This window comes from Geomicrobium sp. JCM 19037, assembly GCF_000698105.1.
In the GTDB taxonomy this organism is placed as follows: domain Bacteria; phylum Bacillota; class Bacilli; order Bacillales; family Marinococcaceae; genus Geomicrobium_A.
The window spans coordinates 1-54,969 of the sequence record NZ_BAWZ01000030.1 but is presented as its reverse complement, the minus strand read 5'-3'; the positions used below and the strand labels follow the sequence as shown (position 1 = coordinate 54,969).

Here is a 54,969-nt window from a genome sequence, read left to right as displayed (position 1 = left end):
TAAACCGATGATGATCGATCTCAAAGTCGATGAACTTTAGGCTTTAACGGTTGGTATACCATTCGTTTGTGAAGAAATTCTTTAGTTCAACTTATATAGATCACGGTTAAAAGGTCGATTTCCACAAATACTTGACGATCTTTATAGAATGAACTTAGCATTTTATTGATTTGCACTGTTGGGTGGAACGGGTAGCGCGGTGCTGGGTGCCATTTTGCACCTTTCACCAAACTCCTGCGTAGATTCCATGCTGAAGTGCCAACGACACGTCGGCCCCAGCGGGGGCCGAAACGAAACCGCACTTGGTTCGGCGCGGCTCGCGCCGACGTCTTGTAGGTACTTCAGGGCGGGGATGTACACATGACCTGGTGATCTGTTACCTAATTTATGAGAATACATCGCTTTTCCTGCGATTTTCCCCAACTTGAGAACCGTTCGGTCGCAACTCGAGCACAGTCTTCACTTTACCAAGCTTACCATTGGTTCTTGAAGAAATTCTTTAGTTCAACTTATATAGATCGCTTTAGATCACCGCAGTTCACCTCACACTGGGCGAACTATGAAGAACTTCAACCCTGTTTATTTATATAAACCTCAAGATTTATATAGAAACAACATCTAAACATTTCAACAGCCTGAGGGATGTTCTCAAATGAGACATCCTTTTTTTTATGCTGTTAAAAAGGACAAACCTTTTGTTGAGCCTTGACTAGCGCTTCGCCCAAGTTCCTCATCTCTCCTAGTTAAACCAGCATCATATATCAAATTTCGGCACTGTTCTCCCGACAAAAATTTGGACAACCTTTAGTATTTCATGTCAACTTCTTAAACTATAATAAAAATTCGTAAAGTGGAAATAATAAACGTAACAAGTACAAATTCATTTTAGCTAACCTTTAGGAAGGGGTTTACGTTATGACCATTCAAGTGATCCTGTCTGTTGAACTGCTGGAACTTGTCCTTTGGTATATGCTCGTTCGAATGAGCCGTGCTCCTCTAATTCGTCGCACGTCCCACCACCTTCCGACACTTAACCATGTAACTGATCGCTAGGTGAAGTGGAACAGAAATCCGGGCCTATATGTATAGGTCCGGATTTTGCCGTTAATCTAAAGAACGCCGCTATCCTTACCCGTAAACTGCCCTTATACATGAACCCGGTGAAAAATGTACAAACTGGGGGTAGCTAAGTTGTAAAGGAGAAACGACACATGAAAACAGCCTATGGCCGCATACAGCCTGTGTTCTATTGGGCGGTTGGCATCTTACTTATCGTGATTTTATCGGCAGTGGCTATACCTAACCAATTAGAACAAATGACTTCAACTGTGCAAGCATTTATTTCAAATTCTTTTGGTTGGTATTACTTAATCGCTGTCACGTTTTTTGCTTTAATATGTTTATTTATTATCGTTAGTCCATATGGAAAGATCAAACTTGGAAAAGATGATGAAAAACCTGAGTACGGATACTTATCTTGGTTTGCGATGGTTGTTTAGCGCAGGGATGGGGATTGGGCTTGTTTTCTTCGGAGCGGCAGAACCGATGTCACACTTTGCCATTAACTCCCCGACCGTCGAAGAAGGCACAATTGAAGCTGCACAAGAGTCGATGCGCTTCGTATTTTTCCATTACGGCATCCATGCTTGGGGCATTTATGCATTATCGCTGTGTGCCTTGCCTATTTTAACTTTCGTAAAGGAAAACCCGGATTAATCAGTGTACACTCTCCCCTCTTATGAACACAAGTGGAATCACAGGTAAAGTCATTGATACGTTTGCTCTCGTCGCGACGGTAACAGGGATTGTTACGAGTTTAGGATTTGGAGCTGTACAAATGAATGGCGGTCTTTCCTATTTAACAGAAGTGCCAATCACATTTTGGATCCAGGCCATCATCATTATTATTGTGACCGTACTCTTTCTAACATCAGCAATGACTGGGCTTAATAAAGGAATTCGTTTATTAAGTAACTTTAATATGATTCTTGCCCTTCTCTTGCTCATCTTTATTGCAACATTTGGCGCAACGATGTATTCATTAAATCTATTCACGAATACACTCGGGACCTATATACAAACGTTGCCCGAACTTAGCTTTCGTATCGCACCCGGTAGTCCAGAGGCGAGAGAATGGATCAATGACTGGACGATCTTTTATTGGGCCTGGTGGATTGCATGGTCTCCTTATGTAGGCACTTTCATTGCCCGCGTTTCACGAGGGAGAACACTCCGGGAGTTCACCATTGCCGTTTTAATCGTGCCTTCTATTGTTGGTTTTATTTGGTTCTCCTTCGTCGGTGGAACCGCTATGTCACTCGAATTTAACGATATCATCAACTTGAGCGCCTTAACAGATGAACAAATGCTTTTCGGTATGCTTAGTACAATGCCGGTCAGTACACTCACATCCATCGTATCCATCATTCTTATCGCCGTTTTTTTCATTACTTCAGCAGACTCTGCCACCTTCGTTTTAGGCATGCATTCTACAAATGGCTCAAATAATCCGCCAAACCGTATCAAATTTGTATGGGGACTTGTACTGTCCGTTACCGCCATGGCATTACTATACAGCGGTGGATTACAAGCTGTGCAAAACGTCATGATCATTGCAGCGTTTCCGTTCTCGATCATTTTGCTTTTGATGGTGTTTTCATTAATAAAGTCTCTGCGCTTTGAAAGAACACGAACAGACGCGAAACAACGAAAAGAGCAGCGAGAATTACGCCAATCAAAAAAGCAACAAGATAAACGAACGAATCGGAAGTTCATCTTAAGAAAAGACAACACAGACGAGTGAATGTTCGTGTTGAGATCAGGACCAATATAGGATGAACTTAGCATTTTCCTGATTGCACAGTTTGTTGTTGCTTTCCATTACAGGCGGATGATTGTACTCCAGAGCACAAGGGTAACATCGGTGGTCAAATGACAACCACCGTGTTTTCTATGTAGTCCAGACTACAAGTGCAACATCGGTGGTCAAAGTACGCCCACCGTGTTTTCTATGTACTCCCGCAACACGATTCACATTTCTGCCTACTGGCCAGGGTATGGAAAGAAGCCCAAATGCCCCTTATCTTCATAAATGTGACACTTGAGAATGAAAAATCATCATTTTAAACGTGGATGCGCACATAAACGGAGTCAACGGTCACATATCGCGATCTATGTGACCGTTGAGGACCAAAAGCGCACGGTTAGAGGGCTGGATTGTCACAAACGTGTCAGGAGATCACACGCTTGCGTCAGGTGATGACCAGCGGTCACGTCCTTTTACCATTCAGTAAACGTCTTCTGTGTTTTCCACAACCCTTGCAGTAATGAACAACGATCGACATCGAAGTGAGATGAACTCCAACAGACGATCGGTAGGCGTTTGCCTGTAAAGACCGCTCTCGGTCATCGAATTACGTGAAATTCTTTCGTTCAACTTATATAGTCACGGGAGATGGTGCTCTTTGCTGAGAGTCATCTCCCGCTGAGCAACCGTTTCTTGTGAAGTGGATGATCGCTACGTTGTTTTCCGAAATTCTCGGGGAGTTTTCCCGATGTTCTCCTTAAACACCCGACTGAAATAGTTCGCTTGGTGAAAGCCAGCGGCTTCTGCTATTTCTGAAATACTAAGGTCGGTGCTGAGTAACTTTTCTTTAGCATAAGTAATTCTGTAATTCAAAACGATTTCAGAAAAGGACCGGCCGTATTGTTTGGATAGCAAGTCGCTTACATACGCGGAGCTTAACTGAACTTGATCTGCGACTTGACTTAAAGTAAGCGTCTTGTTTCTGTATTCTTTTCGAATAAAGGCCAGTGCATGATCAACCGCATCTCGGTGACTCACTGGCGTATTGTTAACGGTCTCAACGAGTCGAACGATAAATAGAATCATTTCCTGGACAATTCGAAAAAGGTTGGATCCATATAAAATATGATCAAAAGTGCTTTTATAATGCTTTTCATACTTATCATCGGTCATTTGACTTTTTAACATGTAGCGACGAACTTGCGCCAAAATACTCGTCAACCTCGTTCGCAACAATCCGGGTTCGGGATAGGGACTCGTAAATGCAAAAAACTCCGTTCTAAGCCATCGTCGAATTCGGTGACGATCGCCCTCACTTAACATGTCGATCCATTCGTTTTGTTCTTTAACGGATAGAAAAGGATCAAAATCACGCCAAGTCCCTACATCTTTTGTCTCAAATACTTGGTTATACCCTGTGAAAAACGTAAGTTCCATCGCTTGAATTAAATCGATATAAATCTCTTGCAATGACTGATCTTGTTGTCTTGTATGAACTCCGATGGCCATTGGCGTATGTGAAACGTACGACCATTCGTATAGTAACGTTCTTGCTCGCTCCACTTCGTCATGAAAATGTGAGCCAAATACGAGCACAATTCGATCACTCGTCGACAATACTTGAGGCCGAACGGAAAACGGATATTGCTTCACAAATGATCGTAAATGAGGCAAGTCTTTTAAATCTTCAACTTCTAATAAAAAGACAGGGTAGGAAAATGCTTCATCACTTTTGATAAATAACGATTCGTAATCGACATACGAAACGGTACGTTCTTCCACGTCATTCTGGTTTGACAGTTTGCGAAACGCCGACTGCATATCATGGCGAATCATAGATAGCGATAACGGTTTCATCCAAAGGTTAATCGCTTCAAGTTCTAATGCTTGCATCGCTTTTTGGAACGTCGGTTCCGCTGTAATGACGATCACTTGGCTAACTCTTTGTATAAATGGGCGAATCACTTCCCATTTATCCGCTGGAATCATATCTAGCTCGATGCAGACAATGTCGGGAATTTGCGTTTCGACTAGATCTACGAAACTAGAGAGCGTATGACATGTACTGATCGTATGGACAGGAAACGCGTTATTTTTGATGAGCCATTGGAGCCCTTCAGCTTCTTGTTGATCTCGGTCAGCGATGACAATTTGATACACCTTCGTCCGCCCCCAACTTTGTATTGTTTAGAATTGAGAATAATTATAACTCAGATGAGAATTATTGAAATGTTCTATACAACAATTATATCATCATTACTTTTTGAAAATCGAAAAAAATATTTTCAATTTTTTTCCTTCACCCTTTTATCATTTGAAAATACTTATTTTTTCCCTTAAAATACGGGATGTGTTTCATTTTCAACACAGCTCATCGATTCCATTAATAGATTTCTTGACAAATGAAATATGTATATTAATAATGAGTATGTGTTAATAATAATTATCAACAAAGGATATCAGGAGGATGTTGTTACATGTCACTTATCGGAAAAGAAGTACAACCTTTCACAGCCCAAGCTTACAAGAATGGTGAATTCATCGAGGTTACCGATGAAAACCTTAAAGGTCAATGGAGCGTTGTTTGCTTCTATCCTGCAGACTTTAGCTTCGTTTGCCCAACTGAACTTGAAGATCTCCAAAATCAATATGCAGCACTAAAAGAACTCGGTACAGAAGTTTATTCTGTATCTACAGATACTCATTTCGTCCACAAAGGTTGGCACGATGCATCTGAGAAGATCAACAAGATTACGTATGCGATGATCGGTGATCCTTCTCAACAAATTTCTCGTGACTTCCAGGTTCTTAATGAAGCTTCCGGTCTTGCAGATCGTGGAACGTTCATCATTGACCCAGATGGCATTGTTCAAACTGTAGAAATTAGTGCAGACGGCATCGGCCGTGACGCAAGTACGCTTGTGAACAAAATTAAAGCTGCACAGTACGTTCGTAACAATCCAGGTGAAGTATGCCCAGCTAACTGGGAAGAAGGTTCTGAAACATTAAAGCCAAGCCTTGACCTTGTCGGCAAAATTTAAGGGGTGTAATTAATGGTTCTTGAAGCAGAGATTAAAAACCAATTAAACCAATACATGCAGTTATTGGAACAAGACATTGTCATTAAAGTGAATGCCGCTGATGACGATACGTCAAAGGATATGGTTGCACTACTCGATGAGTTGTCTTCGATGTCTACAAAGATCACTGTGGAAAAGGCCGCCCTATCAAGAACACCTAGTTTTTCTGTGAATCGAATTGGAGAAGACACCGGTGTAACATTCGCCGGTGTTCCTTTAGGTCATGAATTCACATCACTCGTTCTTGCGCTTTTACAAGTAAGCGGACGACCGCCGAAAGTTGAAGATAAGGTGATTGAGCAAATTCAAAACCTTAAAGGCGAATTCCACTTTGAATCGTACGTAAGCCTCTCTTGCCATAACTGTCCAGAGGTCGTTCAGGCGTTAAACTTAATGAGTGTGCTGAACCCAAACATCACACACACCATGATTGACGGCGCGGCATTTAAAGAAGAAGCAGAATCTAACGATATCATGGCTGTTCCAACAGTGATGATGAATGGTGAAACGTTTGGTAGCGGTCGAATGACACTCGACGAAATACTCAACCAAATGGGCAGTGGCGCTGACGCATCTGAGTTTGATGAGCGGGATCCTTTTGATGTGCTCGTTGTTGGTGGCGGACCATCGGGAACAAGCGCAGCGATCTATGCTGCTCGAAAAGGGATTCGCACAGGCATTGTCGCAGAACGATTTGGCGGCCAAGTGCTTGATACGTTGAGTATTGAGAACTTTATTAGTGTGAAGAAAACGGAAGGTCCTCAATTCGCTGCGAGTCTCGAAGAACATGCAAAAGAATATGACATCGACATCATGAACTTGCAAAGTGTCAGTGATATTCGCAAAAACGAGCTGTTTGAAGTTGAATTGGAGAACGGCGGTGTACTGAAGAGTAAAACCGTTATCGTTTCCACCGGTGCACGTTGGCGCCAGCTTGGCGTACCGGGAGAAGACGCGTTCAAAAACAAAGGTGTGGCGTATTGCCCACATTGTGATGGGCCTATCTTTGAAGGTAAAGACGTTGCTGTCGTTGGCGGTGGAAATTCCGGTGTTGAAGCAGCGATTGACTTAGCAGGTATCGTAAATCATGTTACTGTCATCGAATACGGTCCAACGTTGAAGGCGGACGAAGTGTTGCAACAACGCATTGAAACGCTTCCAAACGTTGATGTAATTACAAATGCCAAGACGACTGAAATTACCGGTGATGATCATGTGAACGGCATCACTTATCTTGACCAATCGACAGGTGAAGAAAAGAACGTCGCCCTGCAAGGGGTCTTCGTGCAAATCGGGTTAATTCCAAATACCGATTGGCTCGACGGTTTCGCGGATCGCAATCGAATGGGTGAAATCATTACGAACAAATCTGGCGCAACGAACGTCCCTGGGCTTTTTGCTTCTGGTGACTGCACAGATGTACCTTACAATCAAATTATCATATCAATGGGACAAGGAGCGAATGCCTCCCTTGCCGCTTTTGATCACCTGATCCGTAGCGCAGTTCCTGTTTAAAGCGCAAAACCTTGGTCATTGGACCAAGGGTTTTCTATTGCTAAACGGATGATTACTTGGCGGTGACACCACCATCAACAGGAAGCTCGATCCCTGTAATATGGCTCGCTTCATCGGAAGCTAAGAAAAGAACAGCGTTTGTCACTTCTTCTGAATTGCCAAGCTCGGGTAAAGCGACTTGCGTCAAGAAATAATCTTTATATTGTTCCATAGACGGCGCACTCATTGGTGTCACGATATACCCCGGGTGCACAGAGTTTACACGGATATTTTGCTTACCGTAATCGACCGCTGCCGCTTTTGTAATGGACCGAACCGCACCTTTAGAAGCGGTATATGCACCTGCGCCAGCCATCCCTGTGAGTGCGGAAATCGAGGAAATATTGACGATGGAACCCCCGTGTTCTTGCATAAGCGGAATTGCCTGTTGCATCCCAAACATAACTCCATTAATGTTAATTCCATACGTCCGTGCCCAGTCTTCTTCCGTTTGCTCTTCAAAAGGCGTTGCCAACGAAATGCCAGCATTATTTACGAGAATATCCAACCGGCCGTAACGTTTCTTAACATCCGCCATAATTTGTTGCCAGTCGTCATGTGAAGCGACGTTATGTTTATAGAATACCGCCTGGCCACCAGACTCAGTAATTTGTGTAACGACGTTCTTTACAGCTTCTTCATTGATGTCTGTTGCGACAACGGTTGCTCCTTCTTTAGCAAACCGTAACGCTTCTGCTTCTCCCATACCACTACCTGCACCTGTGATTAGCGCGATTTTATTAGGTAATCTCATCTTTAAGAGCCTCCTGTTTTATAAAAAAATGATAGTCCGACTATCATTTTAAGTGTACAATGTCGAACGTACATCTGCAATTTGTACGTCTTCTTATTTTGCATGAAAGGACCATTTTTATGACATCGATTGGAAAGCGACAGCAAAACAAAACGAAGCGTTATGAGAGCATTGTTCAAACCGCTGAACAACTTTTTTTAGAGAAAGGGTTAGAACGGGTGCAAATGCAAGAAATTGCTGACTTTGAAGGGGTTGGGATTGCAACGTTATTTCGCTATTTCCCGAAAAAAGATCGACTGATCGTAGCTGTAGCCATCTACAACTTGGAGAAACACATCCATTCATTTACAGAAATTGTGAACAAATCGACAACCGCATTCGAACGATTACAAGAAATCTTTGATCTACTAACGATTGGAGATGACGATACGTTAAATCAAAGTGCAACCTTTCGCGAAGCCTTTGAAAGTTATGCTTCATTTGCCGTTCAGGAACTCGATACGATGAGTGACTATATTGCCACGCAAAAGCAAATCGCGGATTTAGTCATGATCATCATTGCCGACGGTGAGCGCGACGGTTCACTGAGAACAGACGTACCTTTGAAAGAGACGATTATTACCGCCATCAATAGCTATGGGACGTTTGGAAGTAACATTACATTAAAATCCCCCATTACGTACTTAGAAGAAGACATTGCGCCACACAAGCAACAGCTCATATTAAAAGAGATGATACTCACATACGTAAAAAATGATGATGTTTCGTTCTAACTGGCATAGCTAGTCCCCATTTTCCATGTGTTATTCTCCGGATTACTGGGAAACATAGGAAGTGCTCGATCATGCACAAGAAATAGGTAGGTGTTTTCATGAGAAATTATGCATTACTCGTTATTGGAATCTTATTTTTCTCGCTATCGGTGACGCTACTCGCGATGCCGAACAATTTAGCTGAGGCGGTGTTCCCGGCCTTGCACTATTGTTATACCATGGGTTTGAGATTTCTCCTTCTCTCGTTACATTTATCGTAAACGCCGTTACACTTGCCATCGGTTATCGGTATTTACCCCGAGATATGATTATAAAATCACTCGTCACCATCCCGCTGTTTTCATTGTTCATTTTTATCTTTGAAGGAATGGGACAAGGAATTCCTGATCCGTTACTCGCCGCCTTATTCACCGGATTGTTCTCAGGTATTGGTTTTGGTTTTATCTTTCGTTCAGGTAGTACAACCGGTGGTACGTCAACGATTGCACGTATGCTCAACTATAAATTTGGTTGGGAGTTGACCGGAACGAATTTCGTCTTAGACGCGATCATCGTGCTGACAGGTGTTTTTATCATTGGTCCACTCATGACGATGTATACCGTACTTGCATTGTTTGTCGGTAAAAAAGTTACAGATTACGTACTCGAAGGTTTCGAATCAAAAAAAGTCGTCCATATTTTCACACCAAAAACAGTCGAAGTGTCAGAAGCCATCCGACTCAGTCTTGGTGCCCACACAACGATTCTTCAAGGACTGAACGACAAAGAAAATTCTGAGGAAAATTTAATTTATGTTGCGATTCCTAAGCAACGTCTGTTTTACTTAAAGAAAATTGTTCGTCAAGTCGATGAAAATGCGTTTACCGTCGTGCATACAGTCAAAGATGTTTCAGGAGGAAGTTTTGCTGAAGCCCATGACCCTGCTCAAAAAACCTTCCACAATGAAGAGAACGAACAAGAATATTATGAAAAACAAGCAGACCCTTCCTAAGTCGCTTGTCATGTTCGGAGGTTGACTATGAAGCAAGCAATATTTGTCGTATTTGGAACCGCACTATGCGCGCTCTCGGTAACCGTTTTTGCCATGCCTAACCAGATCGCAGACGGCGGAATCTTGGGAATCGCCCTCCTTTTGTTCTATGCATTTGGCTGGTCGCCAGGTGTAATTACGTTTATTTCTTTTATTTTGCTACAACTCGTGAGTTTTAAATTCTTACCTCGTACGATGTTTATGAAAACGATGATCAATGTTCCGTTGCTCTCCCTTTTCATTTTTACAACTGAAGGCATGGTGACGACACCATTAGGTGACCCCCTCGTTGCGGCAATCTTTGCCGGACTTACGATGGGGATTGGTTTCGGGTTTATTATTCAAGCCGGCAGTTCGATTGGCGGCACATCTACGCTTGCGAGACTTCTTGCTCAAAGGTACGAATGGAATGTCATATTAACGACTTTTATTATGGACGCCGTTATCGTATTTGCAGGTGTATTCATTATCGGTCCGCTCTACACGCTGTACACGATCATCGCTCTGTTTATCGGAAAGTTAGCCAGTGATTACGTAATTGGTGGTTTTGATGCAAAAAAAGCAGTAACGATCGTATCCCCCGAATATCGTGAAATTGCCAAGCGTGTCACAGTGAACATGACTTCCAGTGCTACGTATTTCAACGGCTCCGGAACATTCACGGAAAAAGAACACTACGTTCTCTACGTCGTCGTTCCAAGTTATCGACTGCTCATGTTAAAACGTTTAATACGCGAAGTCGATCCAAACTCGTTTGTTGTCGTACATAATGTGAAAGATGTGTCTGGCGGAACATTTTTTGCACCACCTGTGGAAACGACGGAAGAAGAAATTGAAGAAGAAGTCGAGGCACTTACAGAGGATGAAAACAACGACAATCATCAGCGAAAACAAAGTCAAGAGGACCCTCCTCCAGTTGTTTAAATAAAATAAAAATGCTGGGAGAGAGTCTTCCAGCATTTTTATTTAGCTGAATACCTTTTGTTTTTGAATGGCATCTTCGATAGTGTCTTCCAGAGCCACTCTAGGGGGCCAACTCCGAAAGTCTTCAATGTAAGGTGAGCAAAACCAAGCATGCAGATGCTAATCAATACAAAACCAACAACTACAGCCAATATGCCATCAACGCCTATAAATCCGAGGCCAAAACTATAAAAGTAAAGGCTCGCAAGTATACTTTGCAATACATAACAACTTAGCGCAGTTCGACCAATCACTTCGAACTGCTTCTGAATCCATCGTAATGCCCCACGGTTCATCATCCAGCAATCAATCCGATATACCCAAATGTTAGAACCGGCGCAAACAAGAAGCGTACCGGTATTTCAAAATATCCACCTGGAACTAGTGAAAGCAGGTTTAATGGGAGTCCAATACTAAATCCCCATAACATTAACTTCTTTTGGATATACATGCCCTTCTTATCCATGTTAAATGCGCCTGCTAAATATAATCGTATGCCAATCAAGTATAGCCCAATGGATCCATAAATTATAGAAAACGCCTCTGATCGTAAAAGAAAAAAAATTCTCAATTCGATAGAGGACCTGCTCAAAATACGTCCCAAACTGATATAAAGAAGTTGTTTCCAAAGCAATTTGTTGAATAGCGGTATACGACGTTGGGTCCGAAAAAGCAATATACGTTTGCACATAATAAATAAGGATACCAAATGTGTGTAAAGACAATGTGACAATAATCCAAATTGTCATCGTTTTTGGTTTTAATTGGACTAAAAATGCTACAATGGCTCCGGTTATAGCGTAAGTCATTAAAATGTCATACTCAAAGATGAATACAAAGTGAAATAAACCTTCAATAAATAAAATAAACATCGTTAACAAATAAAATGGTATCCATGGAACTTGCGATCCTTTACTATTTTGATATTTCATATACAGTCCGACTCCAAAAAGGATCGTAAGCATCGCTAAGAAATTCCCATTAACGAAAACAGATTGAAGCATTTCAACTACGGATTGTCCTTGATTCATTGGCATAAGTGTCGCAGAACCTGGATCAGAGAATATCCAAATATTCGTTGCAAGTGTGCCGACAATAGCGACCCCTCGTAACAAATCGAGAATGTGAAGACGAGAAGCAGAGTTCATACAATCACCCACTTATTGTTAGTCCATTTAGCATAATCAACAAGTGGGCGATTTTTATATTTCCACGCGTAAGTGGTGGAAATGGGAGAGTAACGCGTTTCATTATATACATAAAAAGCGGTTTGTAATCAAAGTTCTCTCAACCTCTTTATGCGAACACTTCCAAAAGCTGTGCATACAAATCTCTTCTCAGTTAATCTACCCTATCTTTCTCTCCATCTACTTCCCGTTCAATCTGAATGGTTGATTGTTCGATGTGCAAAGAATGTTGCACGTAATGCTTAGCTTTTTCGAGTACATCTTCGTAAGCTTGGTTTGAGTTCCCCTGTAGTACAAGGTGCACAGTGAGCTTCTCAATTCCCGACGTAATCGTCCATACGTGCAAGTTGTTCACATCAACAACCTCATCGATCGCTAACAGGTCAGCCGATATTTTGTCACAATCGAGGTGCTTTGGCGTTCCTTCTAACAACACGTGTACGGTGTCTTTGAGCAGACGAAATGCAGACAACCCAATCATGAGCGCAATGACAATACTGAGTATCGGATCAGCGTAATACCAACCAGTCGTCAAAATAATGATGCCGGCGGCGACTGCTGCGACTGAGCCCAATGTGTCTGAAAGAACATGAAGGTATGCCCCGCGCATGTTTAAGTTGTTCTTCACGTCCCCTCGCATTAATACGAATAATGCACCAACGTTTGCAATTAGCCCGATAAAGGCAATAACGATCATCGCGCCGCCCATAACCGCCTGTGGCTCAACAAATCGCTGGATCGCCTCGCGAATGATAAAAAAAGCAATCACGAGAAGCATGACACTATTTAAAAGTGAAGATAACACCTCGTACCGATGATTTCCAAACGTGCGAGTAGCGGTTGCTGCTTTCTTAGCGAGCACAATGGCAAAGAAGCTAATGAGCAGGTTCGCGAAGTCGTTGAACATATGTACAGCATCCGCAAGTAATGCTAAGCTGCCCGTCCAAAGTCCACCGAGTAACTGAATAACCATCCAGCTACCGATAATGAGCATTGCGTACAGAAGGTTTTTCTTATTTGCCTCACCTGTGGCGTGATGATGGTGATGTCCGTGGTGGTGATGATGATGTCCCAAAGGTCAGACTCCTTTCCGATCCCTTATATGATCATATGCACATATAAAGTGTGTTAATAAACGACACACCCACATTCGTGATTAATCGTGGGTCGCGTGTTGTATCGTTTTCTCAAGTATTTTTAATACGTGTTCATCTTCAGGTGAATAGTACATCGAAGTGCCTGCTCGTCTTGATTTCACGAGCCGTAAATTCTTTAGAAAACGAAGCTGATGAGATACGGTGGATTGACCAAGCGAAAGATGTTCCACAATCTCCCCGACCGAGCACTCTTTTTCTGCTAAAAGATGAAGTATTCTTATTCTCGTCGGATCACCAAGCGCTTTAAACGTTTGCGATACGATAAATAGCGTTTCCTCATCAAGGTCTATGTATGAATGATTCATTTTTTCACTCCTGCTAATATGATTATGTGCTCATATTAGCATATAGTGATTATAAGTTCAATACATTTTTGTCAGTATGACTAGCGCTGTTAAAGAACAGGTTTCTCTTGGCATTAATGGGGGCTGCCCGTATATAGGAAGATCATAGCTATGGTAAGAATTTTGTCAATTGGCAAGCCGATTTAGCTGAAATCTTATCACTCTTTGTTCTATGGTGGGATTTGCAACAAATGGGTGCGTCAAACAAAAGAAATCTTACCATAGGAAGCACTATGGTAAGATTTACGCTTTGCACTCTGCTAAGTGTCCAAGGCGGTTCATGCAAAGAAAAATAGGAAGACGTCTTCTAGTACTTTCGCTTGTTGAAAATTTCCTATCAACGGTTATATTATGGGATTTTTTACATTTGCACCTCGCCCTATTGCCCGAACCTTCGCATAAAAGGGAGTCATTGATTTCGGTTAACGAGAAGCTTAAAAAGTAATGTGTGTTTTTCTGAGCTGCGAGGTTTTGAACGTGGAACGGGGGAACTGGTTCCAAAGATTATCGATTGGAATCAGATTCACTCATATGTGACCATTTTGCCTCTTTCTGATTCCAATCGATCGACATCTAATTCCAAACGTCCGTCTAAGGAATCAGATTCAACACTTTATAGAAATTGAACAACAATCTAGTTCCAAAGCGATGTTTATTGTGTCGCACAGTTGAAAACGCTTAACTTCTGTCGGCGCGAGTCGCGCCGAATCGAGACCGATTTCGCTTCGGTCCCGCTGGGACCGACCAGTCGTAAGGTGTTAGGTTTAATCCAATCTGCGCGCAAGTTTTACGAAATGAACGGTAAAACCGCTAATAAAGAGCAAACATGATTGCAGAAAGGGTAAACTAGGGCGCACAATGCGCACTACGCGCCCTGCCCCACTCGGTATAACACCATTGGAGTGATTCCGCTACGCGAAGACATTTTTGTCATATCGGCCACAACGTAGGAAATGATGATGTAACCTCTACATTCTGCACCTAGGATTTTAAACAGAAAGTGATTTTTCAACAAACCTCTCTGCATGTTTTGTAAGCTGTGCCCAATCCTTTGTCTCAACGAGTGCTTTCTTTAACAATGAGCACCGGCTCCTATGGCGATTGCACCTGCTTGTCGATATGAGACAAGATTGTCCAAATCAATTCCGCCTGTCGGAATGATTGGGATGTGCCCTAGCGGTCCTTGCACCCCTTTTAGAAACGAATGTCCAAGGGCATCCGCAGGAAACACTTTTACGATGTCCGCGCCCCACTCATACGCTCGAAAAGCTTCGGTTGGCGTAAAGATTCCTGGAATCATCGTCTTTCCTTCTGCCTTCACAAAACGCACGGTCTGCTCGTCCAGAATAGGGGAAACAATGAAATCAGCGCCCGCTTCTAGGCTAATTTCGCGTCGTTTACATTTAGCACTGTTCCTGCACCAATTACTGCCCTTTGATCAAAACGATTTCGCAACCGAGCAATTTGCTCGGTTGCACGGTCCGATTCCATCGTTACTTCCAGTACGTTTACGCCTCCTGAAATGAGTGCTCCTGCGATTTCTTCGATGTCTTCAAAAGGAAGTTTGCGCATAACCGCCACGACCCTCGATTCAGTGAGCAACGTCGTAAAATCAGCCATTTTTATTCTCCTTTAGGATCGCTTTCATTTCTTTTGCCACTTGTTTCGGGTTCGTTGCTTTCGTTAACGCACTTCCAACAATGACAATGTCTGGCTGATGACGACTGACATCTGGCAATGTCTCCAGAGTGATTCCACCCGCAATAGCTTTTTTCAATGTCATCCCTTCAACAAAAGCAAAAGGGGAATCAGCTTTTTTGCCAGTCTTTTGTTCATCTTTACCGACGTGTAATCCCAAATAATCTGGTTGCAACTCATTGATTTCTTCCACCTTGTTTCGCTCGCTAACACCGAGTAGGTCTACCATCATTTCCGCTCCATGTTCGCGTGCGGTAACGATGGTTTCTTGTATCGTAGCTGGAGGTGCAAACGCCATGACTGTAGCAATATCTGCTCCTGATGCAAATGCTTGTGTCGCTTCATGACGACCTGCATCACAGATTTTCATGTCTGCCAAAAGAATGTGGTGAGGGAACGCTTTTCTTAATTCACGTACGATACTCATTCCATACTCTTTAATAACACCCGTTCCAATTTCCACAATATCAATGTACTCATCAACTTCATACACAATGCGAAAACATTCATCCCAATCCAATCGATCCAACGCCAATTGTAGCTTCATCGGTCCCCTCCTTACCGTTCGATACGCTCTATAAACCCAAGCCGCTGTTCTACATCTTCAAGGACCGGTAATCCTTCGTTATCACCGACCACTTCAACAACCATAGAACCAATTGTTGCAGCAAAAGTCATTGTCTTTTCTAGCGACCAACCGTTCAAATATCCATAAACGACTCCAGCATCAAAACCGTCTCCTGCTCCAACCGTATCTACAACTTTCTGGGCAGGCACTGCCGGCACTTCTAGTACTTCGTCCTGGTAAGAAGCGATCGCTCCTTCTTCACCTTTTTTAATCGCTACAAACTCAATGCCTAGCTCTTTTGCTCGAGCAAATACTTCTTTAGGATCTGATGTGCCTAAAATAATCTCTAACTCTTCCTCACCTGCCAAAAGCAAGTCCACATCGTTTAGTAACGGGTATAAAGCGTCCTTTGCTCGTTTTGCAGTCCATAACTTCAATCGAATATTCGGGTCGAGTGACACTTTCATACCGGCTTCTTTTGCTAGTTGTACTGCTCGTTTTGTCACTTCCAAGTTTTCTGGAACGACTGCTGGAAAGACGCCGGTGATATGCAATAGTCGAGCCGCTTGCACGTAATCAGCTGACAAGTTTTCAGCCGTCATTTTTTCGGTCGGAGAAGGGTGGCGGTAATAAAACGTGCGTCCGGCTCCACTTGCTTGGATCTCCTTAAAATTTAGTGAGGTTGCGTACCCTTCCTCTAACCTCACCTCGGTCGTATCGATGCCTTCTCCGCGAGCAAATGAGCGAATGTACTGCCCAAATTCATCTTTACCGAGACGAGAGATCCATCCGGTTTCAAGTCCAAGCCTCGCACAACCGATCGCAAAGTTAAACTCTGCGCCTCCCGCGCGGCGTTCAAAAGAATTCACGAATTTCATCGGCCCTGTTGAACTTGGATTGAGCGTAATCATCGCATCCCCAATCGTAATTACATCTTTCATCGTGTCTACCCCCTTCTTTGTTAAGACAGCTCTAAGTTTGCATGTCTTGCGGTCATTTGTTCATGTTGATTTGTCGTCAGTTTCACAATGATTGCATCCAATAATACGTGTACACTTTGGTCAAATTGATTGCCGAGTGGTTGAATCGTTACAGGCTCATGGTTGAGACGCTTTTTCGTTGCTGCGGGTACGAGAAACACGTGATCTGCCTCAGAAGATTTCTCTTGTTCGGGGTTCGCTGTAACGAGAGCAACCGAAGCGCCTGCTTGTTTTGCTTTTGAAATGAATGACTGTGTCCCCGATGCTGATCCTGATATGATGACTAACAAATCACCGTCGGAAATGCTCGGAGTAATCGTCTCTCCCGTCACATAAACTGTGTAGTCTGCATGCATGAGCCGCATCGCAATCGCTTTTCCCATCAGACCAGAACGACCTTCCCCACTCACAAAGATTCGTTTAGCGCCTTTGATGGCCAACGCAAACGCGTGCATCTGTTCTTCTTTCACATTGCTAACGACAGATTGTACTTCCTTTACACACGATAAGGCTACTTCTTGAAATGTAGACATAAGCGTCTCCTTCTTAATTTTTATGATCAATCGATAAAGCTTGGTAACCATAAAGCAAGATCTGGTAAAAATGCAACAATAATAATCGTTACAAGAATAACAGCGACGTATGGAAGCAAGGCAACAATCGACTTGCTTACGCTTAGTTTTGCTATTGAGCTAGCGAGTAACATACATAAACCGTACGGCGGTGTAATCATTCCGACTGCGAGACACATCACAATAACGATCCCAAAGTGTACAGGATCTACACCGAGAGCCTCTGAAGCAGGCAACACAATCGGTACGAAAAGAATCATCGCTGGAATTGCATCCAAGAACATCCCGACAAACAAGAATAGAAGGATAACCGCGATGAGGAAAAAGCCAACACTAGAGAAGTTATCTTGGAAAAAGCCAGCAATAAGGTCAGGCACCCGGTAGTAACTGAACAGATGGCCCAGTGCAGTTGCTGTAGCTAACGCAAACAACGTGAGAGAGCTTAAACGAATCGTATCATACACAATCGCCGGCATATCTTTGAGTGTAATCGTGCGATAAACAAACACCGCTAGAATAAGTGCGTAACCACAAGCGATAATTGCTGCTTCTGTAGGAGTGACAAATCCACCAATAATTCCACCAAGAATAATCACCGGTGTTAACAACGGAGGGATGCACGTCAAAAAATTCTTCCCGATATCTTTCATGCTCACTCGTTCATGACGAGGATAGTTTTGCTGCTTCGAAATAAAGCCAACAAGGGCCATCATCGCCACGCCCATAAGCAGTCCTGGAATCACACCGCCGAGAAACATCTGACCGACAGATACACTTGTAACACTGCCATAGACGACCATCGGAATACTGGTGGAATTAACATCCCCATCGTGGATGAGGCTGCGTCGTACCGACGGCGGTACTTTTGCTATATCCTTCTTTAATCATGCTCGGAATGAGAATCTTACCAACACCAGCTGTATCCGCTTGAGCAGAACCTGAGATGCCTCCGAAGAACATGGACACCACAATGTTCGCTTGCGCCAATCCTCCACGGATATGCCCAACCATCGACACAGCTAAATTAATAAGTTTTTCGGATATTTTTCCTTGATTCATAATGTTTGCTGCGAGAATGAAGAGTGGAACCGCGAGCAAGATAAACGATTCAAGACCGGAAAACATGCTTTGCATCACTACTTGAAGTGGCAACGAATCTAGCATCCAAATCCCAACAAATGCGACAATCCCTAGCGTAAAAGCAATTGGCACACCTAAAAACAATAATAAAATGAAAAGTGCAACGAGAATGATGCCGGTCATCCGGTTTCTCCTCCTTTCTCAAGCTGATAAGCTTTGCCATCTTCGATCGCGTTTCCAATGGAGAAGAGTAGCATTCCGAATCCTGCAACTGGAAGCGCAAGCCACAAATACCCTTGTTGTAGCTCTGGTAACGTATTCACGGTCCACTCCCAGAACAACTGTACAAGCTTGAGCCATGGACGATCATCATTAAACCAAACCCTCCGATGAGTATATGACTAATCATCTTCACCGTTAGGAGCGCGCGGCCTTGTAACTTTTCAAATAAGTAATCAATTTTAAAATGCTCTTGATGATAGACCATCACCGCTGCTCCTAAAAAAACCATCCAAATAAACGCGTACGTTGCGACTTCTGCAGGCCAAAGTAACGTGATGGTCGGAACATAGCGAGAGAGCAGCTGTAAAAATATGCAAACGACAAACACGATAAAAAACAGAGCAGCCGCACGCATAAATACGTATTCAATGCCGTTCAGTAATGTTTTCATTTCCACTCCTCCTTATTGGTCGGCCAACTCTTGAATTGCTTCGTATAGCTCGACTGCATCGAGCTCTTCTGCGATTCGTTCACGTACCGACTGTGTCTGCTCAATGAATGGTTCAATATCTACTTCGTTCACGATTGCACCCTCATCTTCTAGTGCTTCTAAAGAAGATTCTGCGAGTTGTAAATCCGCTTCCCTTGCCGCTTCTGTAGCAACCTCAGCAGCGATCTCAATCATTTCTTGTTCTTCATCGGTAAACCTCTCCATTACAACGTCTGACGTTAAAAAGAAACGCGTCGTAAAATCGTGGTCAGTAAGGGAGATGTAGGGCGTCACTTCATGGTGACTAGACTGATAAACGTTCGTAAAGTCATTTTCTGAAGCATCAACCACACGGTTTTGCAACGCTTGATACATTTCGTCCCAAGCAACGCTTACAGGGAGCGCGCCAAGTGCAGACCAACTGTCTTGAATACCAGGTGAATCTTGGGTACGGATGCTCACATTACGAAGGTCTTCCACCTCTTCCACTGGCTGTGCCCCGTAATATTGCCGTACTCCTGCTGTCCAGTATCCGAGGACTTGGAGGTTCGTCTCGCTTTCTACCATCTGGCTCATCTCTTCACCAATGTCCCCATCGACAACGGCCAACCAATGTTCATAACTTGTGAATAAATATGGCATAGAAAACAAGTCAACTTCTTGTTGCACTTGTGTCATAAAACCTGGTGACACAACGGTCATATCGACGCCTCCGGTGGCGATGCTTTGCAACAACGTGTCCTCATTACCTCCTAGCGATCCATTTGTATGTAATTCTGCTGTAATTGCGCCATCCGATGTCTCTTCAATTGCATCACGGAATTCTCGAAATCCAACAGCAAACGGACTACTTTCATCCAATTGTGTAGCGAGAATGAGTTTCTTAGGATCCCCTGGATCTCCAGCCACGTCCTCTGACTGGCAACCTGCTAATGCGATTACCGTTACTAGACTCATCAATCCGAACTTTTTCATGCATTCTCCTCCTTGTCAATTAACAAGATAATCGACGTTCAATACGGGTTGTAACCGGTACGTATTCTTTTCTCGTAATCCTTGTTCACTGTCCTCGATCTCCGCTAAAAGTAGCTCTGCAGCTTTTCTACCCATCGCAAATGTCGGTTGAGCGACCGTTGTTAAAGGTGGATTAAAGAATTCTGCGAAGGAAACATCATCAATACCAATCACAGCGAGCTTTTCTGGAACGAACAGTTTTTCAGATTGAATGTATTTGAGAATCTCTTGAAGCACCCGATCATTTCCGGCAATGACAGCATCTGGGGGAAATTCACTCATCATCTGTTGCATTACCTTTTGTACGTCATCGACTCAGCGCTTCGTACAAGTGCCTGATCTACATGGACCCCTAAATTTTTTAGCACTTGATAGTAGGCATCCTTACGTTCCACCCGAGGGTAATGTGATGTTTGATCGGTTGAGTAATTAAGCCGATTTTCTCATACCCTTTTCCGACTAGCTCCTCCACAGCAAGCCTAACGGCTTCTAAGTTATCGGATAAGACCGCATTGACTTCAACATCTTCAATCAATCGGTCTAAAAAAACGAGGGGGTAGTGCTGTTCCACTAATTGTGTGAACAATGCTTGATTATCACTCGTTGGAAGGACGATTAGACCGTCAACTTGCTTTGCCCGAAGCATATCAATGTAATGCTTCTCCTTTTCCGGTTGGTCATCTGCGTTGCAAACGATCACATGGAAGTCATTCGCATGGCACGTATCTTCAATTGCCCGAACGATTCCAGTAGAGAATTCGTGCAAAATATTCGCAACGATCACACCGATCGTTCGCGTTTTCTTCTGACGCAAGCTTCGCGCAACCCCATTCGGACTATATCCCAACTCATCAATCGCTCGTTCAATTTTCTTTTTTGTTTCATGGCTCATATAGTGAAAACGTTCGTTCATATATTGTGAAACGGTGCTTTTGGACACCTCCGCTAACGCGGCAACGTCCGCCATCGTCACTTTACCCATCAAACACCTCCATAACTAAACCGATTTATCTCTGTGTAAAAAAGGAAGCGCATCCAAAGAAACGCTTGTAACTAAATCGATTTATGATTCCGTTATATTGTAGCTTGGTGAAAGCGGTTTTACAACATATTATTTAAGATTCCCACAAAAAAATCAGCGTGACTCTCTCTCCAAGGAGCGTCACGCTGTTCAGGTTTATCCGATCAACACTTGATCTTTCGGGTAGCTTGCTCGGCTTACCGTCTGTTGATACGTGAGAGCGTACGCCAATGCTAGCGGCCCTAAACGGCCAACAAACATCGTAATCATGATGACTACTTTTCCAACTGTTGATAGCTCATCTGTAAAGCCCATTGACAAGCCTGTCGTACTAAATGCGGATACCACTTCAAATAGAACGGTTAAAAAATAAACGTCATTAATCCCTTCCGTTACAGTAAGGATGAGCGTCGCAACAATGATAAACGCAAGTGAACTCACGACGACTGCAAGAGCTCTCATGATCGTTTCCATCGCAATCGTTCGCTTAAACGCATGCACTTGATTGCCACTTCGAAATGTATTGAACATGGCCAACAACAAAACAACAAACGTATTCGTTTTTATTCCGCCACCTGTGCCACCAGATGATGCACCAATAAACATGAGCACGATGATGAGAAATTGTGAGGCAACGAGCATACTGCCAATATCTACCGTATTAAACCCCGCACTACGGGGGGTGGCACTTTGAAAATAAGCAGCCCATAACCGCTCCGATACAGATAACCCGTTCGAAGCTGGATTCCATAGCTCTAAAAGAAATAACGCCACAAAACCAAAGACGAGAAGTGCCGCTGACGTAGTGAGTACGACTTTAGAATGTAGAGACAAAAAGCGGAAATTCCTCGTTTTGTATACGTCGGCTATGACCATAATCCCTAAACCACCGACAATAAACAACGTGGAGAGGCTAAGGTTAACGGTAGGATCTCCGACAAACTGTTCCATACTCTGATCGAACAAGGAGAAACCGGCATTATTAAATGCTGCAACCGAATGAAACAATGCATAATAGAAGGCATCTGCCAGCCCTAACTCTTCATGCCATCTCCACGTTAGAACAAGTGTACTCCCCCCTTCTAATAAAAGGGCAAACAGTAAGACAATCATTGCGATTCGTAACAATCCCCTCGCAGACAGGGAATTCGTTGTCGTCTGTAGCAATTGTCGGTACTTTAAACCCGTCACTTTACCAAGTAGAATCGCTACCGAAATCCCAAACACCATGAATCCTAGTCCACCGAGTTGAACGAGAACCATAACGACCGTTTGCCCAAACAAAGATAAATCTGAACCAGTAGAAACTACCGCCAAACCGGTCACACAAACTGCCGATACGGAGGTGAACAACGCATCGGTAAATCCAATACTTGTTGGACCTGCAGAAGACGATGGCAACAGCAGAAGCACCGTCCCAATCATAATTAAGAAGAGAAATCCGATAATAATCCACTGAGGGGGATTAATGTGAATATCTTTATTGTGGAGTCTCACCTGTGCACCTTCTCTACTTTACTGTCTTATCGTAATCCTTCTGCATTTTTTGAATCGACTTGGGTTTTCCGATAAGAATTAATATATCCCCTTCTCGAAGCACTCGATCTTGCTTAGGGGAGATGTCGATGTTTTGCTTTCGATCTTTAATGGCCACGATTGTACAACCGTATTTGCGGTTGACCTCTAAATCTTCAATCTTCCAATGACTCATCCCCTTTTGCACGAGAATTTCCTCGACGTGATAATCATCTGACAGTTCCAAGTAATCAACGAGATGATTCGATCCGATAAGGTTGCCTAGACGCCTCCCCATATCTCTTTCAGGAAAAATAACTTGATCTGCACCAATTTTTGTAAGTACTTTACCGTGGTGCTCATCTTTTGCTTTGGCGGTAATCTTTTCAACTTCCATTTCCTTGAGCAATAATGTAATGAGGATGCTTGCTTGTAGGTCTTCTCCAATACCGACAATCGCATGACTATATTTATGAATGCCAAGCTGTTCCAGCGCGACTTCATCGGTTGCATCAATTTGAACAGCATAACTTGCATCTGTTGATATTTCTTGAACTTTGTGTTCATCAATATCGATGGCTAGCACTTCATGACCATTGCCGATCAATGTTTTTGTTACACTAACGCCAAATCTCCCTAAACCGATGACGACAAATTGTTTTCTTTTCAAGTGACTGCCTCCTATCCTTTTTACAATATGCACATGGTACATAAAAAAACTGTCAAAAGGGCATAAATTCCCCCAGATTGACAGGCTCCACCAAAAAACAGCTATGTATTACAAGTGATTATAAACGTTATTCGATGTAAGTCAAGAGCTATTTGCATAAATGTTCAGCAGTTTGACAGCCTATTCATGAAAGGAGGCTCCTATGACAAGAGGACAATCAAAAAACAATAAACGAAAAGACAAGTCCAAGCTATCTCAAACCCCTGAAGCACTTAAAGAAACTGATGGGCAAGATGTAGAATATTCTTCAGAGCTGGCTGACCATGATGACCTTGTTGCAAAACGTCGCGCTGAAGAAGCTGACAAGCGGAGTCATTAATCGCCAAGTGCGCACACGCTTATCATTGTGTGTGCGCATTGGCTACGATTTCGTATAACAGACCACTTCTGACGAATGATCAACCACTTCAACGTCCTCATTCTCTATAATAAACGTGATCATATCAATCGTGTTCGGCGGATCGTGGTCGCCGTAGTAGGTTAAATACGTGGCTGTAACCGTCACGAATTCGTTATCTTCGTTATTCGTTTCTAAAGCTAACAAATCATGATGCTGCTCACCGATGCCAAACAGTTCTTCAGCATAAGGGGTAATGAGCGATTCGTATACATCTTCCTTTGCATTTGCCAATGTTGTAGTCATCGTACATACAACGATAGCCCAAAAAACAGCTCGCAGTTTTTCATCCGCACTCACCTCAGCGGTTAATTTCCCCGAAAGTTAGAATTTTTATCGAAGTTAAAATTACCCTTTTGCTAAATGAAACACCAACTCGTAAGAAATGGACGCCACATGTGATTATAGAAGTGTCGGCCTCTTAGGTGAATCACAAAAACCGCCAACGTTTAAAGCGAACGTTGGCGGTTTTACATCAATAACATGACTAGTTAATCATCATGTGTTCTGAACTACTCTAGTGAAACGGTAAGATCTGTTGTATTTTTGCAAAGACGAAAGGCTTTACGCCTAATGTAGATTCTGGTTCAGATGGTTTGGCTGTAAAAGGGGTAGTATATGTCGGCGGCCCACCAGGAGCATTACCCCAGTTCACATCGAGCACTTTCAACCCACTGCCCATATCGGAACCAAGAATGTAGTCTCCGTAAATAAACACTCCCCACACATTGGCCGCATCGGGTACATAAGACGCTACTTCTCTCGGATGATGGGGATTGGATAAGTCAATCATGCGTATACCATCAGAATAGTGGGAGAGATACAGCTTATCTCCCTCAACTTTAGGGTCATGTACGGTATACGTTCCTCGCTCCCTTTCTTCTGGATCAATTTGTTCTTGAGAGTTATCTGAACGAATATCGCTGATAAGAACTGGGTTTGATTTATCCGAGATGTCATAAATTCGGGTGTATCCCCATCCTCTTTCGAATTCTGGATCGTCTGGATCTGGCTCAAATACTTCTCTTGTCTCTACGAGAATCGTATCATCATGAGCGAGCGCGGCGGAGTGCGCAGCACCTTGGACATCTCGTTCAAAACTCGTATGACCGACTACTTCTGGCGCTTCAGGATTGCGAATATCCATAATAACAGTACCTAAATCCCAATAAGAGATGTATGCATAATCTCCTGCCTGATCGGTAATGACGCTATGTGCAAATGCGGAACGTTCGGCCCCTTCTTCATCCGTGTAATTCATTCCATCAAAATCATTAGCACGAATCAATTCCCTCGGATCCCAATTGTGAAGGTGCTCTGGGTTCTCCGGGTCGCTCACATCAACGATTGTGAAATCATGATAGTCACCCTCGGTATAAAAATCCGCATAAATGTTCGCCGTTAGAAGAATGGCTCGGTCTTCTTGCGTCGTCAAATACAACTCGTGCGTGCCTGTTAGTACATCAGCAGGAAGCTCATAATAGCCAAGTTGTTCGGGTCTTTCTGGATTGGTAACATCATAAATCGCCGTGCCAGATTGTTCAGTTTCATCTTGATTGTATTTTTGTAGACTAACGACAGCTAAGTCCCCTGTAAAATGGGGTGTGTCCACCGACTTGACAATGACTTTTTCCTGCCAAGTACCAGGGATGTCATTTGCAAATACACTCACCTCTTCTGGATTTTCTGGGTCCGTCATATCAAACACACGAACGCCCTCATTGGATCTTGCCCCCCGGTGTGTTCCTAAGTATGCATGATCTTTATGCGCATACACGTCTGCAGTCGTCACACTCTGCCCATCAATCTCCTTTAGTTCAACAGCTGCAACTTCAGTGACATTAGTGAATTGCCCTTGCTGAACTGTAATAGACGCTTCTCCGCTCGCGTGCGAAGGACCAGGTTCAACAGGTTTAACGATCCCCTGCCCATGCTCCTCTGGGCCAAGGTTACACGCATGAGCAACAGGTGCACCGAGCGCAAGCATTGCAGCGCCTCCTACAATGGCAGTTCGCTTAAACATTTTATACAACAAAAGCCATCCCTCCTAAATTGAGTATCGCTTCAATTGTAATATTTTTACTTTTTTTAATGAAATAGTATATTTTTCTAAAATTATTAATTATTGATTCTTTAGAACCGCATTACCACTGCATCGATCTTCTATATTATAGAAATCAACGGTATACTGCACTCAAAGCAGTGACGTACGACAAACATTCCTCAGTCCTCGATTCCATTCGGTGTGGGAGTGTGAAGTTGTGAAAAAACATCATCCGCTGCGCGAGACTAATCTCTAATTGTACACCTTGAAAACATTGATTCTTATTGACGATGTTTCTCGGTGATTGTCCCGAGAACAGCGTTCCCTGCTCTGCAATACGCGCAGTAAATCCTGCGGTTTGTAGTGCGCACAGCGTCTCCCTTTTTAGCTGTTCATCACGTCCTCCAATGATTGTGTCTCTTTGTTCAGGCTTTCCAAGATACCCATGTATAGCAAGTGTTGTTGTTGATTCGCCCACCACGTGTACACCCATCGGTTCATCAAAATGGGTCGATGTGATGTGCATGTCCGCATTACCTGATTTTTGCCTACCTTCAAATATGTAGAAGCCCATACCCGTGCGTTCTGCGAGCAACCTAGTAAGTTCACTCGTACCTGGTTCAATCCCACCGCCATGGGGCGCAATAATCATCCGTTGCTTGGCACATACTTGAATATCGTAGTCTTGCCCTTTTATATGTTGCATTTTAAGTTCATCATACGTTTCATATCGATCCATCGTTAGGCTCCTTATTTAAATTAACGACCTTCAAAAAAACAACCACCACTAACTCAGAAGCTGAATTCTATTATTGTTTATTTTGTCTCTTTATGATCTGAGTCTATGATGGGATTTTATCGCATTTTCACTTAAAACCCAAGAAAACCGAGCATACACGCTAATATGCTCGGTTTCTTCATTCTATTCTACACTTGTTCATCCATTCTCTAGCACTTCATGAAGCTGGTCAGGGAAATCAGTGAAAATCCCGGTTACGCCCCAATCGACGAGACGTTGCATATCGTCTTGATCATTTACCGTATACACATGAAAATGAAATCCATGGTCCAATGACTGTTGAACAAATGCTTCATCAATTACTTCTGTACCATCATAATAGTCGAGATGTGCGCCAATACCTGCGGCATATGAGCCGATCTCTTCAAAATGTTCATCTGTCATATCTACTGGAGCGGGTGTGACATCTAGCCACTCCTCTATTTCTCCTGTTTCTTCATCCACTTCCCACCATAGCAGTTGTATGAGTGGAATATCGGCATTAAGTTCATGCATCATTTTCAAACTCTCCGGGCTGAATGACTGCAAAAGCACCGTTCCGTTGTCCACAAGCCCTGCCTCTTCGACAATCTCAACGAGTGGCTCTTCCATTCCTTGGTTAATTTCTGGTGATTTCGTTTCAATGTAATAATTCTCGTCAGGTCCATACAACTCAATAATCTCTTCGACAGTGAGAATTTCTGCGCCTTCATACGCCTCATCTGCATACTCTGGATACTCTTCATTAAACCAAGAGCCGGCATCTAGTTCCTTCAGCTCTTCAAGCGTATAATCACCAATCGCTCCTTCTCCGTCTGTCGTTCGGCTTATTTCATCATCATGAAAAGCAACAAGCTCGCCATCAGCGGTCATTTGCACGTCAAACTCTAAATAATCTGCGTCCATTTCTAGTGCAAGATCAAAGGCATACTCAGTACTTTCCGGAGCATACCCGCTCGCCCCGCGGTGAGCAATAACAGCGAAATCATCTGGAGCGGTCATCTGTTCAACTTCTTCATCTGCATCCTCTGCTTCTTCGTCTTCATCTACTTCTGCTATCTCCTCAGTTTCATGCCCATCCCCTGTTTCAACATCTGCTTCCTCTTCATCAGAACTGCAGGCCGTCATTATTGCAACTAAACCGACAGTCCCAATACCCATATGCCATGACTTTCTCATGTGCAAAACCTCCTAGTGTGTAATATATTTAGTATGATTTAAACATAATAAATACTAGTAGAAAACTACTCGTTCTGCAACTAAGAGTTGATGCTGATATATGGAGAATAAGTGACGTTGGACATTGTTGTTACAGGTAACTTGAACAAAGCCCCGAATTTTAGCCGTATTTAAGAAAAGAATGAGTGTAAAGGTTTGCACCATATGTACGTCCCTTGCATCGACGTGTGTCAAATCTCCAACCAGTATGTGTCTACCCCATAGGTACAATTCCATGTGCACGCTTTCGACACGGGTGTGCACGTTTTCGACATGGATGTGCACATATTCGACAGCGAAGTGCACACTTTCGGCACAGATGTGCACATACTCGACACAGGTGTCCACACTTTCGACAATCCGTCCTCACCCACCTCACTACCTGCAAGTTAACCTTTGAAACAGTAAAAACCCGAGCTAAATTCATAGAATTTAGCTCGGGGTTGAATTTATTTAGCTCGAATGCCGGAACTACATCATTCCTGGCATTCCGCCGCCCATGCCGCCCATGTCAGGCATTCCGCCGCCGGCGCCTTCTGGCTCTGGGTGGTCGGCAACGACTGCTTCTGTTGTTAGGAACAAAGCAGATACAGAGGCTGCGTTTTGGAGTGCTGAACGCGTTACTTTTGTTGGGTCAACAATACCTGCGTCGAACATGTTTACCCACTCGTCTGTTGCCGCGTTGTAACCAACACCGATTTCTTCTGTCTTTAAACGCTCAACAATGACAGACCCTTCAAGCCAGCGTTGTGTGCAATTTGACGAACAGGTGCTTGAAGCGCGTGAAGAACGATGTTGACACCTGTTGCTTGGTCTCCTTCAGCTTGGATCGCTTTAACAGAGTTGTACACATTAACAAATGCTGTACCACCACCGGAAACCATGCCTTCTTCAACCGCTGCACGTGTTGAGTTCAAAGCATCTTCAATGCGTAGCTTACGTTCTTTCATTTCTGTTTCAGAAGCTGCACCTACTTTAAGGACAGCAACCCCACCAGAAAGCTTCGCAAGACGCTCTTGAAGTTTTTCTTTATCAAATTCAGAAGTTGTTTCTTCTGCTTGTGATTTGATTTGGTTTACACGAGCTGTAATTTGGTCAGGCGCTCCTGCACCTTCAACAACTGTTGTGTTGTCTTTTGTAACAACGATTTTAGACGCGCGACCGAGTTGGTCAATCGTTGCTGACTTCAAGTCGTGTCCAAGATCTTCTGTAAGAACTGTTCCGCCTGTAAGAACTGCGATGTCTTCAAGCATTGCTTTACGACGATCACCAAAGCCTGGTGCTTTCACAGCGACAGCGTTGAATGTTCCACGAAGTTTGTTAAGCACGAGTGTTGCAAGTGCTTCGCCTTCCACATCTTCAGCGATGATGAGGATAGGACGGTTTTGTTGAACAACTTGCTCAAGAACTGGAAGAACTTCTTGAATGTTTGAGATCTTCTTGTCTGTAATGAGGACGTAAGGATTCTCAAGCTCTGCTTCCATCTTCTCGTTATCCGTAACCATGTAAGGTGATGCATATCCACGGTCGAATTGCATACCTTCTACGACTTCTAGCTCTGTTGTGAATCCTTTTGATTCTTCAACAGTAATAACGCCGTCGTTTCCAACACGGCTCATCGCTTCAGCGATAAATTCGCCAACTTCTTCGTCGTTTGCAGAAACAGATGCTACTTGCTTAATCGAGTCGCGACCTTCGATTTCCCGGGAAATCTTTTGAAGTTCTTCAACAGCAACTGCTGTAGCTTTTTCGATTCCACGACGAACGCCCATTGGGTTTGCACCAGATGTAACGTTTTTAAGTCCTTCTTGGATCATCGCTTGTGCAAGAACCGTTGCCGTCGTTGTACCGTCACCGGCAATGTCGTTTGTCTTGCTCGCAACTTCGGATACGAGTTGTGCACCCATGTTTTCAAAGTTGTCTTCAAGCTCAATTTCCTTTGCAATCGTCACACCATCATTTGTAATCAGTGGTGAACCGAATTTCTTTTCAAGAACAACGTTACGTCCTTTAGGTCCGAGTGTAACTTTAACTGTATTTGCGAGTTGGTCAACACCGCTTAACATTGCGCGGCGTGCGTCTTCACTATAACGAATATCTTTAGCCATTGAAATTACCTCCTAAATAAATGTATCTAGGCAGCGAGCCTAAGAGAAACTTCCTTAACCGATGACGGCTAAAATATCACTTTCACGTAAGATCAAATATTCATTGTCTCCGTGCTTTACTTCTGTTCCTGCGTATTTAGAGAAGATAATCGCATCGCCTTCACTTACTTCTGGAGCTACTTTCTCACCGTTTTCAGTGACACGACCTGTGCCAACAGCTACAACTTTACCTTCTTGTGGCTTTTCTTTAGCAGAGTCAGGAAGTACAATCCCGCTCGCTGTTTGTTCTTCTTGCTCAACTAGTTCAATAACAACACGATCACCTAATGGTTTTAACAAGGAAAACAACCTCCTTTGAGTTATGTTGTAAGCACGTCTCTTCTTCAGTTGTTATACTGGGTTCAGTGACTGTACAAGGGATTTATTAGCACTCACTCACGACGAGTGCTAATTCCACTTTCAATAATAAAAGTTTCACCTAAATTTTGCAAGTGGTTGACGAAATTTTTTTGTTACGAATGTTGTTTCAGACAATACGCGTTGTGACATGCTACAATAGAATTGCTTTTTCTTAATTCCCGAACCTAAAGGAGTTTTGTTCCTTGAGTTACACGCTACGATACTGGCTCGTTGTGATCGCATTTATTGTTGCCCAAGTGCTATCGCTGACGTTGAGCATTGTGTTTGGTTTATTTTCTAACATGAGTTAGAAACAGCCATGTCCATGGCTGTCGTCATTCCGTTTTTCCTCGGTGCAGTTACGATGATGTTGCTTATTCGAAACGCACATCCGCTCATGAGACCGGAGAAACCCCGTTCTAATATAGGGCCAACGATTGGTTGGATCTTTGCCGGTGTCGCTCTTGCGCTCATTGGTCAGAACCTCGGATTTGCTATTCAGTCTGGGTTATACGGAGCCCCCCGTGAATCTGAGAACACGATGATGTTATTAGAAGTCATGAGTTCGGTTCCAATTATGTTGCTTGCGGTTGTCATTTTCGGTCCGATCATGGAAGAGATTTTGTTTAGACAAGTGATTTTCGGCAAGTTATACAAACATATGAACTTCTTCTTTGCTGCTGGATTGAGTTCCTTAGCCTTCTCCATTGTTCACATGGAGATCGCGAATATTTTCGTCTATGCAGGAGCAGGTTTTGCCTTTGCTTTCGTCTATGTGATGTCGAACCGCATTATCGTCCCGATCATCGCACACTGTCTCATGAACGCCGTCGCCTCATTACCGATCCTTCTTGAGTATCTAGGCTATGACGTTTTGGAAATGATGGAAAATGTTGAGCAGATGACGCAGTTCATTACACCGTTAATTGGCGTGTTCTTCTCATGAATCCGCTTATTCTAGCGGTATTGTATTTCTTAGTCGGGAATTTGTTTGTTATGTTTGCGATCGTTCATGTACAAACGGAAGGCTGGGAATTCTTTTCGGTTTTATTTATAGGCATTGCCGCGGCTGATTACATGCTCGCCTGGCACAACTTACAAAAACGAAAACAAAGCCAAAGCAATCAATGATGAACGCTTTCGATTCGCCCCAACCACGAATGGTTGGGGCGAATATCACCTTTCACAGTCGTTTGCTGTACATACGTATGATTTTACGAAAATAAAACTGAGCCCATTCCAAGTTGAATGAGCTCAGTTTTTTTAGGTTTACTCTGAATATGTGTCAGACTCTGCCATTTGCCGTTGTGCTTCAGCTTCTTCTTTTAATCGTTTCTTGTAAACCGCCCTAGAGATGACGAGGCTTAATTCATAAAGTAGCAATAACGGTACGGTAACCATAAGGTGGGAAATCAGTTCCGGTGGCGTAATAAATGCTGCGATAACAATGAGTACGAAGTAGGCGTACTTCCGAATTCGGTGCAAAAACATCGGCGAAATGAGGCCGAGCCGGGTTAAGAACATAATGAGCACCGGCAGCTGGAATAAGAACCCAAACGGAATCGTTAACCGAAATAAGAAAGAAAAGTATTCTTTAATTCCGTATTGCTCTGTAATGTTGAGTCGGTCCCCGATACTAGCTAAAAACTCTAATAGATAAGGAATGAGGATATAATAAGAAAAGGCAATACCACCGAGGAAAAGCAAAACCGCAAGTGGGATATAAGATAACGTAATCTTCTTCTCTTTATCCGCCAAACCTGGGGAAACAAATGCCCACATTTGATACCAAATGACTGGCACAATTAAGATTAAACCGATGACAAAAGCAAAGTTAATATACACTTGCAACGGGTCAGTAAGCTGAAAGGCGTTCATCGGGAAGTCTTGGGCTTGTGGGATATTTTGTAAGTATTCAATGACCGTAGGCGCAGCTAGAAATCCTCCAGCCATACCGACAACAAGATAAATCGCAACGATAATTAATCGTTTGCGCAGTTCTTCAAAATGGGCGAGAAAAGTCATGTCTTGTTGTTTCATCTACACCCGTCCTTCATCCAAATCATAATCATTGTGTTCTCCATCTATTTATTCTTCTTCGTATCGTTAAGAACGTTCTGAGTTGCCTTTCGGAACTCTCGTACGGCACTTCCCGTCGCACGTCCTACTTCAGGAAGCTTATTCGGACCAAAGACGATGAGTGCAGCTATGAGGATTACGAGTATACTGCCAAATCCAATATTCATAGTGTCTCCTCCTTTATATTACTTTGTTTGTAGAGGGTAATGTTTGAGAAAGTATATTAAAGATTGCAATTCAATCGAAAGATCAATGCGATGCAAACGGATGTGATCAGGAACGCTCAGTCTCGTAGGAGTAAAGTTCATAATGCCTTGAATACCTGTATTTGCCAAGCGATCTGCAACCGTTTGTGCAACAGCTGACGGAACGGCGAGGATTGCCGCTTTAATGTCGGTTGTTACCTTTTCGTCTAGTTCATCCATATGACTAATGGTGACCCCGCCGATTTCGTGACCGACAAGTGAATGATCATTGTCAAATGCTCGAACGATTTGCGTGTTGTTGTTTTTGGCAAAGTTATAGTTAAGCAACGCTTTGCCTAAGTTCCCAACACCCACTAATATAACATGTGTCGTCTCGTCTTGATCGAGTGTTTTGCGGAAAAATGATAACAAATAATGAACATCATAACCATATCCTTTACGACCTAGAGCGCCAAAATACGAAAAATCCCTTCGAATGGTTGCTGAGTCAATCTTCACCGCTTCGCTCAATTCTGTTGAGGACACGCGTAACTTACCAGAACCATATAGGTTCTCAAGATAACGATAATATAAAGGCAAGCGCTTAGCTGTTGCCTGGGGTATTTTCTGTTGTTCCTCCATAGGCATTCCCTCACGATCGGTCTTCTCTTTACAGCTAGTATTATAACATGTTTTCACCAAAGTCGCTGTACGCTTGACCTATCCGACGTTGTCTTATAACGTTAGACTAAACAGTCTCGCAGATGTCTGCGTAAAAGGATGAGCCCATTGATCATACTGCAATGTGACCGAATTTCGAAATCATTTGGAGTCGACTCATATTACAAGATATAAAAATGGAAATCAAAAGCGGGGAACGTGTTGCGCTCGTTGGCCGCAACGGTAGTGGAAAAACAACACTACTCAAAATTATTACCGGTGAAATGTCTTATGACAGCGGTGAAGTGATTATGCCCAAATCGGTGAACGTCGGCTTTCTCGCCCAGGACACGGGCATGAATTCTACACGCAGCATTTGGGACGAGATGCTTACCGTGTATGAACAAGTCATTAAGCTTCAACATGAGCTCCGAGCACTTGAAGAACAAATATCTGATCCGAAAGTGTTTGAGGATCCAGAGCGGTATGAACAGACGTTGAAAGAATACGACGACAAACAAGAAGCCTTTCAAAACAAGGGTGGCTTCCGTTATGAAGCAGACATTCGCAGCATCCTATCTGGGTTAAATTTCGATCACTTACATTACAGCCAAAAAGTTCAGACGCTTAGTGGTGGTCAAAAGACAAGATTGGCACTCGCCAAACTTCTCTTATTAAAACCAGACTTGCTCATTCTTGATGAGCCGACGAACCATCTGGACATTCATACACTATCTTGGCTAGAGAATTACTTAAACGGCTATGATGGCGCTGTTCTCGTCGTTTCCCACGACCGTTATTTTCTTGACCGAATCGTAACAAAAGTATATGAAATTGCCCATTTGCAAGCGACCGTCTTTACAGGCAATTACACAGATTACCTCATTGAGCGCGATAAACGTCGAGAATTACAACAAAAAGCGTATGACAAACAACAAGAAGAAATTGAACAGCTCGAAACTTTTGTCCAAAAAAACCTCGTTCGCGCTTCTACGACGAAACGTGCACAAAGCCGTCGCCGAAAATTAGAACGAATGGATCGAATCGACGCTCCCCTCTCTGATCAAAAGAGTGCATCGATTTCTTTTGATATTGAACAAAAGAGCGGAAATGATGTGATCAGTGTGAGAGACCTCTCATTTTCGTATGGTGACTTGCCCGTTCTCACCGGAGTGAATCTAGCGATTACACGCGGTGAGAGTGTTGCGATGATTGGACCGAATGGCACTGGGAAGTCCACGCTCTTGAAGATCCTCGGTGGGCGTCTTGAAGCCGAAAACGGAAATGTGCTGCACGGGAGCAAAGTAACTGTAGGGTATTACGACCAAGAACAGCGTGATTTGAACGCGAATAAAACCGTGCTTCAAGAACTTTGGGACGAGTATCCCCATGTGTATGAACGGAACATCCGTACGGTTCTCGGTCGTTTCTTATTTAGTGGGGAAGATGTGCTAAAACCTGTCCACAGTCTGAGTGGCGGGGAGAAAGCACGACTTGTTCTTTCTAAACTGATGATGAAAAAGGCAAACTTGCTACTCTTTGATGAGCCGACGAACCATTTGGATCTCGACAGTAAGGAAGTACTTGAAGAGGCATTGTTGGATTATCCAGGGACGAGCGTATTCATTTCGCATGATCGTTATTTCTTAAACCGTTTATCTACACGAACACTAGAATTTCATGAAGGCTCCCTTATTGAATACCTCGGAAACTATGACTATTATTTAGAGAAAAAAGAAGAAGAAGCAGAGCGGGAACGACTGCGACTTGCTGAACTTACTGACGACCGTGTAGTAAATGCCGCCCCACCTGAATCATCGCAAACCGCAAAGAAAGATTTTATGCAAGGCAAAGAAGATAAACGAGAAGCGCGCAAACGCCAAAGACAGATTGATACGTTAGAAGAAGCAATTGAACAACTAGAGGCGGAAACCGAACAATTACAAGCACTTATTCTCCAGCCCGACGTATACGAAGACTTCGCTCGGGCGACAAAGATCCAAGAAGATATCGAACAAAATGAACGAAAGATTGAAGAACTCCTGGAAGAATGGCAGGAATTGCAATCATAAAACGATTGCCAATGCTTAAGACATGTGCTAATATAATCAACTGTTGTATAACCTCAATGATATGGTTTGAGGGTCTCTACCAGGAACCGATAATTCCTGATTACAAAAATGGCTGTTTTCATTTTTGTAATCAGGAATTTTTTTATGTCTTCCTGAACGATGATGAACGCCATCACTACTAAACAGGAAGAAGGTTGTTTGTATGAATTGGAGAGTGTACATTCTCGCCGCCGCAGCTTTTTCAGTCGGTCTCGTGGAGTTAATCGTTGGGGGTATACTGCCTGTCATTGCTGCTGATTTGGATGTAACCATTGCATCTGCTGGTCAGCTCATTACCGTGTTTGCCCTTGTTTACGCAATTTCAGCACCTGTATTAATCTCAATAACTGCGAAAGTTGAACGGAAGAAATTATATATCATTGCACTCATTATCTTTACCCTTGGAAATATCATGACGTACTTTAGTACGACTTTCGCTCTCGTTATGATTGCCCGTGTTATTACAGCCATGAGTACGGCTCTAGTTGTCGTCTTATCGTTAACCATAACAGCGAAAATTGTAAAACCTAGCCATCGGGCAAAAGCGATTGGCCTTGTGTTTATGGGAATCAGCTCTTCTCTCGTTTTTGGTGTCCCAGTAGGTATATTCCTAACAGAAGTATTGGATTGGAGAACGGTCTTTTTAGGCATTGCCCTTCTATCTTTGCTTTCAATTATTCTTGTGAGCTTGCTCATTGAGAAGATGCCTGTGGAGAAAGTTGTACCGATCCGTGAGCAAGTACAATCGTTGAAAAGCATCAAGATTAGCACTGCTCATTTAGTTACGTTGTTCATGCTCGCCGGTCACTACGTGCTTTATGCGTATTTCACACCATTTCTTGAAGAAGCGTTTCAGATGGAACCGCTATGGATTAGTATTTCTTATCTAATCATTGGTGTAGCATCTATTGGCGGGAATGCACTCGGCGGTGTACTCAGTGACAAGTTTGGATCAAGAACGTCCATACTTGCTGTCGTATCCACATTTGCCGTCGTGCTGTTCGTCATCCCTTTCACGACCGGATATCTATTAATGTTCCTCGTGTTTACCGCATTATGGGGTGGCCTAAGCTGGGCACTCACTCCGGCAATGCAAAACTATTTAATTCAATCGGCGCCAAAAACATCCGACATCCAGCAAAGTTTAAACACTTCCGCTTTGCAATTTGGAATCTCCATCGGTTCAGCAGTTGGAGGACTCGTACTTGCATTTACAGGAACAGTAATGAGTCTCGCAAGCTTCGGAGCGGTTCTCGTTCTAATTGCATTTGGTTTTGCAGTCGTCTCATTACGCAGACCACAACTGAACTATACTCAACAGTCAGCAGAAGTAAAGTGACACAAAAAGCCAGCCTATAGTCGACCTATAGGCTGGCTTTTTAATCAATTATCATCGCAAATATAATCTCCTTGCCAGTCCCAAACGTAAGCTTCGCTTAGCTCTCCTTCAATCTTTAAACCAACAGGGACAAGGGAGAAAGAACGATCACGTTGCCATAGGCGGCAACTTTTTAAATACGTCTTATCATACGCAAATGTGTACGTCTCCAGTTTCTCGAGAACTTCCTCAGGATCTTCTTTTACTCGAGTATGAAGATATTGACGCTCTTCGGTGAGTAAATCAGATTTAAAGTATCCGAGCAGGTGGTAGAGCGCATTGGACAGCTCAGGCAAGTCCGCGGACGGCACTCCTCTATACGTCCTGTCAATTTCCTTTAACCGAAGAAACGCAGCATTCACATCGCGTTCGTTTGGACGTAAATGATGGCGAATGTCCCGATATGCTGATTGTGAGCAAGCGAGGACGAAGTATTTATTTGCTGCCCATACAGCTTCAGCGGCTTTAGATACCGCCTTTCGAGAAGTAATTCGTGACATTCTGTTTTCACCTCACATCTGTAGTAAGAGCAAGGTTTGGTACCCCATTCAATTTCAAATCAGCAACGTTCTTCTTTTTCCATTCTACAAACGCGGCTGCACCAATCATGGCTGCATTATCCGTACATAAAGATAAAGGTGGGATGATGAGTTGCACACCGATACGCTCCATCTTATCTTTCATAGCACTGCGTATCGCTTGATTTGCAGCCACTCCACCTGTAACAATGAGCTGTTTCGTGTCATAAGAGAGCGCCGCTCGCGATGCCCTTTCTACGAGGACCTCAACAATACTTGCTTGAAAGCTCGCTGCAATATCTTCTGCGTGAATGTCTTCGCCTCTTTGCTTTTGATTGTGCACATAGTTTAAGACCGATGACTTCAATCCGCTAAAACTAAAATCATACGTATCTTCCTCTAACCATGACCTAGGAAAATCGATCGTTGGTTCCACTTCTCTGGCGAGCCGATCAATGTGTGGTCCGCCTGGATACGGTAGACCAATGGTGCGAGCTACCTTGTCATATGCTTCACCAACAGCGTCATCTCTTGTCTCGCCAATAACCTCATAACTTCCCTCTGTCTCCATGTAGACTAAAGACGTGTGTCCACCTGAAACAACAAGTGCCATCGCAGGGTATTCAATCGTATCAACCAAGTTCGCCGCATGAATGTGACCTGCAATATGATTAACTGGAAGCAGTGGTAAGTTGTGTGCATACGCAACCGCTTTAGCCGTATTCACACCGACTAACAGAGCACCTACTAGGCCAGGGCCTTCAGTAACCGCCACAGCATCAATATCATCATACGTAAGGTTCGCTTCAGCTAGTGCATGCTTGATCACCGTTGTCATATTTTCAACGTGGTGACGAGAGGCAACCTCTGGCACAACGCCTCCAAATTGTTCATGAATCGCAATTTGCGACGCTACTTGATTGCTCAAGATCTCTTTTCCACCTCGAACGATTGCTGCGGCTGTCTCATCACAGCTCGTCTCAATAGCAAGAATTGTAGGGGTTAACAATGCTCCATCTTCCTCTCTAACTAGGTTCCATTTCAAGCGTCATAACAAAAGCGTCCTCTTTTGTATCCGTATAATATCCTTTTTCGATCCCCGTCTTCACAAATCCAAATTTCTCATATAACCGTTGTGCCGCCGTGTTGCTCGTGCGAACTTCCAACGTCATCTTTCTCGTATCGTATTGCTTTGCCGTCTCCAAAACTTCTTGAAATAACTGTTCACCATACCCATGCCTTTGCACGGAAGAATGGATAGCAAAATTCGTGATATGCGCTTCTTGCATGACGAGCCAAACACCACCATATCCGACGATTCGTGCGTCTAACTCTAACACGAAATAATGAGCAAACGGATTCTTCACAAGCTCATTAACAAATGCGTGCTCTGTCCACGGCATCGTGAATACGTCCTGTTCAACGATGAGTACTGCCGGTATGTCAGCAACCGTCATCCGTCTAATGTTCACCAATTCGCGAGCACCATTACCCATCATCACGAGATTCTTTCTGGATATTTTTCTCCGCCTCTGCCAATTGCAAATACCGGGGGACAACCGTGTCTACATTCGTTGCAGCATCTTTTTTACTTGCCAAATGGATCATCTCACTTGGCTTCGTGCGGTTGTCTGTCGCGCCTCCAAATATTGCTCGTTCGCCAAGAACTTCTTGGATTTGTTCTTTATGGTTTTCTAGATCTAAACTTAGAAAAAGAACGTTGCGCTCGAGCGTGTCCAGTTCTTTTAGCAGATCACTCATCAGCACAAGCTCGTCCTCACGGATTTGAGAAACTTCTCCATCATTTGATTCATACAAACCAGCATATACTTGCCCTCGTCTAGCATCAATAAACGGACAAATCACGGTGCTCGTATACTTCCCATTTTGGGCTAACAGCTCAAGTGAAGATACTTCATATAAGGGGATGTCCAATGAACTCGCCATCGCCTTAGCCGTAGCGACGCCGATACGCACCCCTGTATATGATCCAGGACCCGTCGTCACAACAATGCCGGTTAGATTTTTCATTTCCAGATTCGCTTGATTCATCACCTCATCAATGCCTGGCATGAGGCGAAGAGAGTGATTTTCTTTTTTTGTACGTCGTCCACTCTGCAACAATCTCGCTGTTTGTACCGATTGCAGTACCTAACACATACGTGGATGTATCCATAGAAAGAATCATCATTCATACACCTCCAACACAGATGTATAATGCAAAGCATTTGTTTTGATTTGTAAACGTCGCTCTTGCTCTCCAAGTCGTTGGAGGGTAATATGAACGGTATTTTCAGGCAATGGTACGCTCAATCGTGATGGCCATTCAATGACTGTTACTCCGTCTCCATCAACAAATTCAGAGAGACCGAGATCTTCCTCATCGCTCTCGTCCAAGCGATACGCGTCAATATGGTAAAAAGGAAGCCTTCCTTTATACTCTTTGATAATGGTAAATGTTGGAGAATTGATATTCCCTTGAACACCCAGGCCTTTTCCAAAGCCTTTACTAAAATGCGTTTTCCCTGCACCTAAATCCCCGTCCAACGTATAAACATCCCCTGGTTTGGCGACTTGTCCTAGCTGTTCCCCTAGACGCATCGTTTCTTCTGTATCATTCGTCAATATTTCGTATTCTCTCATGCCCTCACCTCTATTCAAGAACGATGTGTATATCCTTCACGCACAAGGCGTGTTTTTTGTGTGGTCGAGTTTAACGTCACATCTGCACCTTTTCCGATGACATGACCGATTATTGTAAGTGGATCTCCTATACGTTTTGCCTCTTCAGCAATACGTGGCCAATCCTCTTTCGAAACCGTACCTAGCAATTGAAAATCCTCACCACCGTTAAAGGCAAACCGTAAAGATCGTTCGCGCCCAAACGTCTCTTCCATCAACTCTGGCATCGGGATGTTGCTTTCCTCAAGTTCAATATGAACGTCACTACTTTCAGCAATCTCCCATATTTCACTTGATAAACCATCACTGATGTCATTCAATGCCATTCTCGTTGAATTCTCGGTGAACATTTGCGCAACCCCAGTATGCATCAGCGGTCGTTGATGCGCCTCAACAAATGCTTTGTTCGGGTTAGCATCTTGATTTAATAACTGCTCGAGACCTGCAGCTGAACCTCCTAATGAACCCGTAACGAAAACAACATCACCGACGCGTGCACTACTTCGAAGTAACGCCCTTCCCTTTGCCACTTCACCGAGAACCGTCACAGATATGTATAGTTCACTTTTTGATGTCACACTGTCACCGCCAATGAGATGAACCCTTGTTGCTGTGCCAAGCTTTGCATTCCATCATAAATTTCAAGAACTTCATCATCAGACCAACCACGAGGAACAGCAATGGATACAAGATAGTATTTAGGCTTTCCACCCATTGCAGCTACATCACTAATGTTTACAGCGAGCGCCTTATAGCCAATGTCTGCCGGTTTCATCGTTGATCGTTTAAAATGCACACCTTCGCATAGCGTGTCGACACAACAGATCGTCTCCAATTCAGCATTTGGCTGAATAATGCTGCATCATCCCCAATTCCGACACGCACACCTGGCTGTTTATCTTCAATTATATTATGAATCCGTTCTATTAAGCGAAATTCATCCATCATTTATACCCCTTTAAGTCAAGGCTCATAACCAATATTCTAGCATACAATTGGTGCACGTACACGAAAGTACACGCATTGTAAAACTGCCCCAAAATGCGGTTCATGAGGGTATTTGGAGGAAGAACTTCTCTCATTTTTCCAAAATCCCCACATAAGAACCGTAAATGCCAACATAAGCGCGTTTACGGTGGGATTTCGTAAGTGTTCTGGATAATAATAAGTAAAATCCCCACACACATTATCGAGCAGAGCCCGACCCATTGCGAACGCTAATTTTTTGTCGTTGTTACTCTATGCAGTGGATCATTATCGCAAATAGGCACACACAGTTACTTAGCGTTATGCTTTCGTTGGACACTAAAAATCTGCAGCATCGTCACATGAGTAGGTTCGCTTAAACACAAAAAAACAAACGATTTGTCGTTTGTATGTTTAATTGAGCTATGTATTTTTGGTTGCAACTTCCAGGCACTACAACCTTTTCTCACAGAGATGGAAAAATTCGACGTAGTGTCGAAAGTAATTTGGTTGCACTCTCCTAGTACTACAATCTAAATATTAATTGTTTGCACTCACTCAGTACCACTATCCCCTCTTGCTTCGAAGTTTAGCCGACGTAGTGTCGAGGGTAAAATTGGTTGCACCTTCCAGGCACTACAATTCTTTCTCGCAGAGAAGAAAAAAATTCGACGTAGTGTCGAAAGTTAATTGGTTGCACTCTTCGAGTACTACAATCTAAAGAATAATTGGTTGCGGGAGGAGGATTTGAACCTCCGACTCCGGGTTATGAGCCCGACGAGCTACCAGACTGCTCTATCCCGCGATGTGAAAAAACCTGGCAACGTCCTACTCTCACAGGGGGCTGCCCCCCAATTACCATCAGCGCTAAAGAGCTTAACTTCCGTGTTCGGCATGGGAACGGGTGTGACCTCTTTGCCAATGTCACCAGATTCGTTTGTGGTGTCTCTCAACGCCACGTGTAATAATATATCATGGAAAAAAAGATAATGCAAGGCATCTAGAAAAAAAAGTTTATTTATTTTTTTGCAGCCGCTAAAGCAAGGCGCAATTCTTCAATGATTTCCCCGCTATCTTCTAGGCCTACAGACATTCTCACAAGTCCTTCCGTTATACCTAAGCGTTTTTGCAAATCACTCGGAATGCTGCGGTGGGATGTTTTTAGCGGGTAAGAAACAGTCGTTTCTACTCCTGCCAATGTGGGTACAATTCGAATCCATTGTAAGCTCTTAAAAAATGTATACGCATCAAATTGATGGCCGAGGTCGAAACTTACCATCGCTCCATTACCATGATCACTTAAGGTGTTTGGATAGTACACCTTCACTCCTGGTTGCTCTTGCATAAATGTTGCCACTTCTGCCGCGTTTTTGCTTTGTTGATTCATTCGAACGGAGATCGTCTTTAATCCTCGTGTCGTGAGCCATGCTTCGAAGGGGCTGACATTCATACCTAACTGGATGACTTTTTTCTTCGCCTGCTCAACTAACGATGATTCTCCGACAAGGACGCCCGCGGTAACGTCACTGTGCCCACCAATATATTTGGTTGCACTATGTACGACCAAGTCTGCCCCTAATATATAAGGCTTAACAAAATATGGCGTCGCAAACGTGTTATCGATCATGACCCTGACGCCGTGACCCTTAGCTATTTGCGTGAGTTGTTCAATATCTTCAACCCTTAGAAGGGGATTGGCTGCAGTCTCTCCAAAAATGAGCGTTGTCTTTTCTGTTAATGCACTAAGGATATTGTTCTTATCGGCAAAAGAGGCCGTGTTTATTTGAACATTCCAGTCCGTAAGAAAGTTGTGAAAGAGGTCATACGTCCCCCCGTACACATCTTCTGGAATGAGCATATGATCTCCTGGTTTTACAGCAGCTAACACACCTGCAAGGATCGCGGACATTCCTGATGACGTAGCCACACCTGAGGGCGCCTCTTCCAAACCGGCAACAAGATCTGCTAACTCGTCTGTATTCGGGTTTCCATAGCGCGTATACATGTACCGTTCATTTTCAGGAGAGAAAAACTGTTCCAAATCATCTAAATCTGAAAAAGCGAAGGCTGACGTCTGATAAATCGGAGTTGCTTTACTATGTAAATGATTCTTTTTCCCAGACTCTTGATGAATAACTCTCCAGTCGAAATGCTTCATGGTGACTCACTCCTTTTTTCGAGTTTATCACAGTCGAATGTCGGAAACGATGACTAAAAAGAAATCTGTGAGAAAATATGACATAGTATTCTTTATATTCGATTCTGACTCTATACTTCGCTAGTATAGAATCAGAACCAAAAATTTGCTTCCCTACACTTCCAATGTCGCCATTTCAACAACTGTGCGCGCGGCTTCATTTCCTGTGTTTGGATGCTTAATCCCCGTTCTAGCCAAAGCTTGTTCACTCGTATCCGTCGTTAATACACCAAAAGTGATCGGAATATCTGACTCAATATTAAGTGAGCTTATACACTCGTCACTGCTTGGCACACATAATCATAATGTGATGTTTCTCCCCGTATTACGGCCCCGAGTGCAATGACACCATTATAGCGTTGACTTTCTACCGTCTTACGGGCGGCAAACGGGATTTCAAATGCACCTGGAACTTCAACAATATGAATATCTTCACTTTTGACGCCGAGCTTCACTAACGTCTCTTTTGCCCCTGCCATAAGTAGATTTGTAATCATTTCATTAAAGTTAGCTTTTACAATCGCAATCTTTAATCCTCTTCCGTCCAATGTTCCTCTGTACGTCTTCTCCATTTCAATGACCTCCTATATTAAGTGACCAAGCTTTTCTTTTTTTGCATTCATATAACGTTCGTTTTCCTCATATACAGTTGGTGCAAAAGGAATGATCTCTTCTACAATAATCCCAGATTTTTGTAAGCCATTCACTTTCTCCGGATTATTCGTAGCGAGAGACACTTTACTGACACCTAAATGACCGAGCATAACAGCGGCAACCGTGAATTCACGTTCGTCGTCTTTAAATCCCAACGCTTCATTCGCTTCTACAGTGTCGAGCCCGTCGCTTTGTAGTTGGTACGCTTTAATCTTTTCAAACAAGCCAATTCCTCTACCTTCTTGCCGCAAGTACAATAATACTCCGGCTTCTCGTTCACGAAGTGTGCGCAATGCGTCTTCTAGCTGCTGTCCACAATCACATCGTTTTGAGTGAAAGACATCTCCAGTCAAGCATTCCGAATGAACTCTCGTATACACTGCTTCTGGAACGGAAACATTTCCCTTTACAATCGCAACATGCTCTTCATCGTCTAACTTTGTCTTAAAGACCGTAATATGAAATGTCCCGTATTCAGTTGGAAGCATCGTTGCCGCTTCAGCCTGTATCAAATTCTCTGTACGAATGCGATATTCTTTTAAGTCTTCAATCGTAATAAGAGGTAAGTCATATTGCTTCGCAAAGTCCAACAACTCTGGATATCTGCTCATCGATCCGTCTTCGTTCATAATCTCACAAATCACACCCACTTCCCTTGCGCCACAAAGCTTAGCAAGATCTACAGTCGCTTCCGTGTGACCCATCCGAGTGAACACGCCACCATCCTTTGCGATGAGCGGAAAAATATGTCCAGGTCGTTGAAATTGCTCAGGTGTCGTGTTAGGCACTGTGAGTTGTAAAAGCGTATTCGCTCGTTCTGCCGCTGAGATGCCTGTTGTTGCCGATTTGTGATCGACGCTTACCGTAAACGCTGTTTCGTGAGGATCAGATGTGTTTCTAACCATCAAATCGAGCTGTAGCCGCTCAGCAATCTCTTTTGATATCGGTGCACAAATGAGTCCACGTCCATGTAACGTCATAAAATTAATACTTCTGCGGATATACGGTCCGCAAGTGCGACAAGGTCACCTTCATTTTCCCGATCTTCGTCATCACATACGACTACCATGCCACCTGCTAGAAGCTGAACAATCGCTTGATCAATCGTGCTTTTCATCGTTAACCTCCGTGAACTTTTCAATATATTTGGCAACCATATCGCATTCTATATTAACGGCATCTCCTTCATGTAAAAATGCAACTTCGTTGCCTTATGTGTATGGGGGATGATCGATATTTTTATTTCATTTTCTTCTACCGCGAATATTGTTAAACTCGTGCCATCCACAGCGACTGAGCCTTTCATAATCATGTAACGCGTCAGCTTTTCTGGAAGAGTGATCGAAAATTGGGTTGAATTTTGTTTCTCTTCTCTGCTCGTAACCTGACCGACACCGTCTACATGACCTGTTACGATATGACCATCAAACCTTCCCCCTGCTTGAACGGCTCGCTCCACATTAACCGGCGCATCAACTTCAAGCGTACCCATGGTCGTATCCTCCATTGTTTTTTCCATCACATCTACGGTAAAGGATTGCTTGTTGTACGAAGTAACTGTCAAGCAAACACCTGAAACAGAAATACTATCACCGATGCGTACATCTTCAGTCACTGTGCGTGCCTCGATTTCTAGTGAACAACCCCCTTCCTTCTTTTCGATAGATATAAGACGAGCGACTTCTTCAACTATTCCTGTGAACATTGCTTGATTCTCCTTTCCTTAATGATGTAATTTTTATATCAGTCCCAACATTCTTTATGTTCTGTATCTGATATTTTACGGCATGATCTAGTTCAGCTATGCCTGTACCTGCAACCGTTCCCTTCGCTTCTTTTCCACCAATCATGACCGGAGCGACATATGAAATCACCCGCTCGCATCGCCTCGCCTTCAGAAAGGCTCCATGAATCTCAGCACCCCCCTCTACGAGCAATGACCGGATTCCTCTTTTCCCTAACTCAGCCAAAACCGATGGGACGGTCACTCGTTCGTCCCAAATAATCTTTGCCACATCAGTTCCCCATCCCTTGCCATCAACCTCAGTGAAAATCCAAGTTTCGCCGGGTTCTTGAAGCATTTTAGCCTGCTCTGGTGTTTGAAGTTTGCGATCCATAATGACCCGAATAGGATTGTGTCTATCACCCGCTCCCCGAGCAGTGAGCTTAGGATCATCAGCAAGAACAGTGTTAATTCCGACTAGAATTGCATCATGAGTGGCTCTTTCTTCATGGCTATCGTCTCGGGCTTCTATGCTCGTGATCCACTTACTTTCTCCTGATACTGTTGCTGTTTTTCCATCAAGTGAACTTGCAAACTTCAACGTCACATAAGGCTCACCTGTTTTGCAGTAATGAAAATAACTACGATTTAATGCTCGAGCTTCTTCGTCATAAACTCCCGTTTGAACAGATAAGCCATGCCTTTGCAAAACTTCAATTCCCTTACCTTGTACATGTGGATTAGGTCTACAGAAGCTACGACGACCCGGGTAACTCCTGACTTTATGATGAAGTCCGTACAAGGCCCTGTGCGTCCAAAATGGCAACAAGGTTCGAGCGTTACATACAATGTTGCTCCTTTAGCTTCTCTCCTGCCATGTTGAGCGCATGAACTTCAGCGTGCTCAGCACCTGCTTTCAAGTGGGCTCCTTGTCCAATAACACCTTCATCAGATACTACAATCGCCCCTACCATAGGATTTGGAGACGTTTGACCTCTTCCTAAACGCGCCAGCTGTAACGCAACTTTCATATACCTTTGATCCGTTGTCATCTTCTCTCCCTTCTCCAATACTCATCGACACACGAAAAAAAGCTACCCGAGATTAAAACCACGGGTAGCTTTTAGAGATTGTTAAAGTGACATACGCCATTGGCATATGTTTTTACGGATAGCAAATACACGTATGTACATACATGACGACATACTGCTGCTGTTATCCTCACTTCTCCCATCCAGACTTTAACTGTCGGCTCTGGAATTTCACCAGATCCACCGCTCCAACTACTGTTGTCACGGGTCACGGACTAAAAGGTAAACGACCTCATCACCGCCGGTAGGGAATTTCACCCTGCCCCGAAGTATTAGATTTGTATTTAGTTATGTAACGAATCTTAGCACAAAGCTTCTCACCTTTCAACATATCGTTACTGTTTGATGAGACTAGAGCGTACTTAAAGAAATGGTTGTTCTAGAACGTTCGTTGTCTAACCCCAATACACAATTAAAACCGTTGCACAAATTTGTGCAACGGTTCCCATCTAGTGCATCTTAGGTGAAAATGTGTGGCAATCGGTTTCCTCTTGCTCGGTCGTAATCTTGTCGGCATTTGAGACAACATAGATTCGGTCGGCCTCGCAATGGTTCCCTTCGCCCCAATGGACACAGTTGTTTACTTCACATAAAATTTCTTGTGCCATGTTCATTCCCCCTTGCCCGCTAGTATAGCCAAAAACTACAGAGAACTTACGTGCATGGAGAAATTCTCAGTGGGTATCTTATTCATAACGAAGGGCTTCAATTGGATCGAGTTTGGCTGCTTTATTGGCTGGAAGTAACCCGAAGACCACACCCACAACCATTGAAAAACCAACACCGATAAGCATGACCGGTACAGAGACGAGAAACGGCCAATCAGCGAAAATGGATACCGTATTCGCAATTCCGGCACCTAGCGCAATGCCGATCACACCGCCGATTGTCGTTAAGGTGACCGACTCAATAAGGAATTGGAGGAGAATGTTGCCCCTCGTTGCCCCTAACGACTTGCGTAAACCAATCTCCCTCGTTCGTTCTGTAACCGAAACGAGCATGATATTCATAACACCGATCCCACCAACGAGTAGCGAAACAGCAGCTACTCCACCAATAATGGTCGTCGTGACGTTGGTGATCTGTGAAATACCTTCTTGGATCTCTTCCATGTTAATGACTTCAAAGTGACCCGTACGGTCTGTTGTTTCATTTAAATAATCCGTAACTGAGATTCCTGCACTTTGAATCGTATCTGCACTCGTAGCCTGCACATTCAACATGTCCATTTGATCGGTGCCATAGAGCATCGGCCAGACCGATTGTGGTAGCAGTGCTTCATCAACTTGAAACTCAAAAAAACTTTGGTTCGCACGATCATGAATCCCGACAATTTCAAATGGGATATTTTCGATATTTACCGTTTGACCAATCGGATTTTCTTCAGAAGAAAACAACTCTTCTGCAAGTCCAGGCTGATTGTCGTAACTCTCCGGCCCATCTCGACATCGCGGTCGTTCAAAAGTCGACCGCTTTCTGCCATGAACTCATTCAGTTCATAGTAACTCTCGTTAATGGCAAGCAGTTGTGCTCCAGAAGATTCTCGGTGACGGTATACGCTGGATGACGTTAGTGCATAAGCAATCACTTGCTCGACTGCAGGCATCGACTCAATGGCCCGTAAGTCTTCTTCAGAATACGAAACTTCTGTGTACGCATCATAATCCATTAACGATTCTTCTGGAGGCATATAATACACTTCAAACGTATTGTTGCCGCCACCTGCAAATTGGGAGGTTAACAATGCTTCCCCGCCTTTACCAATGGCTACAACCGTGATAACAGAGCCTACACCGATAATAATACCGAGCATCGTCAGCATGGAACGTAGCCGGTGATTCCAAATCGAGCGTAACGCCATCTTAAAACTATCAAAGAACGACACGATCTCGCCTCCGATCTTCGATAATTTCTCCATCTCTAAACGTCACAATCCGTCTCGCATAGTCCGCAACTTCTTGTTCGTGTGTGACGACGACAAGTGTGGCGCCTTCTTCATGCAACGTGTCAAATAGCCCCATAATCTGCTCTCCAGACTTCGTATCAAGAGCACCCGTTGGCTCATCGGCAAGGATGAGACTCGGGCGATTCACTAACGCCCGAGCAATCGCTACACGTTGTTTCTGACCACCGGAAAGCTGATTCGGTAAATGAGATACCCGCTCTTCTAACCCTACTTTCACAAGCGCTTCTTTTGCCCGTTCTTGACGTTCTTTCTTTTTTACACCTGCATAGATGAGTGGCAGTTCCACATTGTTAAGTGCACTGATTCTAGGAAGAAGGTGAAATTGTTGAAACACAAATCCAATATTTTTGTTACGAATGTCTGCGAGTGTCTTTTGCGGTTGCCCAGCAATATCTGTACCCGACAAATAATAAGAACCGGACGAAGGTTGATCCAAACAACCAATCATGTTCATAAGTGTGGATTTACCAGACCCTGAAGGACCCATGACGGCAACGAACTCATTTTCTTCAATCAAAAGTTCAATGTCTTTTAACACATGAAGAACCTGGTCGCCATTTTTATATGTTTTGTCAAGATTCTTCAGGTGAATCATCCAAAATGACCTCCATTCCTTCATAAATCATCTCAAGATTTGAAGGATCAATCACTGAATCTCCTGGTGTCACTCCCGAGATCATTTGTGTACCTTGATCACTCGTTACACCGGTCTCCACAAGACGTTGCATCGCCAATCCATCGACAATGACGTATACATACTGCATCTCTTCTTGTGTGAACGGATCCACTTCCGACTCAATGACATGTTCAGGTAACAACACGGCATCTGATTCCGCCTCGATTTCAAAGTACGCGTTCACGTGGAAACCGTGGAGCAATTCCTCTGAACCTTCTTCAAGAAGAATCTCGTATGGATATGAGGTCACGTTTGCTTCTTCAATAAGCAACGGATCGTCCTCACTCGCAGGTGATGTGCCTAACTCTGTAAGGGTTCCACTAAACCGCTCGCCTGGCATCACATTCGGCTCAACCTCAACTTCCATACCTTCCGTTAACTGAACGAGATCATATTCGGTGACGGTTCCTTGAATCGTCCACTGATGCTCTGATTGGATGTGAATTAATGATTCCCCTTCCGCAGCCATGTCAGGTGAAATTCGTTTCGTTACCGTTCCGGGCACGTCACTGTACACTTCGTGGAACTCTTCACCTTCATAATACTCCAGCTCTTCTTGCTGCTCACTGTATTGAAGGTTCGTTGTTCTGCGTTGAAATTCTAAATTATCTCTTTCAGACTGCAATTGGCTAATTAACTGATCACTTTTATTAAACGGGTCTTCTTCATCTTCGTCATCTGCTTGATTTCGTTCATTAGCTATATCCGTCTCAATAGAGGAAATTCGATCATCATATTGCTCAACCTCAAGCATCAAACGATCCAAGCTGTTACGCATCGTCACAAGTTGACGAGCCATTTCCTCATCTTCGTACGTCATGAGCAAATCCCCTTCTTGAACCTGATCGCCGACTTCCACATGAATGTCCGTCAGTGTCCCGTGTTGGGCATCTTCATAATACGACTGGTTCTCGAGCGGTTCCACAATGCCGTTTGCAATGATCGATTCATAAAGGGTTTCTTCCGTTGCCGTCACCGTCTCCACCACAACTGGATCTTCACTAATGAGCCTTCGTTTAAAATATATGAATTACCAACAATCAGTCCGGCAAGTAAAATAACACCAATAAGTATTCCAATTCGCTTCTTCATACTATTGCACCCCTTGCGCTTGCAACATCGACATGTACATAACTGCTGCTAAAATTACCATTAATAATAGATAAAAGACGGTTGATGTGACAACAATATATCGTGTACTCTTCGTAGAAACGACGCGAAGAGCAAACAGCTGAACGATGAAACACCAAACGACGAGCAGACTAAACTGTGCGAAGAAATGCGTAAAAAACGAGTCTTCAAAAAGTAAAGCCGCCACATATCCAAGACCGGTCACAGAGTACAGGTGCTCCATGCCAAACAAAAAGTAATAAGGCAAGTCAACGAGCATTACAATTATGTAAATCGGAATAAAATATGAGAATATGATAAATAGTCGCTTAAAACCAACTTCACGAAAAAAGATCCAGAAAACGAGGGCAATCGCGAGAATGGCAACGATGCTCGCGCTACGGCAAACACACCACCTAAAGCCATCATAATTGAGACAAATATCGATGCTTCTTCCTCGCCCATTCCAGGCATAGATTGATAGACTTGCATCATATCGTCTCGTACTGCGAATTGGCTCAAGACTGTAATAAGTCCTATAATAAGAGCGCCGACAGTCAACCGCCAAGCCAGACCTTTCGTCGCTTCAGATTCTTTTAATGTTGAGAAATGAGCCTTCGTATTAAAAAGACCGTGCAAAAATTTCACGCTATGTATCATTCTTCTTCCTCCTATTAACCACTTCTCTGATCCGAGTCAAAATGACAAGACTAATCCTTTCTTATTATGACAGATTTCTCATTCTAAACAACAATCTTAAAAAATTCTTTGACGTATTCTAGCAACTTTTGGTATTTTTTCATAGTTTTTGTGATTTTCCTGCGACTACTTTCACATATAGTATTGCAAAGATCTTAATGAAGAGCAGTAGTCCATGTACGAAGAGGGTGATTTCGGTCGTGGAACAGATGAAATAAAGCGCAAATGAGTTTCATTTGCGCTTAGCATTTACTCGTTATACAACCTCTGCAAAAAATCTGCCATAGCTGTATATGCTGTAATTTGATTTTCGATTTTCACAATGCCGTGACCTTCATCTTCAAATCGAATGTACTCTACGGGATGATTTCTTGCACGTAACTCCTCAATTATCTGTTCGGTTTCTGCTATAGGAACTCTCGGGTCATTCGCTCCATGTGACACCATCAACGGCGCGGTAATTCTTTCGGAATAGTGAATCGGATCAATCTCGTCAAAGAACTCTCCATCTGCTTCGATCGTTCCGTATTCGCTTTCTCGCAGTTTCCTTCTCCACGGACCTGTATTTTCAAGGAATGTTCGGAAGCTGGAAATGCCAACGAGATCTATGCCTGCGGTAAATACGTGTGGATAATGGGTCACTGCAGCTAACACCATAAATCCACCATAACTTCTGCCAATGACCGCTACTTTCTTCTCATCCACATACGGTTCTTCTTTTAAAGCTTCTGCAATTTCAATAAGATCCTTAACCGAATCCATTCGCTTCCGCACATCATCTAAATGAATATATGTCTTTCCATATCCTTTACTTCCTCGTACATTTGGTGCACATACGACATATCCAAGAGATGTGAGTGACTGAATAACGGGGTGGTACGTCGCCTTCGTTTGCCCTTCAGGACCCCCATGAACCCAAAACGCAACGGGAGTATTTTTATTATACTCTTTTGGTTTATACAGAAACGATGGAATGGATCGACCGTCAAAAGAGCGAACGGTATAAACTTCTGGTTCGATGAGCTGAGCTTCAAATTCAGATGTTGCAAGTGTGCAATAAAGACGCTCACTCACCCCCGTATCGATGTAGTGTACGTATACATCTGCCGGTTGTGTTGGTGCATTATAAATAAGATGAATCTCATTTGCCACATTCCAAGCGAGGTCCGCCAACGTGCCAAACCCTAGCTCAAACGATACGCGGTGACCACTATGAATATTCAGAATCCAACCTTTATCAATCCCGCCTTCATTCGTCGTGTATGCAAGTTTTGACTTGTCTGGATTTATCGTAAGATTTTCAATATCCCAATCTGGGTCGTCCAACCAAGTTAACTTCATCGTTTCCAAGTCCATTTGTGCAAGGCCAGTCGTCTCGCGCCCGTAATTACTCAAAACGTAAATGACCTGTCCATCACTTGAAAACTTAGGAGAATGGAACGAAGAGTTTTCATCAGTGTCAAGAAGCCAACGAATGTCCTTCGTATGTATGTTGAGAAACCCAATTCGGTTGTACAAATTCGTATATACTTCTTGAATGACGAGCTCATCCCCTGACGGACGCCAACCTAACACTCGAAATGTACCATCAGTTTCTAGAACGCGAGTAAGTTGTTTCGTATTCATATTCATCGTATAAATATCATAAAAACGAGCGTCTCGTTCATTGCTTGCCCAAGCGACGTGATGACCGTCATTTGAAATACCACCGAACACGTGTATGGCATCGTCCACTTTCGTGAGGCGGGTAATTTCTTTATTCTCCGACACAAGGTATAGTTGCTCGCGTTCATTTCCTTGAATATCCATACCGATAATCAAGTCATCAGAATTTGGAAATTTTTTTAGAAATTGAATGCGGTCTTCTGTCTCTAAAAAAGGAGCGTACGTTTTCTCAGATGAATCATACTTCCACAATTGCGGAAGACCACTTTCATCACTAATAAATAAAATACCATCTTTAACAGCTACAGGTGACGATACTGATTGCACCGATAAATAGTTGTGAATTCGTTCTTGAAGTTGAATATATACCTCTCCTTATTAAGAAAATTTCTTTAATAATAACAAATTCTACACCTAACGCACAAGAAATCATCATAGTGATCTTCTTCGTCTTCATTCCACTTTGAAAATAAAAAGCAGATGCACCTAAACGGCACATCTGTATTATCTACAATTCAAAAAGCTTACGTTACATCTAAGCCAATGACTTGAAGCGTAGCACCGGCATTATTTGGATCTAATGTTAAAGTAGAACCATCTGGACCAGTAACAGCTAATTGAACCACATCTCCCGCCCCAAGATCAAGAGAAACCTCATTAACATAATCTACATATGAGCCCGTTTCATTGCCATTTAATATCGATGCAGGTACAGGTACACCATTCACGAGAATTCTCGTTGAGACTGCTCGTGACGTTAATAACTTCATTGCATAGGAAACGCGGTACCTACCTGGTGTGTTAACCGTTACAGAGTTTGTTGTCATCGGCAAGTCTGCGCTAAATAGTTGCTCATCTGGTACTTCTACAACTGTGCCAACGCCACCAGATAACGTAATAACTTGCCCGGTTATTGACGCCCCGTATGCGTTATTAATGCTTGAACCCCCGCCTGGACCTGTTGGCCCGGCTGGTCCTTCTGGGCCTGGGTCACCTGGTGGTCCTTCTGGGCCAATTTCCCCTTGGGGTCCCTCTGGACCGATCTCTCCTTGAGGCCCTTCTGGTCCTAATTCACCCTGGGGTCCTTCTGGACCAATTTCTCCTTGCGGGCCTTCTGGTCCTGGGTCACCTTGAACTCCTTCAGGTCCCTGCGGTCCTTCTGGACCCACTTCACCTTGTGGTCCAGTTGGTCCTGGCGGGCCAGTTGCTCCCGTAGCTCCAACCCCTGGTCCGGTTGGTCCAGTTGGTCCGCTAGCGCCAGGTGGTCCCGTCACGCCAATGCCTGTAGGTCCTGTAGACCCTGTTCCAGGAGGGCCAGTTGCTCCCGTAGCTCCAGTCGCCCCTCCTCCATCGACAAGTATTTCATAACCACCCGGCACTTCATCAGGATTTCCTCCAGGATTATTAATAATCACTCGATATAATCTGCCGTTATAACTTATTAACTGCCCAATTAAATAATCATTGGCTCTCGCTGGATCATAGACTTGGATATTGAGGCCTGTAATATCATTAATTAAATTATTTTCAATCTCAATCGTATATTCACACCAACATTTGCGATTATCACCTAAATGATGCTTTTGGCGTGAGCCACAATAACAACCAACATTCGCGGGTCGATACGAGTGACCATATTCAGCATCTTTACTCATAACATTCACTCCTTTTGATCTGACATTCCTACACCTACCCATACTCTATGATATTGACCCAACGAGTGTGTCTTTTCATTTGGCAGTACATTGATACTTATGCAAGACGAGCACGTACGAGTGACAGGTAGTGGATGTATTTCGGCAGCTTTCGAAATGAATGAATAATGAGCTCCCAGACAGTTGTATAGTGGGATGTCCGGTTTGACTAGTTGGAATCATCGTTCGATAACGGGTAATCATGTATATGGGGTCTTAAAGGAAGATGAGCTTATTGAAAGCATCACCCAAGCTTTTGCATTTACACGTGAGTGCCTGTAGGCTATGGGCTGATTTTCTGGAATTGGAGAGCCGGTTTGGCTAAAATCTTACCATAGATTCATTAATGGGAGGATTTCTGATTTCTATGGTACGATTTGCACCCACGAAACGCGGAAAAGAAGACAAATCAGCCCATGAGAGGGGTTATGAG

General features: G+C 43.5%; 58 protein-coding genes, 1 tRNA gene, 1 rRNA gene, 7 pseudogenes and 2 riboswitches. Of the genes and pseudogenes, 12 read left to right on the top strand and 55 right to left on the bottom strand.

The annotated features are described in order from the left end of the window. The first annotated feature begins 915 nt into the window (after positions 1–915). Positions 916–1,053, top strand: coding sequence for a hypothetical protein (locus tag JCM19037_RS25905; protein WP_193744782.1), 138 nt, complete (start codon positions 916–918; stop codon positions 1,051–1,053). A gap of 158 nt (positions 1,054–1,211) precedes the next feature. Beyond that, positions 1,212–2,803: pseudogene (locus JCM19037_RS15925) on the top strand (BCCT family transporter). Between the two features lie 714 nt (positions 2,804–3,517). Here JCM19037_RS15925 and JCM19037_RS15920 read toward each other — a convergent pair. Next, positions 3,518–4,966 (bottom strand): response regulator transcription factor, encoded by a 1,449-nt coding sequence (locus tag JCM19037_RS15920; protein ID WP_042402884.1) that lies wholly within the window; start codon positions 4,964–4,966, stop codon positions 3,518–3,520. Positions 4,967–5,283: 317 nt separating this feature from the next. Here JCM19037_RS15920 and ahpC point away from each other — a divergent pair, with 317 nt between their 5' ends. Together ahpC and ahpF are read left to right on the top strand one after the other, a co-directional pair. Continuing rightward, positions 5,284–5,847: an alkyl hydroperoxide reductase subunit C gene (gene ahpC / locus JCM19037_RS15915; RefSeq protein ID WP_042402881.1), complete on the top strand. Its 564-nt coding sequence runs from the start codon at positions 5,284–5,286 to the stop codon at positions 5,845–5,847. Positions 5,848–5,859: 12 nt separating this feature from the next. Further along, positions 5,860–7,401 carry an alkyl hydroperoxide reductase subunit F gene (gene ahpF, locus JCM19037_RS15910; RefSeq protein WP_042402878.1) on the top strand — a complete coding sequence of 514 codons (1,542 nt, stop codon included), beginning with the start codon at positions 5,860–5,862 and terminating at the stop codon, positions 7,399–7,401. A 52-nt stretch (positions 7,402–7,453) separates the two neighbouring features. Here the strand turns inward: ahpF and JCM19037_RS15905 are convergent, their stop codons facing one another. Continuing rightward, the gene (locus JCM19037_RS15905) at positions 7,454–8,194 is read right to left on the bottom strand and encodes an SDR family NAD(P)-dependent oxidoreductase (protein ID WP_042402875.1); all 741 of its coding nucleotides are present in this window, start codon (positions 8,192–8,194) and stop codon (positions 7,454–7,456) included. Between the two features lie 119 nt (positions 8,195–8,313). Here JCM19037_RS15905 and JCM19037_RS15900 point away from each other — a divergent pair, with 119 nt between their 5' ends. From JCM19037_RS15900 to JCM19037_RS15890, 3 genes are all read left to right on the top strand, one after another. Beyond that, entirely contained in the window at positions 8,314–8,967 is a 654-nt protein-coding gene (locus tag JCM19037_RS15900; RefSeq protein ID WP_238544759.1) for a TetR/AcrR family transcriptional regulator, read from the top strand. 208 nt (positions 8,968–9,175) lie between these two features. After that, entirely contained in the window at positions 9,176–9,958 is a 783-nt protein-coding gene (locus JCM19037_RS15895) for a YitT family protein (RefSeq protein WP_238544758.1), read from the top strand. A gap of 27 nt (positions 9,959–9,985) precedes the next feature. Beyond that, positions 9,986–10,921: a YitT family protein gene (locus JCM19037_RS15890; RefSeq protein ID WP_042402872.1), complete on the top strand. Its 936-nt coding sequence runs from the start codon at positions 9,986–9,988 to the stop codon at positions 10,919–10,921. Between the two features lie 38 nt (positions 10,922–10,959). Here the strand turns inward: JCM19037_RS15890 and JCM19037_RS30250 are convergent, their stop codons facing one another. From JCM19037_RS30250 to JCM19037_RS15825, 18 genes and pseudogenes are all read right to left on the bottom strand, one after another. Then, positions 10,960–11,256: a DUF418 domain-containing protein gene (locus JCM19037_RS30250; protein WP_373901075.1), complete on the bottom strand. Its 297-nt coding sequence runs from the start codon at positions 11,254–11,256 to the stop codon at positions 10,960–10,962. Continuing rightward, a complete protein-coding gene (locus JCM19037_RS25900) occupies positions 11,256–11,426 on the bottom strand; it encodes a hypothetical protein (RefSeq protein WP_193744781.1) in 171 nt (56 codons plus the stop codon). The genes JCM19037_RS30250 and JCM19037_RS25900 overlap by 1 nt, the downstream gene beginning before the upstream one ends. 1 nt (position 11,427) lies before the next feature. After that, complete coding sequence (locus tag JCM19037_RS23230; RefSeq protein ID WP_052363971.1) at positions 11,428–12,108, bottom strand: DUF418 domain-containing protein; 681 nt, start codon at positions 12,106–12,108, stop codon at positions 11,428–11,430. Between the two features lie 193 nt (positions 12,109–12,301). Next, positions 12,302–13,222, bottom strand: coding sequence for a cation diffusion facilitator family transporter (locus JCM19037_RS15880; RefSeq protein WP_042402869.1), 921 nt, complete (start codon positions 13,220–13,222; stop codon positions 12,302–12,304). 81 nt (positions 13,223–13,303) lie between these two features. Beyond that, positions 13,304–13,609, bottom strand: coding sequence for a metalloregulator ArsR/SmtB family transcription factor (locus tag JCM19037_RS15875; RefSeq protein WP_042402866.1), 306 nt, complete (start codon positions 13,607–13,609; stop codon positions 13,304–13,306). Positions 13,610–14,720: 1,111 nt separating this feature from the next. Continuing rightward, the gene (locus tag JCM19037_RS28675; RefSeq protein ID WP_255357928.1) at positions 14,721–14,978 is read right to left on the bottom strand and encodes a bifunctional 4-hydroxy-2-oxoglutarate aldolase/2-dehydro-3-deoxy-phosphogluconate aldolase; all 258 of its coding nucleotides are present in this window, start codon (positions 14,976–14,978) and stop codon (positions 14,721–14,723) included. 47 nt (positions 14,979–15,025) lie between these two features. Continuing rightward, the gene (locus tag JCM19037_RS28670) at positions 15,026–15,268 is read right to left on the bottom strand and encodes a hypothetical protein (RefSeq protein WP_255357927.1); all 243 of its coding nucleotides are present in this window, start codon (positions 15,266–15,268) and stop codon (positions 15,026–15,028) included. Beyond that, on the bottom strand, positions 15,261–15,893 hold the full coding sequence (gene hxlA, locus JCM19037_RS15865) for a 3-hexulose-6-phosphate synthase (RefSeq protein ID WP_042402862.1): 633 nt from the start codon (positions 15,891–15,893) through the stop codon (positions 15,261–15,263). Before hxlA ends, JCM19037_RS28670 begins: the two co-directional genes overlap by 8 nt. Positions 15,894–15,904: 11 nt before the next feature. Beyond that, the gene (locus JCM19037_RS15860) at positions 15,905–16,855 is read right to left on the bottom strand and encodes a sugar kinase (RefSeq protein ID WP_042402859.1); all 951 of its coding nucleotides are present in this window, start codon (positions 16,853–16,855) and stop codon (positions 15,905–15,907) included. A 20-nt stretch (positions 16,856–16,875) separates the two neighbouring features. Beyond that, positions 16,876–17,427: a 6-phospho-3-hexuloisomerase gene (gene hxlB / locus JCM19037_RS15855; RefSeq protein WP_042402857.1), complete on the bottom strand. Its 552-nt coding sequence runs from the start codon at positions 17,425–17,427 to the stop codon at positions 16,876–16,878. Positions 17,428–17,453: 26 nt separating this feature from the next. Continuing rightward, the gene (locus tag JCM19037_RS29510; RefSeq protein WP_307189844.1) at positions 17,454–18,266 is read right to left on the bottom strand and encodes a TRAP transporter large permease; all 813 of its coding nucleotides are present in this window, start codon (positions 18,264–18,266) and stop codon (positions 17,454–17,456) included. 16 nt (positions 18,267–18,282) lie between these two features. After that, positions 18,283–18,729 carry a TRAP transporter large permease subunit gene (locus tag JCM19037_RS29505; RefSeq protein WP_307189843.1) on the bottom strand — a complete coding sequence of 149 codons (447 nt, stop codon included), beginning with the start codon at positions 18,727–18,729 and terminating at the stop codon, positions 18,283–18,285. Next, positions 18,726–18,869: a hypothetical protein gene (locus JCM19037_RS25895; protein WP_193744780.1), complete on the bottom strand. Its 144-nt coding sequence runs from the start codon at positions 18,867–18,869 to the stop codon at positions 18,726–18,728. The genes JCM19037_RS29505 and JCM19037_RS25895 overlap by 4 nt, the downstream gene beginning before the upstream one ends. After that, a complete protein-coding gene (locus JCM19037_RS15845; protein WP_042402855.1) occupies positions 18,866–19,219 on the bottom strand; it encodes a TRAP transporter small permease in 354 nt (117 codons plus the stop codon). The genes JCM19037_RS25895 and JCM19037_RS15845 overlap by 4 nt, the downstream gene beginning before the upstream one ends. Before the next feature lie 12 nt (positions 19,220–19,231). Continuing rightward, positions 19,232–20,233 carry a TRAP transporter substrate-binding protein gene (locus JCM19037_RS15840; RefSeq protein ID WP_042402854.1) on the bottom strand — a complete coding sequence of 334 codons (1,002 nt, stop codon included), beginning with the start codon at positions 20,231–20,233 and terminating at the stop codon, positions 19,232–19,234. Between the two features lie 15 nt (positions 20,234–20,248). Then, positions 20,249–21,254 (bottom strand): annotated as a pseudogene (locus JCM19037_RS30245) (substrate-binding domain-containing protein). A 195-nt stretch (positions 21,255–21,449) separates the two neighbouring features. Beyond that, entirely contained in the window at positions 21,450–22,790 is a 1,341-nt protein-coding gene (locus JCM19037_RS15830) for a TrkH family potassium uptake protein (protein WP_042402850.1), read from the bottom strand. Between the two features lie 13 nt (positions 22,791–22,803). Then, positions 22,804–23,478: a TrkA family potassium uptake protein gene (locus JCM19037_RS15825; RefSeq protein ID WP_042402847.1), complete on the bottom strand. Its 675-nt coding sequence runs from the start codon at positions 23,476–23,478 to the stop codon at positions 22,804–22,806. A 202-nt stretch (positions 23,479–23,680) separates the two neighbouring features. On the opposite strand from JCM19037_RS15825, the gene JCM19037_RS24520 reads away from it, so the two are divergent. Continuing rightward, a complete protein-coding gene (locus JCM19037_RS24520; protein ID WP_081829356.1) occupies positions 23,681–23,857 on the top strand; it encodes a YfhD family protein in 177 nt (58 codons plus the stop codon). 42 nt (positions 23,858–23,899) lie between these two features. Here the strand turns inward: JCM19037_RS24520 and JCM19037_RS15820 are convergent, their stop codons facing one another. The 6 genes and pseudogenes from JCM19037_RS15820 to groES form a co-directional block, all read right to left on the bottom strand. Beyond that, positions 23,900–24,181 carry a DUF3888 domain-containing protein gene (locus tag JCM19037_RS15820; protein ID WP_152549100.1) on the bottom strand — a complete coding sequence of 94 codons (282 nt, stop codon included), beginning with the start codon at positions 24,179–24,181 and terminating at the stop codon, positions 23,900–23,902. Positions 24,182–24,452: 271 nt separating this feature from the next. Next, a complete protein-coding gene (locus JCM19037_RS15815) occupies positions 24,453–25,970 on the bottom strand; it encodes an LVIVD repeat-containing protein (protein ID WP_052363970.1) in 1,518 nt (505 codons plus the stop codon). Positions 25,971–26,112: 142 nt separating this feature from the next. Then, complete coding sequence (locus JCM19037_RS15810; protein WP_042402841.1) at positions 26,113–26,718, bottom strand: poly-gamma-glutamate hydrolase family protein; 606 nt, start codon at positions 26,716–26,718, stop codon at positions 26,113–26,115. A 198-nt stretch (positions 26,719–26,916) separates the two neighbouring features. Continuing rightward, positions 26,917–27,936, bottom strand: a complete 1,020-nt coding sequence (locus JCM19037_RS15805; protein ID WP_052363969.1) for a glycerophosphodiester phosphodiesterase — start codon at positions 27,934–27,936, stop codon at positions 26,917–26,919. Between the two features lie 510 nt (positions 27,937–28,446). Next, positions 28,447–30,083 (bottom strand): annotated as a pseudogene (gene groL, locus JCM19037_RS15795) (chaperonin GroEL). Positions 30,084–30,137: 54 nt separating this feature from the next. Next, entirely contained in the window at positions 30,138–30,422 is a 285-nt protein-coding gene (gene groES / locus JCM19037_RS15790) for a co-chaperone GroES (protein WP_042402835.1), read from the bottom strand. Between the two features lie 385 nt (positions 30,423–30,807). Between groES and JCM19037_RS15785 the strand changes: the two genes are divergently transcribed. Both JCM19037_RS15785 and JCM19037_RS15780 read left to right on the top strand, forming a co-directional pair. Further along, positions 30,808–31,428, top strand: a complete 621-nt coding sequence (locus JCM19037_RS15785; RefSeq protein ID WP_193744779.1) for a CPBP family intramembrane glutamic endopeptidase — start codon at positions 30,808–30,810, stop codon at positions 31,426–31,428. Continuing rightward, positions 31,425–31,613: a DUF4305 domain-containing protein gene (locus tag JCM19037_RS15780; protein ID WP_042402832.1), complete on the top strand. Its 189-nt coding sequence runs from the start codon at positions 31,425–31,427 to the stop codon at positions 31,611–31,613. Before JCM19037_RS15785 ends, JCM19037_RS15780 begins: the two co-directional genes overlap by 4 nt. A 138-nt stretch (positions 31,614–31,751) precedes the next feature. On the opposite strand, the gene tatC is transcribed toward JCM19037_RS15780, so the two are convergent. Genes tatC through JCM19037_RS15770 form a run of 3 tightly spaced genes read right to left on the bottom strand, consistent with a single transcriptional unit; the run spans position 31,752 to position 33,388 of the window. After that, positions 31,752–32,522: a twin-arginine translocase subunit TatC gene (gene tatC, locus JCM19037_RS15775; RefSeq protein ID WP_042402830.1), complete on the bottom strand. Its 771-nt coding sequence runs from the start codon at positions 32,520–32,522 to the stop codon at positions 31,752–31,754. A gap of 44 nt (positions 32,523–32,566) precedes the next feature. Then, positions 32,567–32,728, bottom strand: a complete 162-nt coding sequence (locus JCM19037_RS24515) for a twin-arginine translocase TatA/TatE family subunit (protein WP_081829355.1) — start codon at positions 32,726–32,728, stop codon at positions 32,567–32,569. 18 nt (positions 32,729–32,746) lie between these two features. Next, a complete protein-coding gene (locus JCM19037_RS15770) occupies positions 32,747–33,388 on the bottom strand; it encodes a redox-sensing transcriptional repressor Rex (RefSeq protein WP_042402827.1) in 642 nt (213 codons plus the stop codon). Between the two features lie 215 nt (positions 33,389–33,603). On the opposite strand from JCM19037_RS15770, the gene abc-f reads away from it, so the two are divergent. Beyond that, complete coding sequence (abc-f, locus tag JCM19037_RS15765; protein ID WP_307189842.1) at positions 33,604–35,478, top strand: ribosomal protection-like ABC-F family protein; 1,875 nt, start codon at positions 33,604–33,606, stop codon at positions 35,476–35,478. A gap of 23 nt (positions 35,479–35,501) precedes the next feature. Then, positions 35,502–35,601, top strand: a riboswitch (purine riboswitch). A gap of 79 nt (positions 35,602–35,680) precedes the next feature. After that, positions 35,681–36,856, top strand: a complete 1,176-nt coding sequence (locus JCM19037_RS15760; protein WP_042402825.1) for an MFS transporter — start codon at positions 35,681–35,683, stop codon at positions 36,854–36,856. Between the two features lie 44 nt (positions 36,857–36,900). Here the strand turns inward: JCM19037_RS15760 and JCM19037_RS23225 are convergent, their stop codons facing one another. The 26 genes and pseudogenes from JCM19037_RS23225 to JCM19037_RS25200 all read right to left on the bottom strand — a co-directional run bounded on the left by JCM19037_RS23225 (position 36,901) and on the right by JCM19037_RS25200 (position 54,497). Then, positions 36,901–37,395, bottom strand: coding sequence for a DUF1722 domain-containing protein (locus JCM19037_RS23225; RefSeq protein ID WP_052363967.1), 495 nt, complete (start codon positions 37,393–37,395; stop codon positions 36,901–36,903). 7 nt (positions 37,396–37,402) lie between these two features. Continuing rightward, positions 37,403–38,422 (bottom strand): tRNA (adenosine(37)-N6)-threonylcarbamoyltransferase complex transferase subunit TsaD, encoded by a 1,020-nt coding sequence (tsaD, locus tag JCM19037_RS15750; protein WP_042402821.1) that lies wholly within the window; start codon positions 38,420–38,422, stop codon positions 37,403–37,405. A gap of 16 nt (positions 38,423–38,438) precedes the next feature. Further along, on the bottom strand, positions 38,439–38,885 hold the full coding sequence (gene rimI, locus JCM19037_RS15745) for a ribosomal protein S18-alanine N-acetyltransferase (RefSeq protein WP_238544760.1): 447 nt from the start codon (positions 38,883–38,885) through the stop codon (positions 38,439–38,441). 16 nt (positions 38,886–38,901) lie between these two features. Then, positions 38,902–39,486 (bottom strand): tRNA (adenosine(37)-N6)-threonylcarbamoyltransferase complex dimerization subunit type 1 TsaB, encoded by a 585-nt coding sequence (gene tsaB / locus JCM19037_RS15740; RefSeq protein WP_238544755.1) that lies wholly within the window; start codon positions 39,484–39,486, stop codon positions 38,902–38,904. Next, complete coding sequence (locus JCM19037_RS28665) at positions 39,473–39,604, bottom strand: hypothetical protein (RefSeq protein ID WP_255357926.1); 132 nt, start codon at positions 39,602–39,604, stop codon at positions 39,473–39,475. The genes tsaB and JCM19037_RS28665 overlap by 14 nt, the downstream gene beginning before the upstream one ends. Then, a complete protein-coding gene (gene tsaE, locus JCM19037_RS15735) occupies positions 39,601–40,056 on the bottom strand; it encodes a tRNA (adenosine(37)-N6)-threonylcarbamoyltransferase complex ATPase subunit type 1 TsaE (protein ID WP_042402817.1) in 456 nt (151 codons plus the stop codon). Before tsaE ends, JCM19037_RS28665 begins: the two co-directional genes overlap by 4 nt. A 14-nt stretch (positions 40,057–40,070) precedes the next feature. Beyond that, on the bottom strand, positions 40,071–40,673 hold the full coding sequence (locus tag JCM19037_RS23220; protein ID WP_052363965.1) for a thiamine-monophosphate kinase: 603 nt from the start codon (positions 40,671–40,673) through the stop codon (positions 40,071–40,073). After that, positions 40,670–40,930, bottom strand: a complete 261-nt coding sequence (locus JCM19037_RS23215) for an AIR synthase related protein (RefSeq protein ID WP_373901060.1) — start codon at positions 40,928–40,930, stop codon at positions 40,670–40,672. The genes JCM19037_RS23220 and JCM19037_RS23215 overlap by 4 nt, the downstream gene beginning before the upstream one ends. Further along, positions 40,867–41,043 (bottom strand): hypothetical protein, encoded by a 177-nt coding sequence (locus tag JCM19037_RS25890; protein WP_193744777.1) that lies wholly within the window; start codon positions 41,041–41,043, stop codon positions 40,867–40,869. The genes JCM19037_RS23215 and JCM19037_RS25890 overlap by 64 nt, the downstream gene beginning before the upstream one ends. Positions 41,044–41,790: 747 nt before the next feature. After that, a tRNA-Met gene (locus tag JCM19037_RS15725) sits at positions 41,791–41,866 on the bottom strand. 10 nt (positions 41,867–41,876) lie between these two features. Beyond that, positions 41,877–41,993, bottom strand: a 5S ribosomal RNA gene (gene rrf, locus JCM19037_RS15720). Between the two features lie 86 nt (positions 41,994–42,079). Next, positions 42,080–43,219: a PLP-dependent aspartate aminotransferase family protein gene (locus tag JCM19037_RS15715; protein WP_042402814.1), complete on the bottom strand. Its 1,140-nt coding sequence runs from the start codon at positions 43,217–43,219 to the stop codon at positions 42,080–42,082. Positions 43,220–43,372: 153 nt separating this feature from the next. Next, positions 43,373–43,830, bottom strand: a pseudogene (ribH, locus tag JCM19037_RS15710) (6,7-dimethyl-8-ribityllumazine synthase). A 12-nt stretch (positions 43,831–43,842) separates the two neighbouring features. Beyond that, positions 43,843–45,029, bottom strand: a pseudogene (gene ribA / locus JCM19037_RS15705) (GTP cyclohydrolase II). 48 nt (positions 45,030–45,077) lie between these two features. Beyond that, a complete protein-coding gene (locus JCM19037_RS15700) occupies positions 45,078–45,617 on the bottom strand; it encodes a riboflavin synthase (protein ID WP_052363963.1) in 540 nt (179 codons plus the stop codon). Next, entirely contained in the window at positions 45,598–46,344 is a 747-nt protein-coding gene (gene ribD / locus JCM19037_RS23210; RefSeq protein ID WP_373901058.1) for a bifunctional diaminohydroxyphosphoribosylaminopyrimidine deaminase/5-amino-6-(5-phosphoribosylamino)uracil reductase RibD, read from the bottom strand. The genes JCM19037_RS15700 and ribD overlap by 20 nt, the downstream gene beginning before the upstream one ends. Next, positions 46,284–46,666: pseudogene (locus JCM19037_RS30240) on the bottom strand (bifunctional diaminohydroxyphosphoribosylaminopyrimidine deaminase/5-amino-6-(5-phosphoribosylamino)uracil reductase RibD). The gene ribD and the pseudogene JCM19037_RS30240 overlap by 61 nt, the downstream one beginning before the upstream one ends. Before the next feature lie 187 nt (positions 46,667–46,853). Beyond that, positions 46,854–47,002, bottom strand: a riboswitch (FMN riboswitch). A gap of 173 nt (positions 47,003–47,175) precedes the next feature. Then, on the bottom strand, positions 47,176–47,334 hold the full coding sequence (locus JCM19037_RS24510; protein ID WP_081829352.1) for a DUF1540 domain-containing protein: 159 nt from the start codon (positions 47,332–47,334) through the stop codon (positions 47,176–47,178). A 78-nt stretch (positions 47,335–47,412) separates the two neighbouring features. Continuing rightward, positions 47,413–47,727: an ABC transporter permease gene (locus JCM19037_RS30235; RefSeq protein WP_373901073.1), complete on the bottom strand. Its 315-nt coding sequence runs from the start codon at positions 47,725–47,727 to the stop codon at positions 47,413–47,415. Positions 47,728–47,964: 237 nt separating this feature from the next. After that, positions 47,965–48,539 (bottom strand): annotated as a pseudogene (locus tag JCM19037_RS27515) (ABC transporter permease); the annotation flags it as partial. A gap of 58 nt (positions 48,540–48,597) precedes the next feature. After that, entirely contained in the window at positions 48,598–49,287 is a 690-nt protein-coding gene (locus JCM19037_RS15675) for an ABC transporter ATP-binding protein (RefSeq protein WP_042402806.1), read from the bottom strand. Beyond that, the gene (locus JCM19037_RS15670) at positions 49,265–50,344 is read right to left on the bottom strand and encodes an efflux RND transporter periplasmic adaptor subunit (protein WP_042402803.1); all 1,080 of its coding nucleotides are present in this window, start codon (positions 50,342–50,344) and stop codon (positions 49,265–49,267) included. Before JCM19037_RS15670 ends, JCM19037_RS15675 begins: the two co-directional genes overlap by 23 nt. A 117-nt stretch (positions 50,345–50,461) precedes the next feature. Then, positions 50,462–50,758: a hypothetical protein gene (locus tag JCM19037_RS15665; RefSeq protein ID WP_152549098.1), complete on the bottom strand. Its 297-nt coding sequence runs from the start codon at positions 50,756–50,758 to the stop codon at positions 50,462–50,464. Positions 50,759–50,763: 5 nt separating this feature from the next. Further along, positions 50,764–51,138: a hypothetical protein gene (locus tag JCM19037_RS15660; protein WP_042402797.1), complete on the bottom strand. Its 375-nt coding sequence runs from the start codon at positions 51,136–51,138 to the stop codon at positions 50,764–50,766. 288 nt (positions 51,139–51,426) lie between these two features. Further along, positions 51,427–53,169 (bottom strand): S9 family peptidase, encoded by a 1,743-nt coding sequence (locus tag JCM19037_RS15655; protein WP_052363962.1) that lies wholly within the window; start codon positions 53,167–53,169, stop codon positions 51,427–51,429. A 197-nt stretch (positions 53,170–53,366) separates the two neighbouring features. Next, positions 53,367–54,497 carry a collagen-like protein gene (locus tag JCM19037_RS25200; RefSeq protein ID WP_052363961.1) on the bottom strand — a complete coding sequence of 377 codons (1,131 nt, stop codon included), beginning with the start codon at positions 54,495–54,497 and terminating at the stop codon, positions 53,367–53,369. Positions 54,498–54,969: the final 472 nt, after the last annotated feature.

Excerpts from the sequence above, each read along its gene's own strand:
- JCM19037_RS25905 (WP_193744782.1), top strand. The coding sequence starts at position 916 with ATGACCATTCAAGTGATCCTGTCTGTTGAACTGCTGGAACTTGTCCTT.
- ahpC (WP_042402881.1), top strand. The coding sequence starts at position 5,284 with ATGTCACTTATCGGAAAAGAAGTACAACCTTTCACAGCCCAAGCTTAC.
- ahpF (WP_042402878.1), top strand. The coding sequence starts at position 5,860 with ATGGTTCTTGAAGCAGAGATTAAAAACCAATTAAACCAATACATGCAG.
- JCM19037_RS15905 (WP_042402875.1), bottom strand. The coding sequence starts at position 8,194 with ATGAGATTACCTAATAAAATCGCGCTAATCACAGGTGCAGGTAGTGGT.
- JCM19037_RS15900 (WP_238544759.1), top strand. The coding sequence starts at position 8,314 with ATGACATCGATTGGAAAGCGACAGCAAAACAAAACGAAGCGTTATGAG.
- JCM19037_RS15890 (WP_042402872.1), top strand. The coding sequence starts at position 9,986 with ATGAAGCAAGCAATATTTGTCGTATTTGGAACCGCACTATGCGCGCTC.
- JCM19037_RS30250 (WP_373901075.1), bottom strand. The coding sequence starts at position 11,256 with ATGAACCGTGGGGCATTACGATGGATTCAGAAGCAGTTCGAAGTGATT.
- JCM19037_RS25900 (WP_193744781.1), bottom strand. The coding sequence starts at position 11,426 with ATGGATAAGAAGGGCATGTATATCCAAAAGAAGTTAATGTTATGGGGA.
- JCM19037_RS23230 (WP_052363971.1), bottom strand. The coding sequence starts at position 12,108 with ATGAACTCTGCTTCTCGTCTTCACATTCTCGATTTGTTACGAGGGGTC.
- JCM19037_RS15875 (WP_042402866.1), bottom strand. The coding sequence starts at position 13,609 with ATGAATCATTCATACATAGACCTTGATGAGGAAACGCTATTTATCGTA.
- JCM19037_RS28670 (WP_255357927.1), bottom strand. The coding sequence starts at position 15,268 with ATGGCTGATTTTACGACGTTGCTCACTGAATCGAGGGTCGTGGCGGTT.
- hxlA (WP_042402862.1), bottom strand. The coding sequence starts at position 15,893 with ATGAAGCTACAATTGGCGTTGGATCGATTGGATTGGGATGAATGTTTT.
- JCM19037_RS15860 (WP_042402859.1), bottom strand. The coding sequence starts at position 16,855 with ATGAAAGATGTAATTACGATTGGGGATGCGATGATTACGCTCAATCCA.
- hxlB (WP_042402857.1), bottom strand. The coding sequence starts at position 17,427 with ATGTCTACATTTCAAGAAGTAGCCTTATCGTGTGTAAAGGAAGTACAA.
- JCM19037_RS29510 (WP_307189844.1), bottom strand. The coding sequence starts at position 18,266 with ATGGTCGTCTATGGCAGTGTTACAAGTGTATCTGTCGGTCAGATGTTT.
- JCM19037_RS29505 (WP_307189843.1), bottom strand. The coding sequence starts at position 18,729 with ATGACCGGCATCATTCTCGTTGCACTTTTCATTTTATTATTGTTTTTA.
- JCM19037_RS15845 (WP_042402855.1), bottom strand. The coding sequence starts at position 19,219 with ATGAAAACATTACTGAACGGCATTGAATACGTATTTATGCGTGCGGCT.
- JCM19037_RS15840 (WP_042402854.1), bottom strand. The coding sequence starts at position 20,233 with ATGAAAAAGTTCGGATTGATGAGTCTAGTAACGGTAATCGCATTAGCA.
- JCM19037_RS24520 (WP_081829356.1), top strand. The coding sequence starts at position 23,681 with ATGACAAGAGGACAATCAAAAAACAATAAACGAAAAGACAAGTCCAAG.
- JCM19037_RS15820 (WP_152549100.1), bottom strand. The coding sequence starts at position 24,181 with ATGACTACAACATTGGCAAATGCAAAGGAAGATGTATACGAATCGCTC.
- JCM19037_RS15810 (WP_042402841.1), bottom strand. The coding sequence starts at position 26,718 with ATGGATCGATATGAAACGTATGATGAACTTAAAATGCAACATATAAAA.
- JCM19037_RS15805 (WP_052363969.1), bottom strand. The coding sequence starts at position 27,936 with ATGAGAAAGTCATGGCATATGGGTATTGGGACTGTCGGTTTAGTTGCA.
- JCM19037_RS15785 (WP_193744779.1), top strand. The coding sequence starts at position 30,808 with ATGGCTGTCGTCATTCCGTTTTTCCTCGGTGCAGTTACGATGATGTTG.
- JCM19037_RS15780 (WP_042402832.1), top strand. The coding sequence starts at position 31,425 with ATGAATCCGCTTATTCTAGCGGTATTGTATTTCTTAGTCGGGAATTTG.
- tatC (WP_042402830.1), bottom strand. The coding sequence starts at position 32,522 with ATGAAACAACAAGACATGACTTTTCTCGCCCATTTTGAAGAACTGCGC.
- JCM19037_RS24515 (WP_081829355.1), bottom strand. The coding sequence starts at position 32,728 with ATGAATATTGGATTTGGCAGTATACTCGTAATCCTCATAGCTGCACTC.
- JCM19037_RS15770 (WP_042402827.1), bottom strand. The coding sequence starts at position 33,388 with ATGGAGGAACAACAGAAAATACCCCAGGCAACAGCTAAGCGCTTGCCT.
- abc-f (WP_307189842.1), top strand. The coding sequence starts at position 33,604 with ATGGAAATCAAAAGCGGGGAACGTGTTGCGCTCGTTGGCCGCAACGGT.
- JCM19037_RS15760 (WP_042402825.1), top strand. The coding sequence starts at position 35,681 with ATGAATTGGAGAGTGTACATTCTCGCCGCCGCAGCTTTTTCAGTCGGT.
- JCM19037_RS23225 (WP_052363967.1), bottom strand. The coding sequence starts at position 37,395 with ATGTCACGAATTACTTCTCGAAAGGCGGTATCTAAAGCCGCTGAAGCT.
- tsaB (WP_238544755.1), bottom strand. The coding sequence starts at position 39,486 with ATGCCAGGCATTGATGAGGTGATGAATCAAGCGAATCTGGAAATGAAA.
- JCM19037_RS28665 (WP_255357926.1), bottom strand. The coding sequence starts at position 39,604 with ATGATGATTCTTTCTATGGATACATCCACGTATGTGTTAGGTACTGCA.
- tsaE (WP_042402817.1), bottom strand. The coding sequence starts at position 40,056 with ATGAGAGAATACGAAATATTGACGAATGATACAGAAGAAACGATGCGT.
- JCM19037_RS25890 (WP_193744777.1), bottom strand. The coding sequence starts at position 41,043 with ATGATGGATGAATTTCGCTTAATAGAACGGATTCATAATATAATTGAA.
- JCM19037_RS15715 (WP_042402814.1), bottom strand. The coding sequence starts at position 43,219 with ATGAAGCATTTCGACTGGAGAGTTATTCATCAAGAGTCTGGGAAAAAG.
- JCM19037_RS15700 (WP_052363963.1), bottom strand. The coding sequence starts at position 45,617 with ATGTTCACAGGAATAGTTGAAGAAGTCGCTCGTCTTATATCTATCGAA.
- JCM19037_RS24510 (WP_081829352.1), bottom strand. The coding sequence starts at position 47,334 with ATGGCACAAGAAATTTTATGTGAAGTAAACAACTGTGTCCATTGGGGC.
- JCM19037_RS30235 (WP_373901073.1), bottom strand. The coding sequence starts at position 47,727 with ATGCTCGTTTCGGTTACAGAACGAACGAGGGAGATTGGTTTACGCAAG.
- JCM19037_RS15675 (WP_042402806.1), bottom strand. The coding sequence starts at position 49,287 with ATGATTCACCTGAAGAATCTTGACAAAACATATAAAAATGGCGACCAG.
- JCM19037_RS15665 (WP_152549098.1), bottom strand. The coding sequence starts at position 50,758 with ATGCTCGTTGACTTGCCTTATTACTTTTTGTTTGGCATGGAGCACCTG.
- JCM19037_RS15660 (WP_042402797.1), bottom strand. The coding sequence starts at position 51,138 with ATGATACATAGCGTGAAATTTTTGCACGGTCTTTTTAATACGAAGGCT.
- JCM19037_RS25200 (WP_052363961.1), bottom strand. The coding sequence starts at position 54,497 with ATGAGTAAAGATGCTGAATATGGTCACTCGTATCGACCCGCGAATGTT.